This is a genomic window from Streptomyces sp., from assembly GCF_019510245.1.
In the GTDB taxonomy this organism is placed as follows: Bacteria; Actinomycetota; Actinomycetes; order Streptomycetales; family Streptomycetaceae; genus Streptomyces.
The window spans coordinates 57672-114478 of record NZ_JAEKKT010000177.1 but is presented as its reverse complement, the minus strand read 5'-3'; the positions used below and the strand labels follow the sequence as shown (position 1 = coordinate 114478).

The 56807-nt window shown below is 72.0% G+C and carries 46 protein-coding genes and 7 pseudogenes (1 of these 53 only partly in view); 27 read left to right on the top strand and 26 right to left on the bottom strand.

Annotated features, from left to right (window positions below; all coding sequences use genetic code 11):
- On the bottom strand, positions 1–459 hold the 5' portion of the coding sequence (locus tag JF597_RS35085) for a DUF1203 domain-containing protein (protein ID WP_294004747.1). It extends 45 nt beyond the left edge of the window; the window shows 459 of its 504 coding nt (coding positions 1–459); it begins with the start codon at positions 457–459; the stop codon falls past the left edge of the window.
- Positions 460–846: 387 nt separating this feature from the next.
- Between JF597_RS35085 and JF597_RS35080 the strand changes: the two genes are divergently transcribed.
- Positions 847–2988, top strand: coding sequence for a SpoIIE family protein phosphatase (locus tag JF597_RS35080; RefSeq protein WP_294004744.1), 2142 nt, complete (start codon positions 847–849; stop codon positions 2986–2988).
- 33 nt (positions 2989–3021) lie between these two features.
- Here the strand turns inward: JF597_RS35080 and JF597_RS35075 are convergent, their stop codons facing one another.
- Positions 3022–4206, bottom strand: coding sequence for a type III polyketide synthase (locus JF597_RS35075; RefSeq protein WP_294004742.1), 1185 nt, complete (start codon positions 4204–4206; stop codon positions 3022–3024).
- A gap of 741 nt (positions 4207–4947) precedes the next feature.
- Here JF597_RS35075 and JF597_RS35070 point away from each other — a divergent pair.
- Complete coding sequence (locus JF597_RS35070; RefSeq protein ID WP_294004770.1) at positions 4948–5298, top strand: DUF485 domain-containing protein; 351 nt, start codon at positions 4948–4950, stop codon at positions 5296–5298.
- The gene (locus JF597_RS35065) at positions 5295–6911 is read left to right on the top strand and encodes a cation acetate symporter (RefSeq protein ID WP_294004739.1); all 1617 of its coding nucleotides are present in this window, start codon (positions 5295–5297) and stop codon (positions 6909–6911) included. The genes JF597_RS35070 and JF597_RS35065 overlap by 4 nt, the downstream gene beginning before the upstream one ends.
- A gap of 120 nt (positions 6912–7031) precedes the next feature.
- Here the strand turns inward: JF597_RS35065 and JF597_RS35060 are convergent, their stop codons facing one another.
- Positions 7032–7238 carry a hypothetical protein gene (locus tag JF597_RS35060; protein WP_294004736.1) on the bottom strand — a complete coding sequence of 69 codons (207 nt, stop codon included), beginning with the start codon at positions 7236–7238 and terminating at the stop codon, positions 7032–7034.
- A gap of 311 nt (positions 7239–7549) precedes the next feature.
- On the opposite strand from JF597_RS35060, the gene JF597_RS35055 reads away from it, so the two are divergent.
- Together JF597_RS35055 and JF597_RS35050 are read left to right on the top strand one after the other, a co-directional pair.
- Positions 7550–9070, top strand: a complete 1521-nt coding sequence (locus tag JF597_RS35055) for a catalase (protein WP_294004733.1) — start codon at positions 7550–7552, stop codon at positions 9068–9070.
- Between the two features lie 212 nt (positions 9071–9282).
- A complete protein-coding gene (locus JF597_RS35050; RefSeq protein ID WP_294004730.1) occupies positions 9283–10887 on the top strand; it encodes a serine/threonine-protein kinase in 1605 nt (534 codons plus the stop codon).
- Positions 10888–10994: 107 nt separating this feature from the next.
- Here the strand turns inward: JF597_RS35050 and JF597_RS35045 are convergent.
- A pseudogene (locus tag JF597_RS35045) lies at positions 10995–11902 on the bottom strand (MFS transporter); the annotation flags it as partial.
- 205 nt (positions 11903–12107) lie between these two features.
- Between JF597_RS35045 and JF597_RS35040 the strand changes: the two are divergent.
- The 4 genes and pseudogenes from JF597_RS35040 to JF597_RS35025 form a co-directional block, all read left to right on the top strand.
- Positions 12108–13133 (top strand): annotated as a pseudogene (locus tag JF597_RS35040) (arabinofuranosidase catalytic domain-containing protein); the annotation flags it as partial.
- A 1-nt stretch (position 13134) separates the two neighbouring features.
- Positions 13135–13611, top strand: a pseudogene (locus JF597_RS35035) (RICIN domain-containing protein); the annotation flags it as partial.
- On the top strand, positions 13562–13846 hold the full coding sequence (locus JF597_RS35030; protein ID WP_294004767.1) for an RICIN domain-containing protein: 285 nt from the start codon (positions 13562–13564) through the stop codon (positions 13844–13846). The pseudogene JF597_RS35035 and the gene JF597_RS35030, both read left to right, overlap by 50 nt.
- Before the next feature lie 464 nt (positions 13847–14310).
- Positions 14311–14745: pseudogene (locus JF597_RS35025) on the top strand (DMT family transporter); the annotation flags it as partial.
- Here the strand turns inward: JF597_RS35025 and JF597_RS35020 are convergent.
- A complete protein-coding gene (locus JF597_RS35020; RefSeq protein ID WP_294004764.1) occupies positions 14667–15608 on the bottom strand; it encodes a L,D-transpeptidase in 942 nt (313 codons plus the stop codon). The pseudogene JF597_RS35025 and the gene JF597_RS35020 sit on opposite strands and share 79 nt — an antisense overlap.
- Before the next feature lie 148 nt (positions 15609–15756).
- Here JF597_RS35020 and JF597_RS35015 point away from each other — a divergent pair, with 148 nt between their 5' ends.
- From JF597_RS35015 to JF597_RS35000, 4 genes are all read left to right on the top strand, one after another.
- Positions 15757–16095, top strand: coding sequence for a hypothetical protein (locus JF597_RS35015; RefSeq protein WP_294004727.1), 339 nt, complete (start codon positions 15757–15759; stop codon positions 16093–16095).
- A gap of 91 nt (positions 16096–16186) precedes the next feature.
- Positions 16187–16750, top strand: a complete 564-nt coding sequence (locus JF597_RS35010; RefSeq protein WP_294004724.1) for a dihydrofolate reductase family protein — start codon at positions 16187–16189, stop codon at positions 16748–16750.
- Between the two features lie 918 nt (positions 16751–17668).
- Entirely contained in the window at positions 17669–18427 is a 759-nt protein-coding gene (locus JF597_RS35005; RefSeq protein WP_294004721.1) for a hypothetical protein, read from the top strand.
- Between the two features lie 145 nt (positions 18428–18572).
- Positions 18573–19079 (top strand): DUF1772 domain-containing protein, encoded by a 507-nt coding sequence (locus tag JF597_RS35000; RefSeq protein ID WP_294004718.1) that lies wholly within the window; start codon positions 18573–18575, stop codon positions 19077–19079.
- Positions 19080–19098: 19 nt separating this feature from the next.
- On the opposite strand, the gene JF597_RS34995 is transcribed toward JF597_RS35000, so the two are convergent.
- Both JF597_RS34995 and JF597_RS34990 read right to left on the bottom strand, forming a co-directional pair.
- Positions 19099–21006: an FHA domain-containing protein gene (locus JF597_RS34995; RefSeq protein WP_294004715.1), complete on the bottom strand. Its 1908-nt coding sequence runs from the start codon at positions 21004–21006 to the stop codon at positions 19099–19101.
- 377 nt (positions 21007–21383) lie between these two features.
- Positions 21384–22997, bottom strand: a complete 1614-nt coding sequence (locus JF597_RS34990; protein WP_294004711.1) for a metallophosphoesterase family protein — start codon at positions 22995–22997, stop codon at positions 21384–21386.
- Between the two features lie 296 nt (positions 22998–23293).
- Between JF597_RS34990 and JF597_RS34985 the strand changes: the two genes are divergently transcribed.
- Both JF597_RS34985 and JF597_RS34980 read left to right on the top strand, forming a co-directional pair.
- Complete coding sequence (locus JF597_RS34985; protein ID WP_294004708.1) at positions 23294–24190, top strand: RNA polymerase sigma-70 factor; 897 nt, start codon at positions 23294–23296, stop codon at positions 24188–24190.
- 103 nt (positions 24191–24293) lie between these two features.
- On the top strand, positions 24294–25040 hold the full coding sequence (locus tag JF597_RS34980) for an SDR family oxidoreductase (RefSeq protein ID WP_294004705.1): 747 nt from the start codon (positions 24294–24296) through the stop codon (positions 25038–25040).
- 47 nt (positions 25041–25087) lie between these two features.
- Here JF597_RS34980 and JF597_RS34975 read toward each other — a convergent pair whose 3' ends face one another.
- From JF597_RS34975 to JF597_RS34960, 4 genes are all read right to left on the bottom strand, one after another.
- Entirely contained in the window at positions 25088–25429 is a 342-nt protein-coding gene (locus JF597_RS34975; protein ID WP_294004702.1) for a hypothetical protein, read from the bottom strand.
- Between the two features lie 423 nt (positions 25430–25852).
- On the bottom strand, positions 25853–26194 hold the full coding sequence (locus JF597_RS34970) for an ANTAR domain-containing protein (protein WP_294004698.1): 342 nt from the start codon (positions 26192–26194) through the stop codon (positions 25853–25855).
- Positions 26195–26338: 144 nt separating this feature from the next.
- Complete coding sequence (locus tag JF597_RS34965) at positions 26339–26776, bottom strand: DUF2267 domain-containing protein (RefSeq protein ID WP_294004761.1); 438 nt, start codon at positions 26774–26776, stop codon at positions 26339–26341.
- A gap of 176 nt (positions 26777–26952) precedes the next feature.
- A complete protein-coding gene (locus tag JF597_RS34960) occupies positions 26953–27384 on the bottom strand; it encodes an Hsp20/alpha crystallin family protein (RefSeq protein ID WP_294004695.1) in 432 nt (143 codons plus the stop codon).
- 127 nt (positions 27385–27511) lie between these two features.
- Here JF597_RS34960 and JF597_RS34955 point away from each other — a divergent pair, with 127 nt between their 5' ends.
- Together JF597_RS34955 and JF597_RS34950 are read left to right on the top strand one after the other, a co-directional pair.
- Positions 27512–28144: a type III effector protein gene (locus tag JF597_RS34955; RefSeq protein ID WP_294004692.1), complete on the top strand. Its 633-nt coding sequence runs from the start codon at positions 27512–27514 to the stop codon at positions 28142–28144.
- Positions 28145–28298: 154 nt separating this feature from the next.
- A complete protein-coding gene (locus JF597_RS34950; protein WP_294004689.1) occupies positions 28299–29123 on the top strand; it encodes a DUF1684 domain-containing protein in 825 nt (274 codons plus the stop codon).
- Between the two features lie 15 nt (positions 29124–29138).
- Here the strand turns inward: JF597_RS34950 and paaE are convergent, their stop codons facing one another.
- From paaE to JF597_RS34920, 6 genes are all read right to left on the bottom strand, one after another.
- A complete protein-coding gene (gene paaE, locus JF597_RS34945; protein WP_294004686.1) occupies positions 29139–30251 on the bottom strand; it encodes a 1,2-phenylacetyl-CoA epoxidase subunit PaaE in 1113 nt (370 codons plus the stop codon).
- Positions 30251–30766 (bottom strand): 1,2-phenylacetyl-CoA epoxidase subunit PaaD, encoded by a 516-nt coding sequence (paaD, locus tag JF597_RS34940; RefSeq protein ID WP_294004683.1) that lies wholly within the window; start codon positions 30764–30766, stop codon positions 30251–30253. Before paaD ends, paaE begins: the two co-directional genes overlap by 1 nt.
- Positions 30760–31593 carry a 1,2-phenylacetyl-CoA epoxidase subunit PaaC gene (paaC, locus tag JF597_RS34935; protein ID WP_294004681.1) on the bottom strand — a complete coding sequence of 278 codons (834 nt, stop codon included), beginning with the start codon at positions 31591–31593 and terminating at the stop codon, positions 30760–30762. The genes paaD and paaC overlap by 7 nt, the downstream gene beginning before the upstream one ends.
- 9 nt (positions 31594–31602) lie before the next feature.
- The gene (gene paaB / locus JF597_RS34930; protein ID WP_093507257.1) at positions 31603–31893 is read right to left on the bottom strand and encodes a 1,2-phenylacetyl-CoA epoxidase subunit PaaB; all 291 of its coding nucleotides are present in this window, start codon (positions 31891–31893) and stop codon (positions 31603–31605) included.
- Positions 31890–32861: a 1,2-phenylacetyl-CoA epoxidase subunit PaaA gene (paaA, locus tag JF597_RS34925; protein ID WP_294004674.1), complete on the bottom strand. Its 972-nt coding sequence runs from the start codon at positions 32859–32861 to the stop codon at positions 31890–31892. The genes paaB and paaA overlap by 4 nt, the downstream gene beginning before the upstream one ends.
- 152 nt (positions 32862–33013) lie before the next feature.
- Positions 33014–34234, bottom strand: a complete 1221-nt coding sequence (locus JF597_RS34920; RefSeq protein ID WP_294004671.1) for an acetyl-CoA C-acyltransferase — start codon at positions 34232–34234, stop codon at positions 33014–33016.
- A gap of 204 nt (positions 34235–34438) precedes the next feature.
- Here JF597_RS34920 and paaI point away from each other — a divergent pair, with 204 nt between their 5' ends.
- The 3 genes from paaI to JF597_RS34905 are packed head-to-tail and all read left to right on the top strand — an operon-like array spanning position 34439 to position 36777.
- A complete protein-coding gene (paaI, locus tag JF597_RS34915; RefSeq protein ID WP_294004668.1) occupies positions 34439–34870 on the top strand; it encodes a hydroxyphenylacetyl-CoA thioesterase PaaI in 432 nt (143 codons plus the stop codon).
- Positions 34867–36213, top strand: a complete 1347-nt coding sequence (paaK, locus tag JF597_RS34910) for a phenylacetate--CoA ligase PaaK (protein ID WP_294004649.1) — start codon at positions 34867–34869, stop codon at positions 36211–36213. The genes paaI and paaK overlap by 4 nt, the downstream gene beginning before the upstream one ends.
- Before the next feature lie 42 nt (positions 36214–36255).
- Positions 36256–36777, top strand: a complete 522-nt coding sequence (locus tag JF597_RS34905) for a GNAT family N-acetyltransferase (RefSeq protein ID WP_294004646.1) — start codon at positions 36256–36258, stop codon at positions 36775–36777.
- Positions 36778–36789: 12 nt separating this feature from the next.
- On the opposite strand, the gene JF597_RS34900 is transcribed toward JF597_RS34905, so the two are convergent.
- Positions 36790–37074: a hypothetical protein gene (locus JF597_RS34900; protein WP_294004644.1), complete on the bottom strand. Its 285-nt coding sequence runs from the start codon at positions 37072–37074 to the stop codon at positions 36790–36792.
- 150 nt (positions 37075–37224) lie between these two features.
- Positions 37225–38234, bottom strand: a pseudogene (locus JF597_RS34895) (cellulase family glycosylhydrolase).
- A gap of 361 nt (positions 38235–38595) precedes the next feature.
- Between JF597_RS34895 and JF597_RS34890 the strand changes: the two are divergent.
- From JF597_RS34890 to JF597_RS34870, 5 genes and pseudogenes are all read left to right on the top strand, one after another.
- Positions 38596–39588 carry a LacI family DNA-binding transcriptional regulator gene (locus tag JF597_RS34890; RefSeq protein WP_294004758.1) on the top strand — a complete coding sequence of 331 codons (993 nt, stop codon included), beginning with the start codon at positions 38596–38598 and terminating at the stop codon, positions 39586–39588.
- 317 nt (positions 39589–39905) lie between these two features.
- Positions 39906–40271, top strand: coding sequence for a low affinity iron permease family protein (locus JF597_RS34885; RefSeq protein WP_294004641.1), 366 nt, complete (start codon positions 39906–39908; stop codon positions 40269–40271).
- Between the two features lie 61 nt (positions 40272–40332).
- Entirely contained in the window at positions 40333–41289 is a 957-nt protein-coding gene (locus tag JF597_RS34880) for a helix-turn-helix domain-containing protein (RefSeq protein WP_294004639.1), read from the top strand.
- A 118-nt stretch (positions 41290–41407) separates the two neighbouring features.
- Positions 41408–42403, top strand: coding sequence for a type I glyceraldehyde-3-phosphate dehydrogenase (gene gap, locus JF597_RS34875; RefSeq protein ID WP_294004636.1), 996 nt, complete (start codon positions 41408–41410; stop codon positions 42401–42403).
- Between the two features lie 274 nt (positions 42404–42677).
- A pseudogene (locus JF597_RS34870) lies at positions 42678–43072 on the top strand (hypothetical protein).
- A 48-nt stretch (positions 43073–43120) separates the two neighbouring features.
- Here the strand turns inward: JF597_RS34870 and JF597_RS34865 are convergent.
- Positions 43121–44365, bottom strand: coding sequence for a ThuA domain-containing protein (locus JF597_RS34865; RefSeq protein WP_294004633.1), 1245 nt, complete (start codon positions 44363–44365; stop codon positions 43121–43123).
- A gap of 179 nt (positions 44366–44544) precedes the next feature.
- On the opposite strand from JF597_RS34865, the gene JF597_RS34860 reads away from it, so the two are divergent.
- Positions 44545–45141, top strand: coding sequence for a hypothetical protein (locus JF597_RS34860; protein WP_294004630.1), 597 nt, complete (start codon positions 44545–44547; stop codon positions 45139–45141).
- Positions 45142–45161: 20 nt separating this feature from the next.
- Here the strand turns inward: JF597_RS34860 and JF597_RS34855 are convergent, their stop codons facing one another.
- The 3 genes from JF597_RS34855 to JF597_RS34845 form a co-directional block, all read right to left on the bottom strand.
- Positions 45162–46769 (bottom strand): serine/threonine-protein kinase, encoded by a 1608-nt coding sequence (locus JF597_RS34855; RefSeq protein WP_294004627.1) that lies wholly within the window; start codon positions 46767–46769, stop codon positions 45162–45164.
- A 43-nt stretch (positions 46770–46812) separates the two neighbouring features.
- Positions 46813–48330 (bottom strand): hypothetical protein, encoded by a 1518-nt coding sequence (locus JF597_RS34850; RefSeq protein WP_294004756.1) that lies wholly within the window; start codon positions 48328–48330, stop codon positions 46813–46815.
- Between the two features lie 237 nt (positions 48331–48567).
- The gene (locus tag JF597_RS34845; RefSeq protein ID WP_294004624.1) at positions 48568–51009 is read right to left on the bottom strand and encodes a SpoIIE family protein phosphatase; all 2442 of its coding nucleotides are present in this window, start codon (positions 51007–51009) and stop codon (positions 48568–48570) included.
- A 274-nt stretch (positions 51010–51283) separates the two neighbouring features.
- Here JF597_RS34845 and JF597_RS34840 point away from each other — a divergent pair, with 274 nt between their 5' ends.
- On the top strand, positions 51284–53368 hold the full coding sequence (locus JF597_RS34840) for a SpoIIE family protein phosphatase (protein ID WP_294004621.1): 2085 nt from the start codon (positions 51284–51286) through the stop codon (positions 53366–53368).
- Between the two features lie 122 nt (positions 53369–53490).
- Here the strand turns inward: JF597_RS34840 and JF597_RS34835 are convergent, their stop codons facing one another.
- The 3 genes and pseudogenes from JF597_RS34835 to JF597_RS34825 form a co-directional block, all read right to left on the bottom strand.
- Positions 53491–55152 carry a hypothetical protein gene (locus JF597_RS34835; RefSeq protein ID WP_294004618.1) on the bottom strand — a complete coding sequence of 554 codons (1662 nt, stop codon included), beginning with the start codon at positions 55150–55152 and terminating at the stop codon, positions 53491–53493.
- Positions 55153–55263: 111 nt separating this feature from the next.
- Positions 55264–55950: pseudogene (locus JF597_RS34830) on the bottom strand (polysaccharide deacetylase family protein); the annotation flags it as partial.
- Positions 55950–56618 carry a glycoside hydrolase family 11 protein gene (locus tag JF597_RS34825; RefSeq protein ID WP_294004615.1) on the bottom strand — a complete coding sequence of 223 codons (669 nt, stop codon included), beginning with the start codon at positions 56616–56618 and terminating at the stop codon, positions 55950–55952. The gene JF597_RS34825 and the pseudogene JF597_RS34830, both read right to left, overlap by 1 nt.
- Between the last annotated feature and the right edge of the window lie 189 nt (positions 56619–56807).

Genomic DNA, 56807 nt, shown 5'->3' with positions numbered 1-56807 from the left:
ACGCACGTGGACTTGGGCGGTCTCGGGGTCGGCGAAGGCCTCGGCCAGCGCATGGGCGAACGCCGCTTGGGCGTCGTCGGGAAGCTCCAGGAGGCGACCGCCCGTGATGTGCCCTCGGCCGTCGTAGCGGCGCAGGACGCGCAGCGCGCCCGGGCGGGCCCACGGGTAGCCGGGGTGCTCGTCGGCCGGGCCGCCGCAGTCCTCGGCGTGGACGAAGACCGGCCCCTGCTCGTCGTAGGCCCCGGGGTCGGCGCCGGTCCGTGCCGCCCAGCGGCGCAGCGGGGCGTAGGAGAGCAGGGCGATCCGCTCACCTGCCGCACTCGACCGCAGGCAGCAGCGCAGGGGCGCGCCGCCTTCGTCGTCCGGGTACGGGCGTGGCGGATTCCCGGCGTCGTCACGGACCCGGAGCTCCTTGAGGTCCGTGGCGGAGATGGGGAGGGGTGGGAAGGCGGTGGTCATGCCGTTCAGCGTGGCCCGGTACGACCCGGATCACCGGCGGGTATCGGACTCCGATGTCCGTCTCCGCAGGTGATACGGGCAACCGGCCGCCCACTCCCCCGTCGGCTCGGCCGCCCCGGTGGCGGCCGTCGCGCCCTCCCTGCGCGGCAGCCCGATGGGGCCGGACGAAACGGAGGGGCGTACGCCCGGAGCGCGCGCGGGTCGGTCACAACGGAGCGTCCTCGACACTACTCACGGTTTGTATCGTTTTGGTCACTTTTACGCCTTCGGCGAGCAGGGTATTTGTGTTACTCATGAGAGGTGCGGGAGAGGGTGCTCGGGACCTGCCCGCATGGACTCGGGAAGATCTGCCGGTACGCGCCGGAGTCAGCGAGCTGTGTGAGCTGCATGGACCCCACACCCTCCTCTGCTTCGCCGTTCGACACGGTCAGCGGCGCCCTCGGGGACTACATCCCGAAGGGCGGAGCAACGGCGGTGGGTGAGAAGCGCGCCTCGGGGGCCGACGGCGATACCGAGGGCGGCGAACGGATCCTCGGGGTGGTCACTCTCGACCGGGATCTGAGGATCAGCGGCGCCAACCTGGACGCCGCCCCGTTCGCGGGGGTCAGCGCCGCACCGGGGGCCGCCTTCGCCGACCTGCTGCCGCCCGGAGACGTCCCTACGGTCACACAGCGGCTGCAACGGGTCCTCGAGACACGGGAGGCGCATGTCGCCCGGGTCCAGCGCCTGCGGCGGGCCGACGGCTCGGAGCTGGTGGTCTCGATGAGCATCCTGCCGGCCGCGCCACCGCAGGAGGGCCTGACGGTCTCGCTGATCGCCATGGCCAAGCGGCTGCACCTGTACGCCTCCGCCACCGCGATCGGGACCTCCCTGGACATCGGGGAGACCGCGCAGTCCCTGGCCCAGTCCCTGCTGGCCTGGGGGGACGTGGCCGCCGTCAACCTCGACTACGCCGTGTGGACGGGCGAGGCGGTCACCGAGCAGGCGCAGGAGCGCATCCGGCTGCGGCGGGCGGCCCTGGTGCCGGACCGGGCCTGGCCCGAGGGATACCTGACGCCCGGGGACAACCTCCCGCGCGAGGCGAGCCGACTGCTGGCCGGTGCGGTCATGCGCGACGACGTTCCACAGGCCGTCGTCATTCCGGACCGTGCGGCGATCGAGCGCGCGCTGGACGACCCGCGGCTGGTGCGCGCCCTGGTGCCCGGCAACCGGCCGGTGAGTGTCGCCTGCATACCGCTGGTCGTGGAAGGACCGGAGGGCACGCCGGGACCCATCGTGCTGGGCGTGACGGAGGTCTGGCGGCGGCCGGAGTGCCTCTTCGGCGACGGTGAACTGCTCGATCTCCAGGAGCTCGTGGCCAAGACCGCCCGGCACGTGGACCTGGCCCGACAGCACCAGCGCGAGCACGCCCAGGTCCTGGCGCTGCAGCGCCGGCTGCTGCCGCGGACCGGCAGCGACACCATCGAGGTCGCCAGCGTCTACCAACCCACCACCCCGGACAGTGCGGGCGTCGGCGGTGACTGGGTGAACAGCTTTCCGCTGCCGGGGGACCGTACCGCGCTGGTGGTCGGTGACGTCGTGGGGCACGGCCTGGGAGCCGCTGCGGCCATGGGCCAGCTGAGCGTGGAGGCACGCGCACTGCTGTCGGCGGGGCTGGGCCCCGGGGAGGTGCTGGAGCGTCTGGACGAGACCGTCACGCTGCTGGACGACACGGACGCCGGCCTCGCCGCCGGATACAGCGCGCTGGGCTCGACGTGCTGCATCGCCGTCTACGATCCGGTCGACCACCGGGTGCTGATCTCCAACGCCGGCCACCTGCCCCCGGTCCTCGTCCATCCCGACGGCTCCGCCGAGACCGTCGCGGAGCAGCCGCACCCAGCCCTCGGAGCGGAGTTCGTCGTACGGGAGCCGTTCGAGGTGCACCAGTTCGCCGCGCCCCCCGGCTCGCTTCTCGTCCTCTACACCGACGGCCTGGTGGAGGATCCGGCGGCCTCGATCGACGACGGCATCGGCCGGCTGACGGACGTGGTGCGCGAGGTGCATCCCTGGGACGATCTCCAGCAGGCCGCGCGTCGCGTGGTCGCCCGGCTGGGCCCGCAGGAGCCGCTGCGCGACGACGTCACCCTGCTTCTGGCACGGATGGCCGGGCGGCGCGGCCGGGACAGCGCCACCTGGCGGCTGCCCTCCGGGGACGACACCGCCGCCCGGGTCCGCGCCCTGGCCGCTCCCCTCCTGCGGCGTTGGCACATCGGCGAACAGGCCCGCAGCAGCGCGCTGCTGGTGCTCAGCGAACTGGTCACCAACGCAGTCCGGTTCGGCACCGGGCCCGTCACGGTGCGGCTGGTGCGGGCCGGAAGCCGGCTGACCTGCGAGGTCGGCGACACCGGCAACGGCCGGCCGCGCCTGCGCCGCGGTGACCTGCTCGACGACGACGGGCGTGGTCTGTACGTCGTCCACAAGCTGACCGCGCGCTGGGGGGTGCGGTGGACGGAGACGGGCAAGGCCGTCTGGGCGGAACTGGAGGGATAGCGGCGGTGCCGCGATGAGAGCGGCGGGCCTCCGCTACAGCCACTCCCCTTCCAGTGCGGTGGCCGTCAGCCCGGGCGCGGCCGCGTACAGCACCGTACGGCTGCCCGGCTTCTGGCCCGCGTCGTGCGCACGGCCCAGGATGTCGAGTACGGCGGCACCGCCGCGGTTGCCCGTGGTGTAGCTGTCCCGGCTGTGGGCCAGCAGCCCCTCCGGCCACCCCTCGGGCATCGTCTCTTCCATGTACTCCAGTACCCGCGTCCCGCCGGGGTGCGCGAGCAGCAGGTCGGGATGCCAGGAGTGCGCGTCGTCCTGGTGACGCGTACGCAGCCACTCCCACATCGCGGCCACGGTCTCCTGCACGGCGCGCGGTCCCCGGCGGTCCATCACGAAATGCGTGCCGTCCTCCCGGGTTTCCAGCCGGTGCAGGTCGGTGGTGCCGGGCAGGGTGTGGTGCCAGGCCGCGTCCAGCCGCAGGACCGACTCCGGCCGGGGGCGGCCGGTGACGGCCACGGCGACGGCGGTGTCCGCGAAGAGCAGCCGCACGATCAGTGACTCCAGCGTGTCGTCGGCGGGCTGGTAGGTGGTGCTCAGCGCCTCCGATATCACGACCAGCACCACCCGGTCGGGGTCCGCGGCGACCAGGTCGGCCGCCAGTGCCAGCGAGCGGGTGCCGGCGATGCAGGCCCACTGGGTGGCCGGCAGCAGCAGTACATCGTCGCGCAGTCCGAGGCGGTTGAGGAGGGACAGGTCGAGCCCCGGCAGGGCCGGGGTGGTGGAGTGACTGGTGATCAGGCAGTCGACGTCGGTGGTGTCCAGTCCGGCGGACCGCAGGGCGTCGCGGGCCGCGCGTTCCCCGTACGCCTGCACGGCCGCCCAGGCCGGCGCGGTGCGCTCCTGTATGGTCTGCGACGCCGGTATCGCCTCCAGGGCTGCGATCGCGCGGTCGACCTCGTGCTCGGTGAACCCGTGGTGGGCGAGTGCCGCACGGGCCGGGCCCGCACCCGGAGTTCGCAGGCCCGTGCCGCTGCCGGGTGCGGCGGCCGTCGCCAGCGGCAGCATCCATCCCCGGGAGTCGATCCCCGTGCTCGCGGCGATGCCGTCGATCCGGGGAAGCCACGGCGCCTGCGGCTGCCGGCCGCGGACCTCCGCGAGGATCTCGCCGGTCTTCACGGCATGTTCGCCTTGTACTACGGCTGGAGGAGTCAGATAGGCGCCCATAGCACGCATCTTTCAGAGAAAGCTCGTAAATGGTGTGAAGTGTCCGAAACCTGCCTGATTGCACAGAGCGGAATCAAGACGCTGTGATTGCAATGTACTTCGCATTCGACAACTCCCGGGCTGCCCCATGTGCCCGCGGAGCCATGGCTGTTCCTTCCTGCGCCCGCCCGGCCGCAGCGCAAGATCGCCCGGACTAGATCGTTGCCGAGCAAATTCCTTACATCTGCGAGAAGTTGAACGAGGTACGGGACGGGCCTCCCGTCCGAGACCGACGCCACTCATGAAGTGCGTCACAGCCGCGCTCCGCACGGGCGGGCCAACCGGCGGGCGGCCTGGGGCTCATGAGGTGTGCGACGGCGCACTTTTCGAAGCAATCACGCCACCGCGCGCTCCGCCCATGCTTCATCACCTCCTGGCGGAGATCCCAACGTCAGCCCCGCGCACGGCGGGCCATATCCATCGACTCCGGCCGCACCCCTGGCGGACAGCGCCCACGCCGGAGACCATGGCGCCCTGCTCACCCGACCGCTCCCTCACAAGACGACGTCCTGGACGACCGGCGCACACGGCTTCCCACCAGCTCCCGGCCGCACGGCGTGCGGCCGGCCGAACCGCCCTCCCCGCTCGCGGCCCGTCACGACCGGACCCGGTCCCCACCGAGGAGTTGCCGAAATGTCCTATGATGTGCCCGAATTACCCTCGGACCGGCGTCCGTACGACCGCCCGTCCCCGACCTGGTCGATGGGCGAGGAGCCGTACGCAACCCTTCCGGCGAGCCCCCGCTCAGGTGCCCACCGCACCCTGCGCCGGCTGCGGCGGGCGTACCGCTGGCACCGGCGGGTGGCGACCATCACCGCGCTCGGCTACTTCGCCGCCTTCCTGACCCTGACCGTCAAGGCACCTTCCCTGATGGCCCGCCCGGGCCCAGGTGGTCTGCCCACCGGACTGCTCCTCGCCCTGGCCCAGATCCCCGTGACCTGGCTGGCGGTCCTTCTCTACGAAGCCGCCGCGCACCGCTTCGTGGATCCCCTGGCGCGGCGCGCCCGCCGTCAGACGGGCGTGGCCGTCGCGGACCCGGAGCAGGCGCCGTGACCGGGTTGGGCGGCTCCGCCCAGTCCTGGTCCCTCGTCGCGTTCTGCTCGGTCGTCGCCCTCACCCTGCTGCTGTGCGTGCTGACCGGCCCGGAGGCGGACGACCTCGCCGAGTTCTACACCGGCTACCGGTCCCTGTCGCCGTTGCGCAACGGGCTGGCCGTCGCCGGTGACTACATCTCCGCCGCCACCGTCCTCACCATCGGGGGGATCATCGCCCTGTGCGGCTTCGACGGCATCGTCCTCGCGCTCAGCGCCCTGCTGTCCCTGCTGCTGCTGATGTTCCTGCTGGCCGAGCCCCTCCACAACACCGGCCGCTACACCATGGGCGACGCGCTGGCCCGCCGTCACCCGGCCCGGTCGGTCCGTGTCACGGCCTGCCTGGTCACCCTCGCCGCACTCGTCCCGATGATGGTCGTACAGCTCGCCGGGGTCGGTGAACTCCTGGCGTACGTCCTCGGGTTCGCCGACACCGGCATGAAGAACGGGTGCGTGGCCGGGGCCGGTGTCCTCATGATCAGTTACGCGGCGCTCGGCGGGATGCCCGGCACCGCGCTGGTCCAGATCATCAAGACCGTGGCGCTGCTCGGCTCGGGGCTGGTCGTGAGCGTGCTGATCCTGCGCGCGTTCGACTGGCAGCCCCAGGCGCTGTTCCACGCGGCGGCCGGGCGGAGCGGGGCGGGCGACGCCTATCTGACCTGGGGTCTGCAGTACTCCAGCAGCCCGCATCCGGCCCTGGACATGGCCAGTACCCAGGGCGCCATCGTGCTGGGCGGCGCCTGTCTGCCCCACGTCACGATGCGGATGTACACGGCGGGCACGCCGCGCCAGGTCCGCAGGGCGATGTCCTGGGCGGTCTCGTCGGTGACCCTTTTCATCCTGATGCTCACGCTGATCTGCACCGGCGCGACCGCGCTGGTCGGTCACGACCGCATCGCCGCCGCCGACGCGCACGGCACCACCGCCTACCTCCTGGGCGCCCGCGCCGCGTTCGGCACCTCGCTCTCCCGGCCGGAGAGCCTGCTCTTCGCCACCGTCACCACCGCCGTCTTCCTCACCCTGCTCGCCTCCGTCGCCAGCATGACGCTGGCGTGCGCCAACACCCTCGCCCACGACCTGACGGCGTCCCGCGCCACTCCCCCGGCACCGGCCCGGGAACTCGCCCTCGCCCGGTGCAGCGCCCTCGCCGTGGGCCTCCCCACCATTTTCCTGGCCGTCCTCGCCCAGCACCGCAGTCTTCAGCCACTGGCGACGGTCTCCTTCACGCTGGGCGCCTCCGCCATCGCCCCCGCGCTCCTCTACACCCTCTTCTGGCGCCGTTACACGCGCACGGCGCTCCTGGCCACCCTCGTCGTGGGCTCGCTGACCGTGCTGGTCCTGGCCCCAGGTACCACCCTGGTCTCCGGGACACCGCTGTCCGCCTTCCCCGAGGCCGACTTCGCCTGGTTCCCCTACAACACGCCGGCGCTCGTCTCCGTGCCGGCCGGCTTCCTCACCGGCTGGCTCACCACCCTCCTGGCGGGCCGGCGGTCGGCCCACCGCGAACGCAGCCGCTACGCGTCCCACGAGCGACACCTGCTCACCGGTTCACCCCCACGCCATTCGACCCGCTAGGCAGTCGCCGGGCACGGCGGGAGGGGCGAGAGCGGTCGCCCCTCCCGGCCCGGGCCGCCGCGGGGGAGCCGGGCCGGGGCCGGACGGACCTGGTCGGCGAAACGGACGTGCTCGAAGGACCTATTTGGCCGGGGGCCGGTCCTGCAGGCCGGTGGTCATCGACGCGGCAGCCGCGTTGAGACCCGCCACCGCGGCCTTGGGCAGCGCCCCGGCGACCTTGGTGGCGATGTCACGGGAGGGACCAGGGGCGGTTCCGTCCGCGTGGGCGGGGGCGGCGAGAGCCACGCCCGTCAGCGCGAGCGCGGCAGCAGTGATGATCCTCTTCATGCACTGAGGAACGACCGTCCGCGGCCGTGGACACGACCGGCTGCCGCTCTCCCCGAAAAAGCGTCCCTGGCCCCGAGTGGCGGCTCCGGCCCGCTGGGACCAGGCTGGATGCCGGAGAGCCGGGCCGGGCGGCCGTCGGCACACGGCTCGGGCACCGGGCGCGGGGCGCTCGGTGTTTGTCTCGCTCACGCCGGGTCACCCGCCACTCAGGGGCGCGGCCACGGGTGTCCCGACCGGTCGGCGGCCCCCGCAAGGACCCCAGGCCCCGCAAGGACCGGCACCCACTGCTCCGTGCGGAGAAAGGCAGAGTCATGACGCAGAAGCCACCCCTCACCACGACCGACTCCGGTGCCCCCGTCGAGAGCGACGAGCACTCGCTGACCGTGGGGCCCGGGGGACCGATCCTGCTGCAGGACGCCTATCTGATCGAGCAGATGGCACAGTTCAACCGCGAGCGGATCCCCGAGCGCCAGCCGCACGCCAAGGGGAGCGGCGCGTTCGGTCACTTCGAGGTGACCGAGGACGTCAGCGCCTACACCATGGCCGGCCTCTTCCAGCCCGGCACCCGCACCGACCTGGTCATTCGCTTTTCCACGGTCGCCGGTGAGCGCGGCAGTCCGGACACCTGGCGCGACCCCCGCGGTTTCGCGGTGAAGTTCTACACCAGCCAGGGCAACTACGACATGGTCGGCAACAACACGCCGGTGTTCTTCGTGAAGGACCCGATGAAGTTCCAGCACTTCATCCGGTCCCAGAAACGCCGTGCGGACAGCAACCTGCGCGACCACGACATGCAGTGGGACTTCTGGACGCTGTCCCCGGAGTCCGCCCACCAGGTGACCTGGCTGATGGGCGACCGAGGCATCCCCCGTACCTGGCGCCACATGAACGGCTACACCTCGCACACGTACATGTGGATCAACGCCAAGGGCGAGCGGTTCTGGGTGAAGTACCACTTCAAGACCGACCAGGGCATCGAGTTCTTCACCCAGCACGAGGCGGACCAGATGGCCGCCGTCGACACGGATTACCACATGCGCGACCTGTTCGAGCACATCCGTGACGGCCAGTTCCCCAGCTGGACCCTGTACGTGCAGCTCATGCCGTACGCGGATGCCGCGGGTTACCGCTTCAACCCGTTCGACCTCACCAAGGTGTGGCCGCACGGTGACTATCCGCTCGTCCCGGTCGGACGGATGACCCTGGACCGCAATCCGACCGACAACCACGCCGAGATCGAGCAGGCGGCGTTCCAGCCCAACAACTTCGTTCCCGGGATCGGGCCCAGCCCGGACCGCATGCTGCTGGCCCGGCTGTTCTCCTACGCGGACGCCCACCGGCACCGGATCGGCGCCAACTACCAGCAGCTCCCGGTGAACGCCCCCGTCGTCGACGTCCACACGTACTCCAAGGACGGGGCGATGGCCTACCGCAAGACGTCCGACCCGGTGTACGCCCCGAACTCCAAGGGCGGCCCCGTCGCCGACCCCGCCCGCTTCGGGCCGCCGCCCACCTGGGAGGCGGACGGCGAGATCGTCCGCGCCGCGTACCTCTCCCACCCCGAGGACGACGACTGGGGCCAGCCCGGCACCATGGTCCGGGAGGTACTGGACGACGCCGCCCGCGACCGTCTGGTCGACAACGTCGTGGGGCATCTGCTCAACGGCGTGAGCGAGCCGGTCCTCCAGCGCGCGTTCACGTACTGGTCGAACATCGACGAGACGATCGGCAAGCGCATCGCCGACGGCGTCCGCGCCAAGGGTGACGAGAAGGACCCCAAGGCCGCCGAACAGGGCAGTCCGGCACGACGCTCCATGCAGGACAAGGCCTGACCCCGTCCGCGACCGGCGGACGGCGAACGGGAAGGGTGCCGTGCGGGCCCAGGGCTCGCACGGCACCTCTGCGTGCCCGGCTTCCCCGTACGCACCGCACCAACTGATATGAATACCTCACCGCAGGCCATGTCCACGCGGATGCCGAGGGGGGCTCCGTGCGCAGCTGGTGGGCCGCCCGGTCACGACGCGCGCACCGCCCGGAGACGTTCATGAGAAGTCCCGATCCCACGGATCCGCCCGCCGTCGGCGGCTACCCGCTGCTGGCGCGGCTCGGGGAGGGAGGCATGGGTCAGGTCTTCCTCTCCCGTACGTCCTCCGGCCGGCCGCTGGCGCTGAAGACCGTGCGGAGCGAACTCGGCCTGGATCCGGGGTTCGAGGAACGGTTCGCGCGTGAGATCGCCAGCAGCGACCAGGTCCGTTCGCCGTGGACGGTCTCGGTCGTCGACTACAGCGCCCCGGGGCAGCGGCCGCAGTGGCTGGCCACGGAGTACGTCGCGGCGCCGACCCTCGCCGACTGGGTGCACCGGCACGGACCGTTGCCCGAGGCCGCGGTCCTGGCCCTGGGAGCCGAACTCGCCGAGGGGCTGCGGGCCGTGCACCGGGCGGGGCTCGCGCACCGGGACGTGAAGCCGTCCAACGTGCTGCTCGGCCGCCACCATCCGCTGCTCATCGACTTCGGTATCGCCCGGGCCGCCGACGACACCCGCCACACCCGCACGGGCGGCGTCATCGGCTCGCCCGGATACATGGCTCCCGAGCAGGTCACGGGCGGGGCCGCGGCGGAGCCCGGCGACGTCTTCGCGCTCGCGGCGGTCCTGGTGTACGCGGCCACGGGTGCAGGGCCCTTCCTGCGCCGTGGAGAGGAGCCCTCGGCGGCGCAGCTGCTCTACCGGATCGTGCACGAGGAGCCCCGGCTCGACGGCGTGCCGCCGTCCCTGCTGCCGGTGCTGGCGGCCTGTCTTCACAAGGCGCCGCAATCCCGTCCCACCGCGCAGGAGTTGCTGGAGCAGCTCGGAACCGGCTCCCCGGAGTGGGTCACCGTACCGCCGCCGGGTCTGGCCGAGGACCTCGCCGCGCGGGAGGCCGAGCTGCGGGCCCTGCTGGAGGCGTCGACCGCCACCGTCCCGCCGCGGATTGCGCCGGCGCCTCCGCCGCTTGCGCCCGCGCCGCCGGGGTTCGGTCCGGCGCCGGTGTACGGTCCGCCGACCGGGAGCGGCCCCTTTCCCCCTGCCGCCCGGAGCGGGCCGGGGCGTTCCCGGACGGCGATCGTGGCCGTCGGAGTGCCGGTCGTCGCCGCGGCCGTCGCCGTGGCGGTCTGGTGGGGCGGATCCGGGGACGGCAAGGCCACGGGCGGTACGACTCCGCCGGCGACGCCCTCGCCCTCCGCGTCCCCGTCCGGCCCGGCAGCGGCGGACGCGCTGCCCGCGTCCTGGGTCGGGACCTGGCAGGGCACCGGTCCCGGCAGCACCGCGGGCGACGGCGTGTTCAACGCCCGTACGACGAAGGTGTCCGTGACCCTCACCCTGCATGCCGCCGAGCGGGGAGATCTGGTGGGCCGGCAGGTCAGCCATGTGACCGAGGCGGGCAGCGGGGACGACATCGGCTGCACCGAGACCTTGCGGCTGCAGGAGACACACGAAACGTCGATGGTGTTCCAGGCGGTCACCAGCACCCCCACGGATCCTTCGCTGGGTGTGGCGTGCAGACCCGGCAACGTCTACACCCTGTCCAAGGAGGGATCGGACACCCTGGCGCTCGGCGACGAAGGCAGCCAGACGGTGGGTTCCCCGACCCGTCTCGAGCGCGTCACCTGACCACGACCACCGGCTGCGCGTCGCCTGCGCCGACGGGCGCGAGTCCGAGATCGACCGTCCCAAGGCCGACCTGTGCCCCCGACAGCCGCCCGGTCCCGCAGGCACGCGGCGTAGAGCTCCTTCGACGTGCTGATCATCCGGCGCTGTTCCGCGCGTGAACCGACCATGGGGCGGGAGCCGGCGAGCGGGACCTGGGCGCTCTCCGGCAGGAAGCGGACGGTCAGCAGGCCGATCGCGCCGGCCAGCATCAGGTAGTAGGCGGGCATCAGGTCGTCGCCTGTGGCGTTGACCAGGGCCGCGGTCACCAGCGGTGTGGTGCCGCCGAAGGCCGCGACCGCGATGTTCAAGCCCATCGCGGCATAGCGGACGGCCGTGGGGAAGAGGGCCGGGAGGGTCGCGGCGCTCGGCGCGGCGAAGCAGGCCAGCAGGGTGGCGAGGAGCAGCACGCCGAGGACGGGCGGCCAGGTGCCGTGCATCCTGATCAGCTGGAAGGACGGCACCGCGAGCAGGATCATGGCGGCCGCGGAGATCCCGTAGACGGGACGCCGTCCGATCCGGTCGCTGAGCCGCCCGACGAAGGTGATCAGCACGACGATCCAGACCATGCCGATCAGCACCAGGAGGTCGGCCGAGCCGCTGGAGCGGTGCAGGGGCTCGGACTGGTACGTCGGCAGGTATCCGGTGACCATGTAGTTGGTGACGTTGTACAGCAGCACCAGGCCCATGCAGACGAGCAGCGCGGGCCAGTGCCGCGTCACGATGGTCCGGAACTCGCTGTGCGCCGAGTCCTGGGCGAGGCGCCGAAGTCGAACCACTCCATGCAGTTGCCGAGCGCCGACGCGCCGACCGCGCGCCGCAGCGGCGGGGGTTCGACGATCTGGACGTCGTCGCTGCGCAAGGCCCGGTTGTTCCGCCGGAGCCTGCGTACGAGATCGTCGCGGACCTGCCGGGGCAGTTCCGTGACCGGCGCCGGCGGGGTGGCCGGGCCGGGTTCACGCAAGTGCACACCGCCCACCACACCGGTTGCCCCGGAACGGCGCTGTTCACACGCGCGTCCCGGGCTCCCGCAACCACCGCCCTCCAGGCTTGGTCTGAACCAAAAAGGAAACAAATATTGACGGACTCGAACAGCGTGCGTAAGTTCCGGGCCGAGCCGATCTGAGAGCTGTGTCGCCGCACGGCAGTGCGGCCTCCCCCACTCCAGCCTCGAAGGGACGTGCATGCCCGGATCCCCGCCCCCGAATGTCATGAACTCGCCAAGCGTCTGGATCCGTTGGCCGCGGGTGGCGGCCGTCCTCGCCTCCTTCGGACTCGCTCTCGGGCTGCTGCTCGGGTTCCCGGCCGACTCGCAGGCCGCCGGCTCGCCGCCGTGTGACATCTACGCCGCGGCGGGTACCCCGTGCGTGGCCGCGCACAGCGTCACCCGCGCCCTGCTGTCCTCCTACGACGGCCCGCTGTACCAGGTGACCCGCGTCTCGGACGGCGCCACCGCCGACATCGGGCCCCTGACGCAGGACGGGTACGCCGACGCGGCGGCCCAGGACGCCTTCTGTGCTGCCGACGGCGGCTGCCGGGTCACGAGGATCTACGACCAGAGCGGCCGGCACAACGACCTCACGCCCGGGCCCGCCGGTACCGCCGGCACGGGTGCCGACCGGGGTGCCGACGCGTCCGAGATCGCCGTCACGGCGGGCGGCCACAAGGTGTACGGGCTGTGGATCTCACCGGGCGTGGGCTACCGCTACACCGGCGTCGCCTCGGGTGTCGCCGTCGGCGGACAGCCCGAGGGCGCGTACATGGTGGCGAGCGGCACCCATGTCGGATCCGCCTGCTGCTTCGACTACGGCAACGCCGAGCGCACCCCGGCCGACACCGGCAACGGGCACATGGACGCCGTTTCCATCGCCACCACCTGCTACTTCGCGCCGTGCACCGGGAACGGCCCGTGGGTGGAGGCCGACCTGGAGAACGGCATGTTCCAGGGCGACAACGGCTCCAACACCGCGAACCGGGGCAACGGCTCCACCTTCGTCACCGCCGTGCTGAAGAACAACGGGCAGACCCGGTACGCGCTCAAGGGCGGCGACTCCCGGGCCGGGGGGCTGTCCACGTGGTGGGACGGGGCGCTGCCGACGCGGGGCGGGTACCGGCCCATGCAGCAGGAGGGCGGCATCATCCTGGGCATCGGGGGCGACAACAGCAACTGGAACCGGGGGACCTTCTTCGAGGGCGTGATGGTCTCCGGCTATCCCACCGACGCCGCCGAGAACGCCGTGCAGGCGAACATCGTCTCCGTCGGCTACAGCGGGGAGACGGACGTGCCGAACGGCCCGCAGGGGACGATCACGGGTCCGGGCGGCGCGTGCGTGGACGTCGCCGCCGACGACACCGGCACCGACGGGGCCGCCGTACAGCTGTGGGACTGCCAGACGTACGCCGAGGACCAGCACTGGACGCACAACCCCGACGGTTCGCTGTCGACCCTCGGGCGGGCAGAAATGGGTCCAGCAGGCCGACGGCTCCCTCCTCAACCCCCAGTCCGGACGCTGCCTCGACTCCCCGAGCGGCGCCACCGCCAACGGCACCCGCCTGCAGATCTGGGACTGCAACGGGTCCGGCGCACAGAAGTTCTCGGTGAACGCCGGCGGGCCGGTCAAGGGCCCCGGCGGCACGTGTGTGGACGTGGCCGCCGACGACACCGGCGGCAACGGAGCCGCCGTACAGCTGTGGGGCTGCCAGTCGTACGCGATCGACCAGCACTGGTACCACGGCTCGGACAACTCCCTCTCCACGCTGGGGCGTTGGCGGGCAGAAATGGGTCCAGCAGGCCGACGGCTCCCTCCTCAACCCCCAGTCCGGACGCTGCCTCGACTCCCCGAGCGGCGCCACCGCCAACGGCACCCGCCTGCAGATCTGGGACTGCAACGGGTCCGGCGCACAGAGCTTCGGCCTGAGCTGAGCACCGGCCTCGACGCGCGGTGCCACTCCTCGGGCACGGGTCCGCCGTACGCTCCCCAGGACACCAGGGAGCGTACGTCACCGGCGGCCGCCCGGCGGAAGGGCTGGCCGTACCGTTTCAGTCCCATGCGGCGTACCAGCCTGTCCTCGCAGTCGCCGCGCAGCGCCGCCATCTCCGGGGTGCCGCGCTGCGGATGTCCGACCGTCTCCCAGAAGCGCGCCGCCGCACCGAAGGCGCAGGCGGCCGCGGGGTCCTCCCCCGCGTCGGCCAGGGCGATGGCCAGGAGATCCATGACCACGGCGATCCCGAAGGCGTCCCCGATGTGCTGCTTGGCGTCGAGGGCGGCCCGCGCGTGCCGTACGGAGTCGTGCGGTCGCCCGATGAGGAAGCGATGAGGGCCAGTTGGTGTTCTGCTCGTCGAGCGCCGCGCAGAGGTCGCGGAGTTCGAGGGCCTCGCGCCGGGCCTGGTGGCGGGGGGTCTCTTCCTGCTCCCGGTCGCCGCGGCCGTCGAGGGTCCGCCGCCCGCGCTCTCCGCGTCGGCGCTTCTCGCGTTCGGCTACGTCTCCCTGGTCGCCACCGCACTGGCCTTCGCCGCCTGGTTCACCGGGCTACGGCACCTGTCCGCGGGGACGGTCGGGCTGATAGGACTGCTCAACCCCGTCACGGGCGTCCTGCTCGGCACGACGGCCGCCGGAGAGGTGCTGACCGTTCGGCAACTGTGCGGACTCGTCCTGGTCCTGGCCGGAGTCGTCCTGGGCCGGCCCAGGCGGGAGGGCCGCCGCCCCTCCCGCAGGAGAGCCGGCCGCCCTCCCCCCGCGGGTCAGAGCGCCGTGGACGTCTGCTCTCCTGACGCGCTGCCCGTGAGCCACTGGTCCCAGCCCAGGTTGAAGTCGGCGTAGCCGTTGTCGGCCGGGGCCTTGCCGCGGGGCGAGCCGGTGATGGTGACGGGGTCGCCCTGCTTGACCTGGCCGTAGAACCACTTCGCGTCCGACATGGACAGGTGGACACAGCCGTGCGAACCGCGGGCGCTGCCGCTGCCCGGGTTGGGGTCGCCGGTCGAGTAGTGCACGTAGGTGCCCGACTGGGTGAGGTGGACGTCCCAGGGCAGCGTCAGGTCGTAGAAGTTGGGGCTGCCCTTGTCACAGCTGATGCCGACGCTGCAGGAGGTCATGTGGACCTTCTCCTGCTTGTCGATGACGGCCATCGTGCCGTCCCACGTCGGGTACTGGGCGCTGCCCGCGTTGATCGACAGGGTGCGCACCGTCTGGCCGTTGCGGGTCACCTTCATGGTGTGGCCGGTCACCGAGACGTCCGCCCGCACGTCGTCGCCGATCGTGAAGGTGTGCGTGTAGCCGTGCACGCCGTAGCGTCCGTTGCCGTTGCTGACGCCCGTCATGTCGGCGTCGATCCGCACCTTCGTGCCGGAGGGCCAGTACGTCTTCGGTCGCCAGTCGGCGCGCCGGTCGCCCATCCAGTGCCAGGCGCCGACCACCGGCTGCGAGGTGCTGACCTTCATGTGCTTCTCGACCGTGGCCCGCGCCTTGGCCGCCACCGGGTTCGTGAAGATCACCGAGATCGGCATGGCCACGCCGACCGTGGTGCCCGTCTGCGGGGTGATCGTGTCCAGCAGCATCGGCGGCCCCGCGGGCTTCGTGGGACTGGGCGAGGCGCTCGCGCTCGGCTTCCCGGACGCCTTCGCGTCGTCCCCGCCCGCCTTGTCGCTGCTGCCCCCACCGCCACAGGCGGTCACACCCACCAGCATTGCGACCGTACCGACTGCGATGCCTATGCCGCCCTTGCGCCGTCCCACGCCCTGCCCCACTCACTCGTCTCGCTCCGCGGCCTCGACAGGCCCCACTGTCCGTCAGACTGCTTCAGTACGGGTTCCAGTTCCCCGGGGGACGTAAAACATGGATCAAGAATCGGTCGCCGACAACCGGCACGGGACGGCCGGGCCCGTGGGCCCGGAGTTCGACCACGTGGCGTCGAAGATCGAGGCCATCGCCTCGTACCCAACGGTGTGGCCGGGGACCGCCCTCATCCTCGACTGCGACGTGAACGACGGCCTGTTCGCGCGTGGCGCCGCCGCCCCGGCCCGCCGGCACGCGGACGAGTTCGCCGGGGGCCGCCGTTCGGCGGTGGCTTCCGTGTCCACGCGATCGTCGACCGCCGGCGACTGGGTCTCGCCGGGGGCCCACCACCGCGCCACCGCGCGCGGCACACCGCTGGGCCGGCCCGGTGGCGGTTGAGGACTGCAGGCGAACTCGGGTCGCGCACCGATGAGTTTCGCGCGCCGCGCCGGTCAGCACGGGTGAGACCGACGCACGGAAGGCTGGCGCCATGCGCAAACTTGTCTACGGCATGAACCTGTCCCTGGACGGCTACATCGCCGCCCCCGGCGACGACATCGGCTGGAGCGTGCCGAGCGGCGAGCTGTTCCAGTTCTGGTCCGACCAGTTGGAGGCGACCGAGCTGTCGCTGTACGGGCGCAGGCTGTGGCAGACGATGAGCTCCTACTGGCCGGCCGCCGGCCGGCAACCCGACGTCACCCCGGCGGAGACCGAGTTCGCCCGCCGCTGGCGGAACATGTCGAAGGTGGTGTTCTCCTCGACGATCGACAAGGTCGACTGGAACACCCGCCTGGTCACCGGCGACGCGGTCGCCGAGATCACCCGGCTCAAGGCCGAGGACGGCGGCCCGATGGACATCGGCGGCGCCACGCTCGCCGGAGCGGCCATGCGAGCCGGGCTGATCGACGAGTACGTGCTGGCCACCGCCCCGGTCCTGGTGGGCGGCGGCACGCCCTTCTTCACCGCGCTGGACAGCTGGGTGAACCTGAACCTGGTGGAGACGCGGACGCTTCCCTGCGGCGTGATCCTGACCCGGTACGAGACGAGGCGCTGAGCGCCCCTCACGCGACTCGACCGGCTGCTCCTGCCACCTACCCTGCTCACCGCCGCCCAAGGGAATCCGCGGTGTGGCCCGGTGTCGAGGCCGATTGCCGCAGCAGCTGTTCGGTGAGGCGTTCCTTGGCCAGGCCAGGTGGCGCCGGTAGGTGCCGTAGGGCACCCCGAGTCGTCGGGCGGCGGCCCTGTGGGTGCGGGAGGCCGTGACGTAGGTGGCGGTGAGAGCCTCGTGGGCCTTGACGCCCGCCGGGTCGGTCTGCAGCGCGTCGAGCGCGGCGATGACGGCGCGGCGCAGGTCGGCGACCGGGTCGGCTGATCCCGGCGGCACGAGAGGGGAGTGCAGCAGTGCGTTGGTCGCGAAGGCACGGGGTGTGTGCCAGGTGCGCAGCGCATCGAGGACGGCTTCCGCGAACGCGGCGCGCGCCGACGGGCCGCCCGGCCCGCTCAGGGCGGCGGTCGCGGGCCAGGTCGCCACGGGCGTGACCACCGTACGGGCCCGGTGCTGCACCCACTGTTCCACCGTCTGCCGTCGCCAGTCCCGGCCGAAGACGTGCTGTCGCCGCCCGCCGACGTCCACGGCCGCGCCCTCCGGCATCCCGGCATCGGCGAGGTAGCGCCCCCACCGGTCCGCGTCCTCGAAGACGGTGAAGGCCACCGCGCGTCCGTGGGTCCTCATCTCCTCGCCGATGGCGCGCCGGCTGATGAGTTCCATCAGGGGCGAGGGCCGCTGGTGCCCGCCGGACTGCACGGCGAAGCGGCGGATGCCCAGGTGTTCGCCCGGCCCCAGGGGAGCGGCCGTCTCCACGAGCTCCCAGACCGCCGCGATCACCGGGTCCTCGGCGCAGTCCTCGGGCCGGGGTGCGTCCAGCCGCAGAACGGCCATGAAGGACACGGGTGCGGAGGAGCCCGCGTAGCGGTGGACGCGGAAGGCCTCCGGCTGGCGGCGCACCCAGTGCTCGACCGCCGCCGCGGATGCCGGGCCCTCCGCCTCCTCGGCCATGCGCAGCACACCGGGCACGTCCTCGGGCCGGAGCGGAGTGTCCTCGATGTGCGGATGGGTCCGGTAGTTGTACAGGTCGTCCGGTCCACCCTGGCGGCGGAAGAGGAACATCCACTCCGCGACCCGCAGCAACGCGTCGTCGGCGGCGGCGCCCCGGACAGCCTGCAGGCCGGCGAGGGAGATACGGACGCGTACGTCGTCGTAGCGCTCGGGGTCCCGCCAGCGCAGGTCGGCCTCGAGGGTCGCCCGCACCGCGTCGTGCGGGTGCAGCCCCTCGGGAGCGGCCTCGATGCAGGGCAGTTGGCGCAGCCAGGAGAACACCTTGTCGGTGTCCTCGTCGCCCAGCACCGCGCGCAGCAGGGGCTCGCGGGTGACGTAGGCCTGTGCGACGACCTCGAGGGCGCGCCGGTGGACGGTGCTGGGCAGGTCGCCCACGAGCCGTTCGACCAGGGTCGTCAGGACGTCGCCAGTCGGCTCCCACGGTGCGCCGGGTGCGGCCGGGGGCACGGATGCGGCGAGCGAGAGGACGAGCGGGCTGCCTCCGGCGAAGGCGACGTAGGCGCCGCGCTGTTCGGCCGGGACCCCCCGGGCGGCGAGCAGGGCGTGGGACTGGGCGGTGTCGAGCGGCCGTACGGCCAGTGCGGTGAACAGCTGCGCCCACCCGGGATCCAGTGACCACTCGGGGTCGGGGGCGACCCGGGCGCCTGCAGTTCGGCCAGCGGGACCCGCTCGGCGACCTCGACGTGCAGCCTCTTCGACCTCGGCAGATGTTCCGGCAGATCGGTGTCCTGCCGCCGCGCGGCCGCCTGGAGGCCCAGGCATGACACTGCTCTCGCAGCTCGCCGCACTCCTGGCGATCATGAGCACGGGGGTCGTCTACGGCACCGATGTCTTCTGCGCCCTGGTCCAGCGATCCGCACTCGCGCGCGTCGACGACACCGCCCTCACGGCGGTCATGGGCAACGTGCACCGCTTCGCCGACCGGCGGATGCAGGCCCCCGGAATCCTCGGCATCCTGGCCGCCGCCGCGGCATCCGTGCTCGCCGCGGCACCCGTGCTCGCCGCGGCATCCGTGCTCGCCGCGGCGGCCGGCCACCCCGCCCGGTCGGCGACCGCAGGAGCGGCCTTCCTGCTGCCGGCGGTCTGGGTGCTGCTCCACCTGCGCATCAGCGCGCCCGTCAACCGTGAACTCACGGCGGCCGCCGACGCCCACCAGACCCCTGCCAACGCCCGAGCCCTGCAACGGGACTGGGACCGCGTCATCGTCCCCAGAGCCGTCCTGCAGGGCCTGGCCGTCCTCGCCCCGGGCACGCCCCTCATCGGCTGAGCCCCCGAGGCCACTCTTCCTAGGCCTGGACGGCCGGTTCCAGTGCCTCCACGGCCGCGGCGGCCGCGGACGAGTCCTGGCCGTAGAAGATGTCGATGTCGACTTCCTCGCCGCCCATCGTCAGCGTGTCCCAGGCGCCGCTGAGGACGAGCATGCGCAGGGTGGCGGGCTGCAGGGTGCGCAGGCGTGCCAGGATCGCCTCGTCGTCCGGCATTCCGGGCAGGCGGGGCGCCAGGCGGTCGCGGATGGCCTGCATGCGCTCCAGCAGCGTCGTGGTGTCGGCCTCGCGGTCGGGCTCCTCGGGGATCCCGTCGATGCCGTGGCCGATGATGTCCTTGATCGCCCAGGTGACGCCCCGCTCGTCGGTGGTGACCATCGCCTTCCAGGCCCGGCTCTTGTGCCGGTACTGCAGCATCGACATCGCCGCCTCGTGGCGGAGGAAGTCCGCGTCCCGGAACGACCTGCCGTTCCACGCCCCGTTGAGGGAACGGGCCAGGGAGATGGCGGAGGCGAGGCCGCTGTTGAGGCCGCGGCCCGGCCAGAAGTGGATCGCGTTGGCGGCGTCGCCCAGCAGGAAGCCGTAGGTGCCCGGCGAGGTCGTGGTGGGGGGCAGCAACTCGGCGGAGAACCGCGGGCGTTGCACCATGTCCAGGCGGAAGCTGGTGACCGCCGACAGGTCGTCGGCCTCGACGCCGTACAGCAGCAGTCCCTCCTGCACCCGCCGCCACAGGGCCGAGCCCTTGACCAGGGCGGGCAGGAACAGCGTGCCGTGGGTCGAGCACTGGAAGTCGCCGTACTCGTCGCGGTCCATCAGGCACGGCCGGGAGGCGATGCACTCCTCGAAGACGCGCCGGACCGGGTCCAGGCCGATCACCTCGGCCGCCTCGGCGTCGGTCAGCCGCATGTTGAGGAAGCCCTCGCCGCGCAGCGAGTTGAGCAGGAAGCGGTTCTGGGCGACGGTCAGCAGGACCGCCATGGGGTCGGGCAGGCCGGACTTCACGCGCAGGCCGAGGACGACGTCCTGGAGGTGGCGGCCGTCGAGGGAGTAGATCGACTCGTCGGCCTTGCCGAACCGGGCGGCGAAGTGGTCCCGGGTGCGCGAGCGGCCGCCGTCGCAGATGGCGAGCACGTGCTGGGAGGCGAGCGCCTCCTGCTCCTGTGCCGCGTCGAACCGGGCGGGTATGAGGCGTATCCGGTCGCGCTTCTCGTTGGCCAGCTCCAGCAGCCGGTCCTCGATGTAGGCGATGCGCATGTTGCGCGGGCTGTGGTCGCCGACCGAGTCCGGGCCGGAGGGCCACATCTCCGTGTAGTGGTCCGGGTCGAAGAGGCGCGCCTGCACCTCCTCGGGCCACGCGAGGTACTGGCGGCTCTGCACGGTGACCACCTGCTGGCGCCGCACGTTGCCCTCGTCCTGTCCCTTCCAGACGACGGTACGGCCCTGCTTGCGCCACCTGCCCTCGTAGACGGTGATCTTCACCTGGGCCCCGAGGAAATGCTCGAGGAGCAGGGCCAGGGACAGCCCGACAGGGCCGCCGCCGGCGATGGTGACCTTGAGTACGGGCCCCTGTTCGCCCTGCTGTCCGGCGTGCGTGACGGAACGGGGCAGGGAGAGCGCCATCAGCGTCTCCATGGCGTCCGCCACCTCGAAGCGGAACTCCTGGTCGCCCAGGGTGATCTCGTCACCGGGCTGCAGCAGCCGCGACTCCACCTCCTCCCCGTTGACCAGCGTGCCGTTGCTGCTCTCCAGGTCGCGCAGGACGTAACCCTTGTCCTCGTCGAAGACGATCTCCGCGTGGAAGCGGGAGACGCTGAGGCTGGAGATGACGACGGTGTTCTCCGAGTTGCGCCCAAAGGTGACGCGGGTGTCCAGGACCGGGATGCGCTCCCCCGCCAGCAGACCTTCGAGTCCGACCAGCACCGGTGCCACGGCACTTCCTTCCACGAGTGATTGACCTCGACATCACTGCGGCACCACCGGACACTGCCCCGCACGTCCACGCCGGGCGGCAGTCAACCGGCGGAACAGCGACACGCTTGACATGTTGCCGAACCGTGGGATCGATGTGACGGCGCCACGGTCCGGGCGGCGGCGTCCGGCTTTCCCCACCATCTCGCCCCCATCCGGGAGCTTATCCGCGCTCAGCCAGGTATTTCCAGTGGGCGCCACGCCTCGATCTCCCTTGGGCGCGGGGGGAGTTCGCGGTTTTCGGCCACGGCGGCCCGAGCAGCCTCCGCCTCGCCCGGACCGGGACGCGGAGCGGGCCGGGCGGTTGCCGCCCGGACCGCGTCCCCGCTGGTCGCCGATCAGCCGGCGTGGCCGTCCGAGCGCTTGCGGTGCAGGCTGAACGTCTCGAAGACCGATAGGTCTCCGTTCGGCTTGTTCACGTTGTAGTACGTGACGTGCATCCGGGTGGTGTCACCGGGGTGCCGGCCGGGGTCGACGGTGAAGGCGGCGAAGCCGTAGGGGTGTTCGACGTCCCGGACGCCCACCCAGACCGCCTGCTCCTTCACGTAGGTGGAGGTGCGCTTGCCGTTCGACCCGGCGGTCGAGGACACGGCGGTGATCACCTTGCCGGTGCCGTCGTTGAAGAACTTCTGGTTCGTGGTGCCCGAGACACCGCCGCCGCCGAGGATCATGTGCACGGTGCCCAGGTCGGCGTCGATGTCGTCGGTGACCTGGGAGACCGGGTTGGGCGTCAGCGTCTCGCTCCCGTTCACCACGCCGCGGACGGCCAGCGACCGCTCGTAGTTGTGCTCGTGACCGCAGAGCACCAGGTCGACGCCGTAGCGGTCGAACAGCGGACCGTACTTCTCGCGCAGGCCGAGGTCGGCGCCGTTGGCGTCCGAGGAGCTGACCATGACCTGGTGCATGGCCACGACCACCCAGTCGACGTCCTTCGAGGAGCGCGCCGCCTTCAGTTCCTTCTCCAGGAAGGCGAGCTGACGGCCGCCGGAGTAGCCGCTGATGTAGATGTCGCCCCCGTCCTGGAGGCAGTTGTCGTCGTTCTGCAGCACGATGACCCGCACCGATCCGGCCGTGAACGCGTACCACAGGCCGGCGAGTTCGGCGTCGGTCTCGGTGGAGGGCAGCGAGAAGTACGCCTGGTAGGCGCCGAGGCCCAGCGGACCGTTGGCCTTCTCGATCTCGTGGTTGCCGGCCGCCGGCATCCAGGGGCGGAAGCGCGCCGAACGGGTGTTGTTGGTGAAGAAGTTGTTCCAGATACGCACCCGGTCGACGTCCAGGTTGGCGTAGCAGAGGTCGCCGTTGAGGAGGTGGAACAGCGGGGCGACCTGCTCGACGCCGGTGACGATGTCCTTCGTCGCGGGCGTGGAGTTGGCGTCCAGGCCGACGGATCCGTCTGCCGCCCAGGTGACCTGCGGGGCGGACTGGTCGCCGAAGCTGGTGAAGGTGATCGGGCGGCGTCCCTGCGGAGCCGTGCGGAACGTGCCGCTGTCGGGGGTCGCCCCCTCGTGCGTGGCGAGGTAGAGGTAGTCCGTGTCCGGGGCGAGCCCCTTCAGCAGGGCGTGGTGGACGTAGACGGTGCGGTTCGAGGTGCCGTCGACGTAGGTGACGGTCTGGGCCTTCTTGCTCGAGCCGAAGCCGTGCTCCAGGGTGCCGTAGCGCACGACGGGCTTGGTCACCGGTCGATCCGTGATCCACGACACCGTCATCTGGGTGCGCGGGTCAGCCCCGAAGGTCAGGTGCAGGCCCTGGACGGGGGGCGCGCCGGAGGAGTCCGCGGTGAGGTGGAAGGCCGGAGCGGCGAGCGGGGCGGCCTTTGCCGTACCCGCTCCCAGCAGACCGGTGGCGGCCGCGCCCGCGCCCGCGGTCCCCAGCAGGCCCAGCGCGTGACGGCGGCTGAGCCCCTCCGGGCCCTCCGCCGATCTGTCCTCTGTCGACTCTGTGTGTGTGGTCATGACGCCCTCCCGACGAGCAGCTGAGCAGACAACGACCGCACCCTTGCCCAGCCCAACTGCTGCCACATGAACACCACATGACCACCTGGCCATCACATGTCAGGCATCAGGCCGACATCACCGGCCCCTGCCCGCGCCTTTACCGGCCGCTGCCCTGCGCTTGACCTCCAAGAGTTCTCCGGCGTCCTTCAGATAACGCAGGGGCCTTCCGGGGGGCCTCGCGGCCTCCGGCCTGCCGCGCACCGGCCGGGGCCGGACCGGCTTGTAGCATGCTGGTCGGACCCTGGAGGACATGGATGCGCGCCGGTGACCACGCCGACTCCCTCGACCGGGCGACGAAGGAGTTCGTCGCCGCGCGTCCGCAGCTCTTCGGTATCGCCTACCGCGTGACCGGCAGCGTCGTGGAGGCCGAGGACATCGTCCAGGAGGCGTGGGTGCGGTGGCAGAACACCGACCGTGCCGGTGTCCTCGAGCCGGCCGCCTTCCTGGCCACGGTGACCACCCGGCTGGCGATCAACTTCACGCAGTCGGCCCGGGTGCGCCGGGAGTCGTACGTCGGGCCCTGGCTGCCCGAGCCGGTCGACACGAGCCTCGATCCACAGCTGGGCGCCGAGCGCGCGGAGGCGCTCGACATGGCGGTGCTCTTCCTGCTGGAGAAGCTGAATCCGGTGGAGCGGGCCGCGTACGTGCTGCGGGAGGCGTTCGACTACACGTACCGGCGGATCGCGGACATGGTGGAGACCAGCGAGGCCAATGCGCGGCAGCTGGTGAGCCGGGCCCGCAAGCGGCTGGCGGCGGAGCGCAGGGAGCCGGTCGGCTCCGCCGAGCACCGGCGCTTCCTCGAGGTGTTCCTCGCCGCCGCGCAGAGCGGCAACCTGTCGGTGCTGGAGGAGGTCCTCACCGAGGACGTCGTCAGCTACGCCGACGGGGGCGGCGTGCGCGGGGCGTCGCGGATCCCGGTGTCCGGGCTGCCGCACGTCTCCCGGTACCTCGTCGCCTTCGCCCCGCGCTTCTGGCCGCAGGCCCAGGTGCGCTGGGTCGAGGCCAACGGCAGGCCGGCCGTCCTGGTCTCCGCCTCGGGAACCGCGGTGGCCCTGCTGACCGCCGACGTGTCGGAGCGCGGCATCGAACGCCTCCTGTGGGTGATGAACCCCGCCAAGCTGGCTCCCTACGTGGCGTCGCTGGACGGGTGACCCACCCGTTCCCCCGGGGTTTTCCGACCGCGTGTCACACGCGAGGGGGCTGTCCGGTCTCTTCTGATGCAAGCACCAGAGAGATCCCGAGAGGAATTCCGTCATGAAGGTCGTAGTGATCGGTGGCACCGGGCTCATCGGCTCGAAGCTGGTCCGGGGGCTCCACGAGCAGGGCCACGAGGCGGTCGCCGCCGCGCCGAGCACCGGCGTCGACACCCTCACCGGCGAGGGCCTGGCCGAGGCTCTTCAGGGCGCCTCGGTCGTGGTCGACGTGTCCAACTCCCCCTCGTTCGAGGACCAGGCCGTCATGGACTTCTTCCGCGCCTCCACGGCCAACATCCTGAAGGCGGAGGCCGAGGCCGGCGTGGGGCACCATGTCGCGCTGTCCGTGGTGGGCACCGAACGGCTCCAGGGCAGCGGGTACTTCCGGGCCAAGCAGGCCCAGGAGGAGCTGATCAAGGCGTCCGGCATCCCCTATTCCATCGTCCACGCGACCCAGTTCTTCGAGTTCGCGAAGGGGCTCGCCGACGGGGTCACCGAGGGCGACACCGTGCGGCTGCCCGCCGGCCGGATCCAGCCGATGGTCTCCGACGACGTGGCCGCGGCCGTGGGCCGCGCCGCGGTCGGCGCCCCGGTGAACGGCGTGGTGGAGGCCGGCGGCCCGGAGAGCTTCGAACTGGAGGAGTTCATCCGGATGGGGCTCGCAGCCCAGGACGACCCCCGCACGATCGTCACGGACCCGCGGGCGACGTACTGGGGCGCCGAGCTCCAGGAGGACACGCTCCTGCCGGGCCCGGACGCGCACCTCGGCGAGGTCAGGTTCGCCGACTGGCTCGCCGGGCAGAAGTAGGGCCCGCGCCGGGCGGCAGCAGGGCCCACGACGGTCGCAAGCAGTGGCTACGACGCGCCGACCAGCACCATGGTGACGCACAGTGCCATGGCCGCGGTGACCAGGAGCATCGCGGTCAGCGTGCCGCGCAGCCACCGGCCGAACCGGGCGTGGTGCCGCTGTTCCACCGCGCTGACGCTGGCGGCGATGTGCTCCGTCACCATGTGGGCCACGTAGGCCTGTTCCTGGAGATACCAGCGCTCGATGTCCGACTTCTGCTCCTGGGTCAGCCCCGGCTCCCGTGCGACGAAGGCCGAGACGCGCCGCCGTGCCGCTCGTAGATGGGCCTGCTGGTACAGGAAGTCCTGGATGTCGGTCAGGCCGCGGGCGGCCTCCTCGCTCGTGTCCATGGTGTGCTCCACAGGTGAGGCGGCGGCCGACCGGCCGGTCGCTGTGGTGCTCGGGCGCGGGGTACGCGCATCAGCGCCGGGAGGGAGAGCTGCGCGCACGAACGTATCGAGCCGGGACTGGTCGGGGCCGGCGGTCTCGCGAACGCCGTGGTGAGAGCAGGAGCAAGCGGTGCCGGCATCCAGCGTGGCAACTTCCGCACGCGGTCGCAAGGGTGTCGGCACCGTGGGGATACGGCGTGTTCCGCGAACTACGTCAGTTGACGCAATCGATCGCGTCGGCGAGCGGCTCGACAGCGGTGGCGGCGCGGTCCGGACACCCGTCAGGTCACCGTCTCCTCAGCCGCCAGGGGGATGTCGCCCTGGCGGTCGTTCCGTCGGCCCCGGTCCTGAAGTTCCGCCGTCGACCCCGGCTCGGATATGTGGTCAGGCGGAACCCTCCTGGGCCAGTGCGGCCTTGAGGGCCTGCCGGATGTCCTCGGAGAGTTCCTTGCCGCCGGGCCAGCCGACGATCTGCTCCGCGACCTCGCGCAGTTTGATGTTCGTCTGCTGGGAGACCGTCCGCAGAACACCGAAGCCCAGGTCGGGAGGGAGCCCACCGAGGGATACGACGACGCCGATGGCCTGGTCGATCACCGCATGCGAGACCACGGCTTCCTGGAGCTGCCCGATCTCCCGCTGCAACTGGCCGATCTTCCGGGCGAGCTCCTCCGGCCCGGGTGGGTCGGCGTCGAGCGGTGGGGAGTCCTCCTGACTGTGCTCCGTCATGTCCGCCTCCTGACGGCTGCGCCCACAGGCATCGTGCTGCTGGGTAGCCATTTCTCTCTGCGTGATACCGGCGGGCGCGCCCGAGCGCGGGGCGGACAGCGACGGCCGCTGTCGCTTCCGCCCCGCGCCACGGGCCTTCGCCGACTACGCGGCGGGGGTCAGCTCGGCACGCCCGAACAGCAGCGCGTAGCCGGGGGGAAGCTGCCGCAGGATGCGGGTCAGCAGGTCGGGACCCGCGCAGGATGCCACGGCGGCGAAGACGGACCCGGTGTCCCAGCGCGTCGTGGCCTGGGAGGCGCCGGTGCGAGCCGCGAGGTCCTTGACGAACGCCCAGCCGGTCAGCTCCCGGGTGTCAGGGATCTGGGCGGTGAGGATGCGCGCGGCCTCGAAGGGCAGGCGAGCGGCCAGTTCCACGCGTTCGTCGCCGGTCAGTTGGCGTCCCAGCCCGGCGAGGACCAGGCGGACGGCGTCCTCGGCCCTCTCACGCGTGGCGTAGGCGCCGTCGTAGCGGACCTTCTCCAGCATCTGCTCGTACGCCCTGTCGTAGGGCTGCTGGAACGGTGCGGGTCGGTCGGACATCACTGCGGTGGTTGCCTTTCTGTTCACCGGGGTCGTGGTGCCGGCGTGCGGTCACCGGTGGATGGGTGATGAGGCGGGCTCGCGGCGGGCGCTTTCCCCGGCCTTCGGGGCGCGGAGGACGGGCAGGGGGGCGAACAGACACCCGTCCTCCGCCGCTGTCGAGCCCTTGTCCGTCCGGCTCAGCCGGAGATCTCCTTGCGGCCGGACCCGACGCCGATGGCGATCTTGCGGGGCTTGGCGCGCTCGGCGATCGGGATGCGCAGGGTGAGGACACCCGCGTCGTAGTCGGCCTGGATGTGCTCGGTGTCCAGCGTGTCGGCCAGCACCAGCTGGCGGGAGAAGACGCCCAGCGGCCGCTCCGACAGTTCCATCTGCACGTCGTCGGCCTTCGCCACCGGTCGGCGCTCGGCCTTGACGGTCAGCATGTTCCGTTCGACGTCGATGTCGATCGCCTCCGCGCTGACGCCGGGGATGTCGAAGGCCACCACGTACTGGTCGCCCTCGCGGTAGGCGTCCATGGGCATCGGCGACGGCCGCGACCAGGTGCCGGGGCCCATGAGCTGCTGCGCCAGCCGGTCGAGCTCACGGAAGGGGTCAGTGCGCATCAACATCGGAAAACACCTCCAGAAGGTTCGGGCAGTTGCTGCCAATGCGCCTCACTGAAACCGTTGTAACATGTCATCCATCGGATGACAAACATGGTGTCGTCCGTAGGATGACAACCCGAGGGAGGTGCCCATGACCCGGGCCGACCAGCCGACTCCACCCGGCGCCGACGCGGACAGCCCGGCGTCGTTCTTCGCCGCCGCGGCGGCCCTGGAGGCCATCGACGACGCCCTGCGCGCCGCCCGGCAGCAGGTCCAGGGCTCTCCCGGGGTTCACGAGGTCGGCACCGACGAGGCCCTGGCCTCCCTCCTCCTGCTGCGGCAGGTGCGCGAGCGGCTCGCCGGGTGGGAGACCGGTCTGATCGAGACCGCCCGCGACGCGGGAGCAAGCTGGGCCGATCTCGCCCACCCCCTCGGCGTCGCCAGCCGCCAGGCCGCGGAACGCCGCTACCTGCGCGGCCGTCCCGGCCCGGCCGGAAGCACCGGCGAGCAACGCGTCCAGGCCACCCGCGAACGCCGCGCCGCCGACCGCACGGCCGCCGCCTGGGCCCGCCGCAACGCGGCCGACCTGCGCCGCCTCGCCGGCCAGATCACCGCCCTCACCGACCTGCCCACCGCGGCCCGCCTGCCGCTCGGCCGGCTGCACGCGGCCCTCGCCCAGGACGATGCCGCCGAGCTCATCCGCCCCCTCCAGGACACCCGCCCCCACCTGACCGGCACCCACCCCGACCTCGCGGCACAACTCGACACCCTCACACCTCCCTGACGAAGACGCGTTCGACCGCGCGGTGGGTGGTGTGCGGCTCCCGGCGACACATGACCGACAAGAAGCTGTCACACGTGGACCGGAATGCGGGTTCGTCCGCCCCCGTTCTGACTGGTACTGCTGTCGCAGAGCCTCGCCCGACGAAAGAGGACGCATGACGACTGAGGCCACCACGAGGGATCTCCAGGTCTTCACCGAGAGCTGGCAGGACTGGCACCGCGCCCAGGAGGCGCGGATCTCCGACCCGCACGGGTTCCTGGCCATCACCGGCCTGCACTGGCTCGACGAGCGCCCGCAGCGCTTCCCCGACGCACCGGGCGCCTGGCGCACCGGCCCGGACGGGGTCGTCGTCACCCTGGACGACGGCGAGGAGCTGGTCGTCCACGGGACGCCGGTGCGGGGCGAGCACCGCTTCGGCGTACTTGCCGAACGCAGCGGTGTCGAAGCGGTCTGGGGCGACGCGGTCATCGAGGTCGCCAAGCGCGGCGGGAACGACATCGTGCGCCCCCGGCACCCGGACGCTCCGCTGCGCACCGCCTTCACCGGAACCCCCGCCTACGCGCCCGACCCGCGCTGGGCGGTGACCGGCCGGTACGTGCCCTTCGACGAGCCGCGGCCGACCACGGTGGGCGCCGCGGTGGAGGGACTTGAGCACGTCTACGACGCTCCGGGCCGGATCGAGTTCGAGCTGGCGGGGCAGCAGCTGTCCCTGACCGCGTTCCCCGGGCACGGTCCGGGCGCGCTGATGGTGCTGTTCACCGACGCCACCTCCGGGGTCACCACCTACGCCGCCAACCGGTCCCTGACCGTCGGCCCGCCCGCCGCCGACGGCACGGTCGTCCTGGACTTCAACCGCGCCGCGAACCTGCCGTGCGCCTACACGGACCTGGCCACCTGCCCGCTGCCACCGGCCGAGAACCGGCTGCCGGTGGCGGTCGAGGCCGGGCAGAAGATCCCACGCGAGCGCGGCGGCTCCTGAGGGCGCCGCGGGCCGTCAGCTGTCGTAGTCGACCGTCAACGACTCGGAGACCGGGTAGGACTGGCAGGTCAGGACGTAGCCGGCGGCCACCTCGGCGGGTTCCAGGGCGTAGTTGCGGCGCATGTCGGCCTCGCCGTCCGTGATGCGGGCGCGGCAGGTCCCGCAGACGCCTCCCTTGCAGGCGAAGGGCAGGTCCGGCCGGATACGGGCGGCGGAGTCGAGGATGGTGCGCCCGCGCGGGAGGCGGGCGGTGGTGGAGCGGCCGTCCAGGGTGACGGTGACCTCGCTGGCCGGGCCGGTCGCCACCGCGTCCTCGTGGCGGACGGGCTCGATCGGCTCGTCGGCGAAGAAGAGCTCCTGGTGGATCCGGCCGGCGGGGACGCCCAGTCCGGCGAGGACCTTCTGCGCGTCGAGGACCATGCCGTGCGGGCCGCACAGCCACCAGTGGTCGGCGCCCTCGACGTCGACCAGGCCCGCGACGAGCGCGCCCAGGCGGTCGCCGTCGAGGCGGCCGGAGAGGAGTTCGGCCTCCCGGGGTTCGCGGGAGAGGACGTGGGCGAGGTGGAAGCGGGTGCGGTACTCGTCCTTCAGGTCGGCGAGTTCGTCGGCGAACATCACGGTGTCGGTGCGGCGGTTGCCGTAGAACAGCGTCACCGTCGAACGGTCGTCGGCGGCGAGGACCGACTCGGCGATGGACATCATGGGGGTGATGCCCGAGCCGGCCGCGATGAGCACGTGGTGGCCGGGCACCGTGAGGTCGGGGGTGAAGGCTCCGGTGGGGGCCATCACCTCGACGGTGTCACCCGGACGCACCTCGTGGACCAGCCAGGAGGAGAAGAGTCCGCCGGGCACCTCGCGGACGCCGATGCGGGGCGCGGTGCCGGCCGGAGAGCAGATCGAGTAGGAGCGCCGCTCGTCCCGCCCGTCGACCTCGCGGCGGAGGGTGAGCGACTGGCCGGGGCCGAAGGCGAACTCCTCGGTGAGGGCCGCGGGGATGTCGAAGGTGACCGCCACGGCGTCCGCGCACAGGGGCTGGACGGCGGCGACGCTCAGGGGGTGGAAGGCAGGGCGGCGCCGGCGTGGTGTCGTCGCGGGGGCACCGGCGGTCGGTGCCGTCAGCTCTGCCATCAGATCTCCTTGACGTACTCGAACGGCTCCCGGCAGCTGAGGCAGCGCCACAGTGCCTTGCAGGAGGTGGCCGCGAACCGGGAGGTCTCCTCGGTGGCGGCCGATCCGCAGCGGGGACACGGAACCGTGCGCCGGGTGGGCGACAGGTCCAGCGGGACGGGACCCGCGGAGCGCCGGGGCGCGGCGCCGGGCGGCGCGATGCCGTGCTCGGCGAGTTTGCGGCGCCCATCGGGGGTGATCCAGTCACTGGTCCACGGCGGGTCGAGGACCGTGCGGATCTCCACGCGGCCGAAGCCGGCGCCCCGGAGGCGGGCGGCGACGCCGGCCCGCATCTCGGCCATGGCGGGGCAGCCCGAGTAGGTCGGCGTGAGGTCGGCGACCACCGTGCCGTCGGGCTCGACGGTGACGTCCCGCAGCACGCCCAGGTCGGCGAGGGTGAGCATGGGAAGTTCCGGGTCGGGCACCTGCTCGGCGATGTGCCGGGCCCGGCGCGCGTCGGTCAGGAGGGTCACCATGTCGCCTCCGGGTGGGCGCGGGCCACGCTCTGCAACTCGGCGAGGAGCGGGCCGAGATGGCCGGTGTGCTCGCCTTCCCGGCCCCGGCTGGTCAACGGCGGGACGTCCGGCATGGGGAGACCGGCCGTGTCCAGGACCTGGTGGAGGTCGGCCAGCACCGCGTCGCGCACGTCGTGGGCGGCGAACAGCTCCGCCCAGTGGGGTGCTTGCGCCTCCAGGGCCGTCAGCATCCGCGTGTGCGACTCCTCCGTGCCGTCGCCCAGGCGTACGACCCACTCGGCGGCGTACTGCCGGTGGTAGGCGAGCTCCTTCACGCCCTTGGCCGCGATCGCCGCGAGCACCGGGTCGGACGCGGAGGCCAGTTCGGTGAAGTGGGCCAGCCGCCAGCTGGCGAACACCAGGAGCCGCAGGACGGAGAAGGCGAAGTCGCCGTTGGGGAGTTCGGCGAGGGTCACGTTGCGGAAGTCGGCGGCGTCGCGGAAGTAGGCGTAGGCGTCCTCCCCGCGGCCGGTGCCGTCGGTCTGGCCGGCGCGGGAGTACAGCAGGCGGGACTGGCCCAGCAGGTCGAGCCCGATGTTGGCCAGTGCCACCTCCTCCTCCAGCTCGGGGGCGCGGCTGACCCATTCGGCGAGCCGCTGGGCCAGCACCAGGGCGTCGTCGCCGAGCGCCAGGCACAGGTCGGCCAGGGCGGCGGCGTCGACGCCGTCGGGTACGGAGGTGTCGACGCCGTACAGCGGGTCCTCGAAGCCGGTGCCGAAGGCCCAGCGGGCGTCGCTGTCGTCGTGGCTCTCGGCCAGGCTCAGGTAGACGTGGTCGTCGTCGCTCATCACCGGCTCCTAGATGTGCGGGACATCGTCGGGGATGTCGTAGAAGGTCGGGTGACGGTAGACCTTGTCAGCGCTCGGGTCGAAGAAGGGGTCCTTCTCGTCCCGGGTGGAGGCGGCGATGTGCTCGGAGCGCACGGCCCAGATGCTCACGCCCTCGTTGCGCCGGGTGTAGAGGTCGCGGGCGTGGGTGAGGGCCATCTGGTCGTCGGCCGCGTGCAGCGAGCCGACGTGGACATGGTTGAGTCCGCGCTTGCCGCGGATGAAGATCTCGTACAGGGGCCAGTTCCCGGTGTCGCTCACGCCACTGCCTCCTCGCGGGCTCGGGCGGCCTGCTTGGCGGCGTGGGCGCAGGCGGCCGCACGCACCCAGGCACCTTCCTCGTGGGCGGTGCGGCGGCGGTCCATCCGCTGCGCGTTGCACGGGCCGTTGCCGCTGATGACTGCCTTCAGCTCGGAGAAGTCAGGGGTGCCGAAGTCGTGGTGGCCGCGCTCCTCGTTCCAGCGCAGCTCGGGGTCGGGCAGGGTCACGCCGAGCCGGGCCGCCTGCGGAACGGTCATGTCGACGAAGCGCCGGCGCAGTTCGTCGTTGCTGTGCCGCTTGATCTTCCAGGCCATCGACTGGGCGGAGTTGGGCGAGTCGTCGTCGGGCGGGCCGAACATCATCAGGGACGGCCACCACCAGCGGTTCACGGCGTCCTGCACCATCTCCCGCTGGGCTTCGGTGCCGCGCATCATGGTCATCAGCAGTTCGTAGCCCTGCCGCTGGTGGAAGGACTCCTCCTTGCAGATCCGCACCATCGCGCGCGCGTAGGGCCCGTAGGAGCTGCGGCACAGCGGCACCTGGTTGCAGATGGCCGCGCCGTCCACGAACCAGCCGATCACACCGACGTCCGCGTAGCTGAGCGTCGGGTAGTTGAAGATCGACGAGTACTTCTGGCGGCCTTCGAGGAGGCGCTCGGTGAGCTCCGCGCGGTCGATGCCCAGGGTCTCGGCGGCCGAGTACAGGTACAGGCCGTGGCCGGCCTCGTCCTGGACCTTGGCGAACAGGATCGCCTTGCGGCGCAGCGAGGGCGCCCTGGTGATCCACTCGCCCTCCGGCTGCATGCCGATGATCTCCGAGTGCGCGTGCTGGGCGATCTGCCGGATCAGCGTCCTGCGGTACCCCTCCGGCATCCAGTCGCGCGGCTCGATGCGCTGGTCCCGCGAGATCGTCGCCTCGAAATGGGACTCCAGATCGTGCTCGGCGTCCCTTCCGGCCGCTTCAGTCATCTCCACCAACTCCCAACCGACCATTCGTTCGGTTCATCATACGGTGCGCCCTACCCCGTCTGGCAAGGGTCCAGGCCGATCAGCGCAGTGAGCGGCGCGGGGGCCGGGTAGCGGGTGCCGGGTGCTCTCGGCGGCGGAGGACGCGGAAGTGGTCACACCCGCTCCACCAGGAGTGCGACGCCCTGACCCACGCCGACGCAGAGAGTGGCGAGGCCTCGGCGGCCGTTCTCGCGTTCCAGGCGGCCGAGCAGGGTGAGCAGGATGCGGGCGCCGGAGCAGCCGAGCGGATGGCCGAGGGCGATGGCGCCGCCGTCGGCGTTGACCTTGTCCTCGTCCAGCCCGAGGCGGCGGATCACCGCCAGCGCCTGGGCGGCGAACGCCTCGTTGAGTTCCACGGCGTCCAGGTCGCCGGTCCGGCGGCCGGCCCGGGCGAGGACCTGCTCGGTGGCGGGGACCGGGCCGAGGCCCATGAGGTGGGGCCGCACCCCGGCCGAGGCCGAGGCGACGATCCGGGCCCGCGGGGTGAGGCCGTACCGCTCGACCGCCTCCGCGCTCGCGACCACCAGGGCGGCCGCGCCGTCGGACAGCGGCGAGGAGGAGCCCGCCGTGACGATGCCGTTCGCGCGGAAGACGGTGCGCAGGGAGCCCAGCTTCTCCAGCGTGGTCGAGGGGCGGGGGCCCTCGTCCCGGGTGACCTCGCCGTCGCGCACCGGTACGGGCACGATCTCGCGGTCGAAGCGGCCCGCCTCCTGGGCGGCGACCGCCCGCTGGTGGCTGCGCAGGGCGAAGGCGTCGGAGTCGGCGCGGGTGATGCCGTCGAGGGCGGCGACCTCCTCCGCGGTCTCGCCCATGGACAGCGTGACCCTGACCGCCTCGGGTCCGGCGTCCGCGGGCACTTCCCGGTCGGCGGCGGTGAAGCGCGGGTTGGTGAACCGCCAGCCGAGGGCGGTGTCGTGCACCTGCCCGGGCTTGGCCCACGGGGTGCCGGGCTTCTCCGTCACCCAGGGCGCCCGGGTCATGGACTCCACTCCCCCGGCGACCACGAGGTCCGCCTCGCCGGCGCGGATCGCCTGGGCCGCCGAGGCGACGGCGGTCAGGCCGGAGGCGCACAGGCGGTTGACGGTGTAGCCGGGCACGGTGTGCGGCAGCCCGGCGAGCAGCACCGCCATGCGGGCCACGTCCCGGTTGTCCTCGCCCGCCTGGTTGGCGGCTCCGAGGACGACCTCGTCCACCGCCTCGCCCGGGACGCCGGAGCGCCGGACGGCCTCGCCGACGACGAGGGCGGCGAGGTCGTCGGGCCGTACGGCGGCCAGGGCGCCGCCGTAGCGGCCCTGCGGGGTGCGGGCCCCGTCGATCAGGTAGACGTCGGGCATCGGGCGGTCTCCTCGGCTTCGGGGTGCACGGGCCGCCGCGGCCGCGGGACGGCACGGCGGCCGGTGCCGAAGGGGGTGTCGGACGGGGTGGCGCGGGCCCTCGAATGGCCTGCGGTCCGCCTCTTGACATGCAGGTGTGTTGCTGGATTACTTGACCACGCCGCACGCTAACCGAATGTTCGGTCGGTTCACAAGGTGGTGGAGATGACGACCCAGGTACCCGGCACGACGCCTGGCCCCGTCGAGACGATGTTCGCCGCGGACGAGGCGTCCCGGCAGCTGGGGATCGAGTTGCTGGCGCACGGCGAAGGGACGGCCGTGCTGCGGATGACCGTGACCGCCTCGCAGGTCAACGGGCACCGGATCGCCCACGGCGGCCATGTGTTCCTGCTCGCCGACACGGCGTTCGCGTGTGCCTGCAACAGCCACGGGCCGGTGACGGTCGCCGCCGGCGCCGACATCGACTTCGTCGCACCCGCCTACGAGGGCGACGTGCTCGTCGCCACCGCGCGGGAGCGGGTCCGGTTCGGCCGCAGCGGAGTCTACGACGTGAGTGTCGTGCGCGGCGACGAGGTGATCGCGGAGTTCCGAGGCCGCAGTCGCACCCTCCGCACCCAGCACGAGGAGCCGCAATGAGCAGCGAAGTGATCGCGCCCGAACCCAGGGGCACCCGCCGGGGAGAGCCGCTTCCCGAGGCCCTGCTGGACGAGGCCGAGCGGATGTCCCGCGCGGAGGTCGAGGCGCTCCAGCTCACCAGGCTGCGCACGACGTTGCGGCACGCGTACGACAACGTGGAGCTGTACCGCAAGAAGTTCGACGCGGCCGGCGTGGGCCCGGACGACTGCCGCACCCTGGCCGACCTCGCCCGCTTCCCCTTCACGACCAAGGCGGACCTGCGGGACACCTACCCCTTCGGCATGTTCGCCGTGCCGATGTCCGAGGTGCGCCGCGTGCACGCCTCCAGCGGCACCACCGGCCGTCCCACCGTGGTCGGCTACACGGAGAACGACCTGTCGATGTGGGCGGACGTCGTGGCCCGTTCCATCCGGGCCGCCGGCGGCCGCCCCGGGCACAAGGTCCATGTCTCCTACGGCTACGGCCTGTTCACCGGCGGCCTGGGCGCCCACTACGGCGCCGAGCGGGCCGGCTGCACGGTGATCCCGGCCTCCGGCGGCATGACCGCGCGCCAGGTGCAGATCATCCAGGACTTCCGCCCCGAGATCATCATGGTCACGCCCTCCTACATGCTGACCCTGCTCGACGAGTTCGAGCGTCAGGGCGTCGATCCGCGCTCCACCTCCCTCGAGGTCGGCATCTTCGGCGCGGAGCCGTGGACGGAGGAGATGCGCCGCGAGATCGAGGAGCGCATGGACATCCACGCGGTCGACATCTACGGGCTGTCCGAGGTCGTCGGGCCCGGGGTCGCTCAGGAGTGCGTGGAGACCAAGGACGGGCTGCACGTCTGGGAGGACCACTTCTGCCCGGAGGTCGTGGATCCGCTGACCGACGAGGTGCTGGCGGAGGGCGAGAGCGGCGAACTGGTCTTCACCTCGCTCACGAAGGAGGCGCTGCCCGTCATCCGCTACCGCACCCGGGACCTGACCCGGCTGCTGCCCGGCACGGCGCGTCCCGGGTTCCGCCGCATCGAGAAGATCACCGGCCGCTGCGACGACATGATCATCCTCCGCGGGGTCAACGTGTTCCCCAGCCAGGTGGAGGAGATCGTGCTGCGGACACCTGGCGTGGCCCCGCACTTCCAGATCCAGATCAGCCGGCGCGGGCGCATGGACCACATGACGGTCCGCGTGGAGGCACGTCCCGGCGCCGCCCCCGCCGACCGCGAGGCCGCCACCCGGGCCATCGCCCAGGGCATCAAGGACGGCGTCGGGGTCACCGTGGAGGTCGCGGTCGTCGAACCGGAGACGCTTGAGCGCTCGCTCGGCAAGCTCCGCCGGGTGAAGGACCTGCGCAAGCCGTAATGTGCTGGCGGCCCGACGGCCAAAGTGCATACCGTCCTGCCCATGCCCGAGCTCCAGTTGCTCCGTCCGGACCACGCCCCGGCACTGCTCGCCTTCGAGTCGGAGAACCGCGCCTATTTCGCGGCGTCGATCCCCGATCGGGGCGACGACTACTTCGCCCGATTCGAGCAGATCCACCGTGCGCGGCTGGCCGAGCAGGCGGACGGGGTCTGCTACTTCCATGTGCTGGTCGACGCGGCGGGCGAGGTGCTGGGGCGGATCAACCTGGTGGACGTCGCGGACGGCGGCGCCGACCTGGGATACCGGATCGCGGAGCGGGTCACCGGGCGGGGGCTCGCCACCTGGGGCGTACGGGAGGTGTGCCGGCGCGCCTTCGACACCTACGGGCTGACCACCCTGCGGGCCGCCGCCGCCGTGCGCAACACGGCATCCCGGACCGTCCTGGCCAGGACGGGGTTCACCGTCACCGGCGAGACGGTCCTCTCCGGCCGCCCCGGCCTGACGTACCTGCGCACCCTCGACGCCACCACCGACCGCCCGGCGGCCGCACCTCCGCTGCCGTGAGCCGGGGTGGCACTACTCGGCCAACTCGCCGCTCCAGGCCTGGCATGTGCCGTCCTCGTTCTGCACGTCGCAGTGACGCATGCGCAGTTTGCTGTCCTCGCCCCGGTCCTGGAACTCGATGACGACCTTGTCGCCCTCGCTCCGGCACACCCCGATCTGCTTGTCGAAGTCGATCCCCATCTCGAGGGGGATCGCGAGGCTGGCGAGCGCGTACCTGTGTTTCACACCCGGGTACTTCGCGAACACCTTCGCGACTTCGCGGAGGAAGGCGGTGTCTTTCGCAACCCTGGTTGTCACGATGTCCTCCCGCATGGTCACTCCCCCGCTCCCAGCACAGCACGCGGGGTACACCGCGGCAACTCGAAGCAGGCGGCAGGACAGGGAACTTGGCCGGCCACCGGACGACGGCCGCGCCGCTCGTGTGCGCCGCGGCCGTCGTCCGGAGGGTCAGCCGGTGACGGGCCTGCCGCGGCCCCAGGCCCAGGCGAGGCGGTCGGCGCCGGACTGGTTGGTGGTGGCCAGCCAGGGTCGGGAGGCGTCGCCGATCAGCTTCTGGATCGAGTACGTGTCGTCGGTGCGCAGGCCGGGCCAGTACACCGAGCCCATGCCGAGCTTGCGGAAGGTGTCCGTGTCGGCCTGGATGAAGTTGACGGAGTTGTCGTCGGGAGCGGGCTTGTCGTAGTCGAGGCCTGTCGTCATCGGCGCGCCGAACTCGTCGGCGACGGTCCGGTTCGCGCAGTCGCCGAGCCGCTCCTTCAGGTCGGCCACCCACTGGTCGTAGGTGGCGTAGCTCTTCCAGAAGCCGTAGTGGTGGAGGGAGAGGTAGGTGCCCTTGAGGCGCGGGTCGGCGCAGACCGTGGTGACGTGGTCGTTGTAGCCGGCGCCGCTGACGAAGACGCGGTCGTGCGGTACGGACGGGTAGGTCGCCAGCCACTTGGCGGCGAGGTCGGCCCACTCGGCGTCGGTGTAGCCGTGCGGCTCGTTCATCGGCTCGAAGTAGACGTGCGGGTCGTGCCGGTAGGCCTTCACGACGGTGTTCCACATGGGCCAGTACGTGGCCTCGTCGTCGATGAAGCCGTCCTTGTTGGCGCCATGACACCGCGGTACGACTTCCAGTACGAGCCGTTCACCGTGTACGGGTTGATGGGCAGCCGCACGGTGTTGGCGCCGAGGTTGGCGCGGAAGGCCGCGATCACCCGGGTCGCCTTGGCGTAGGTCTGGGCGTAGCTGTCGGAGAGCGACAGGCCGGAGAGGACCACGGGGTCGTCGGCGTAGTTGTCGCGCGGGTCCGCCCAGTTGACGCCCTTGAACTGGCTGGTGCCGTGGCCCGGTACGGCGGCGGAGGCGGCGGCGGGGCTGCCGGTGAGGGTCGTGGCACCGACGGCGGCGATCGCGACCGCCGCGAGCGCGGCGCGGGTGCGGGGGGCGATACGGATTCTGGCGGAGGTCTTGCGCATCAACGTGCCCTTTCGGAAGACGGCGGCTCGACGCGGGGGCCCGCGGGCCCGGCCGCGTGTTTACGTAAACATCGACGCGGCATGTTCACGTGAACATCTCCTTCGCGACCGTGTCCGCGGGATCTCCGTCGGGGCTGGTCACCGGGCGATGTTTACGTAAACTCGAAAGCGTCGGAATCGTGGCACCCGCTCCTGCGGCCGTCAAGATTCCCGGTCCCGACTTCCGGCGCATGAAGGAGATTTGAGGGATGGGGCGATGGTCCTGAACGAGCCGGAACCGCTCCGCCGCGCCCCGGCCGCGGCCGGGGCGCGGCGGAGCGGTTCCGGGGTGCCCGGCGGGCGCCGCAAGCAGCGTGTCTCCATGGCGGACGTCGCCGAACTCGCCGGTGTCTCCTCGCAGACGGTCTCGCGGGTCTCCAACGGGCATCCCGGGGTGGTCAGTTCGACCCGTGAGCAGGTGCTGGCCGCGATGCGGGAGCTCGGCTACCGGCCCAACAGCGCGGCCCGTGCCCTGCGCTACGGCCGGTTCAACACCATCGGCGTGATCCTGTTCAGCCTCTCCTCCACGGGCAGCAGCCGCACCGTGGAGGCGATCGCCACGCATGCCGCCGCCGAGGGCTACGCGATCACCCTCATCCCCATCGACGTGGCCACGCAGGACAACGTGCTGGGCGCCTTCACGCGGATGGGCGAGCTGGCGGTGGACGCCGTCATCGTCATCATGGAGATCCATCTGCTCGACACCGCCACCGTGCAACTGCCGCCCGGCGCCCATGTGGTGGTCGTGGACTCGGACGCGGGGGACCGCTACAGCGTGGTCGACACGGACCAGGCCGACGGCGCGCGCGGGGCCGTACGGCACCTGCTGGACCTGGGCCACCGGACGGTGTGGCACGTGGCGGGCCCCGAGTCCTCGTACGCGGCCGAACGCCGTGCGCAGGCCTGGCGCGCGGTGCTGGCGGAGGCGGGGTGTCCGGTGCCGGCGCCCCTGCGCGGCGACTGGTCGGCCGAGTCCGGTTACGCGGCGGGGCTCGCGCTCGCCGAGGAGCCGGGCTGCACCGCCGTGTTCGCGGCCAACGACCAGATGGCCCTGGGCCTGCTGCGCGCCTTCCACGAGCGGGGCCGGTCCGTGCCCGCGGACATCAGTGTGGTGGGTTTCGACGACACCCCGGACGCGGCCTTCTTCATCCCGCCCCTCACCACCGTCCACCAGGACTTCGCCGAGGTCGGCCGCCGCTGTGTGGAGGGCGTGCTGCGTCGGCTCCGGACCGGCGACGACTCCTGCCCCGGCACCGATCTCGTCCCGGCCCGCCTGGTGGTCAGGGAGAGCACCGCCCCACCGCGCTCGACGTGACGGCGGTCGGGCTGTAGCGGTCGGCGTGTCCGCCGGGCGGCGGCTCGACGCGCAACGGCCGGGAGGCGGTGGTGCGCCGCCGCCGGCGGCCGGGGCCCGCGGTGAGCACGTACTCGGTGCCGGGGCCTCGGGGCGGCCGTCGCCGAGGACGGCGGCGGAGTCGTACACGGTGCCGAGCACCAACCGAGCTCTGCGAAGTGCTTTTCCGACCAGCAGGGCTCGGTGGCACGGCAGTGGATGAAGGGGGCCGGTGCCGGGTACCCGGGCCGGGATCGCGGTGAAGGGCACCGCGCGGGCGTGGGAGTCCTCCTGTGTCCATGACGCATCCTGCCGAGCGCTCCCGCAACGGGCGGGGCTGGTTCGAGAGGCTGGCCGAGGCGGCCTCGAACCTCACCAGCTCCCTGGTGTTCATGTGCTTCTGCCTGGCCCTGGTGGCCGCCTTCGTCGCCGTGCACCTCTCGGGTCTCGCGCTCACCTGGCAGCTGCTCGTCGGGGACCTCATGACCTCGGTGAACCTGCTGCTGCTCGCGCTGCTGAAGAACTCCGAGCGCCGCGCGGAACACGCCATCCAGCGCAAGCTCGACAGCATCGCCGCCGCGCTCCTCGACCAGCGGGAGGACGATCACCCGGCGGAGGCGGCCGAGGAACTGCGCAAGGCGATCGGGATGGAGGAGGAGCTCTGACCCTCCCGCGGCCGGGGCGGACCGCACCGGGCGTGGGCCGGGGCCTCGTACCCTGTTCGGTGTGCCTCCCGTCCGTCTGCATCGCGTAGCCGTCCTCGTGCTGGAGGGGGCCAAACCCCTCGACGTCGGTATCCCGGCGCAGGTTTTCACGACCCGGGCGAGCATGCCGTACGAGGTGCGGGTGTGCGGCGCCGCGCCGGGTCTGGTCACCGGCGGCGACGGGCTGTCCTACCACGTCGCCGACGGTCTCGACGCGCTGGAGTGGGCGGAGATCGTGTTCGTGCCCGGGTACCGGTTCCCGGACCGGGAGGACCCGCCGTCGGCCGTCGTCGAGGCCCTGCTCGGCGCGCACCGGCGGGGCACGCGGCTGGCCGCCATCTCGACGGGGGCCTTCGCGCTCGCCGCGACCGGGCTGCTCGACGGCAGGCGCGCCACCACGCACTGGCACTACACGCGCGCCCTCGCCGACAAGCACCCGCTGGTCAAGGTGGACGAGAACGTGCTGTTCGTCGACGAGGGCAGCGTGCTGACGTCGGCCGGGGCGGCCTCGGGGATCGACCTGTGCCTGCACATCCTCCGTGGCGACCTCGGCGTGGCCGCCTCCAACCACGCGGCCCGGCGGCTGGTGGCGGCCCCCTACCGCAGCGGCGGCCAGGCGCAGTACGTGCCGCGCAGCGTGCCCGAGCCGCTGGGCGAGCGGTTCGCCGCGACCCGCGAGTGGGCACTGCACCGGCTCGGCGAGCCGCTCGGCCTCGACGTGCTGGCCCGGCACGCGGGGGTGTCGGCGCGGACGTTCTCGCGGCGGTTCGCGGAGGACACCGGGTACACGCCGATGCAGTGGGTGATGCGCGCCCGGATCGACCTGGCCCGGGAACTCCTGGAACGGTCGGAGCGGAGCGTCGAGCAGATCGCGGCCGATGTCGGCCTCGGCACCGGGGCGAACCTGCGGCTGCACTTCCAGCGGATCCTCGGCACGACGCCGAGCGACTACCGGCGCACCTTCACCAGGGGCGAGTAGGGCTGCCCGGGTGGCATCGCCCTGCCCTGGCGGGATCCTTTCGAACCATGGCGTTCTCGCCGCTGTCCCGGCCACCGACGGCCCGCGAACCTGGTGGCGTAGCGAAGGGACACCACTTATGACTCGTATCGCCGTCAACGGATTCGGCCGCATCGGACGCAACGTGCTGCGCGCCCTGCTGGAGCGGGACACCGGCCTGGAGGTCGTCGCCGTCAACGACCTCACGGAGCCGGCCGCCCTCGCGCGGCTGCTGGCCTTCGACTCCACGGCCGGCCGCCTCGGGCGCCCGGTGAGCGTCGACGGGGACGTCCTCGTCGTCGACGGCCGGCGCATCAAGGTCCTCGCGGAGCGCGAGCCGGCGCAGCTGCCGTGGGCCGACCTCGGCGTGGACCTCGTGCTGGAGTCGACCGGCCGCTTCACCTCGGCGAAGGCGGCCCGCGCCCACCTCGACGCGGGTGCCCGGAAGGTGCTGGTCAGCGCGCCGTCGGACGGTGCCGACGTCACGCTGGCGTACGGCGTGAACACCGACGCGTACGACGCGGAGCTGCACACGATCGTCTCCAACGCCTCGTGCACGACCAACGCACTCGCTCCGCTGGCCGCCGTCCTCGACGAACTCGCCGGTATCGAGCACGGGTTCATGACGACGGTGCACGCCTATACGCAGGAGCAGAACCTGCAGGACGGCCCGCACCGCGACCCGCGGCGCGCCCGTGCCGCCGGTGTCAACATCGTGCCGACCACGACGGGCGCCGCCAAGGCGATCGGCCTGGTGCTGCCGAACCTCGACGGGAAGCTGTCGGGCGACTCGATCCGGGTGCCGGTGCCGGTGGGCTCGATCGTCGAGCTCAACACGACGGTCTCGCGCGACGTGACCCGCGACGACGTGCTGGCCGCGTACCGCGCGGCGGCCGAAGGGCCGCTCGCGGGCATCCTCGAGTACTCGGAGGACGCGCTGGTGTCGTCGGACATCACGGGCAACCCCGCCTCGTCGATCTTCGACTCGGCCCTGACCCGCGTCGACGGCCGCCACGTCAAGGTGGTCGCCTGGTACGACAACGAGTGGGGCTTCTCGAACCGCGTGATCGACACCCTCGAACTGCTCGCGCGCTGACGGGTGCCGAAAGACGGAGTGGCCGGCCACCGGGGGGTGGCCGGCCACTTCGCGCGGTGCCTCGGCCGGCGGCGCCGACCGGGTGCACCGCCGCCTCCGGCGCCGCCTGCGGGGCGCGCGCCGGGCGGATCCCGATGAGTGCCACGGCGATCACCGCGGCCACCAGCATCCCGGTGCCGCCGACGACGGCGCAGTTGTGCAGGGCGTCGGTGAAGCTCGCGCCGTAGGCGGCCTGGAGAAGTACGACGGGTTCACGGAGGAGGAGCGCGGGGCGATGAAGGAGCGTGCGCGGGAGCTGAAGGCGGCGGCTCGCCGCGGTTCGCGCGCGGACAAGGCGGCGGAGGCGGTGAGCGAGGTGCTGGCGAAGATCGCCGAGATGCCGGAGGCCGATCGGGTGCTCGCGGAGCGGATCCACGCCATCGTCACGTTGACCGCCCCGGAGCTCGCGCCGAAGCTCTGGTACGGATGCCCGCGTACGCCAGGAACGGCAAGGTCGTCTGCCACTTCCAGAGCGCCGAGAAGTTCACGTCGCGCTACGCCACGCTCGGCTTCAGCGACCAGGCGGACCTCGACGAGGACGTCATGTGGCCGACGGCCTTCGCTCTGACCGCCCTGACCCCGGCCGCCGAGTCGAGGATCGCGGAACTCGTGCAGAGAGCGGCGAACTGACCCGGGCGGGCATGCCGTGCGGTGCTCGACGGCATGCCCGCCCGCGGTTCAGGACGGGAGGGTCCAGTTCTGGTTCGCGGCTCCCGAGCAGGACCAGATCTGCAGCCGGGTGCCGTTGGCCGAGCTCGGGCCGGTGGCGTCGAGGCACTTGCCCGACTGCGGGTTGACCAGGGAGCCGCCGGCACCCGCCCGCCAGACCTGCGAGCCCGTGCCGTTGCAGTCGTACAGCTGCACCTTGGTGCCGTCGGCGGTACCGGCACCGGTCACGTCCATGCACTTGCCGAGGGCGCCGAGGGTGCCGGCACTGCCGACCGTCCAGTTCTGGGCACTGCTTCCGTTGCAGTCGTAGAGCTGTACGGCGGTGCCGTTGGCGGTGGCCGCGCCCGCGACGTCGACGCACTTGCCGCCGTACCCGTGGATCGGGCCGGTGGTGCTCGTGGGCGGGGTGACCGGGCCGGACTGGCCCGCCGCCCATTTGATCTCCTGGAGCAGGAGCTGGTTCTGCCGGTCGCTCGCGAACGTCGACGACAGGGTGGTGTTGGTCGAGTAGTCCATCGCGTTGTGGCCGAAGTTGTTGTAGACCATCTTGTAGTTGCGGTTCGACCAGACGATCGGGTAGTAGCCGCTGTACCAGGTCTGGTTCGGGTCGGAGCCGACCGGGAACGTGGACGGGGCCATCGAGGCGAGGATGTCGATGGCCGGGTTCTGCCGCAGGTCGTTCTGCCAGCTGTACCACTCGCTCACCGAGGACGTGATGGTGGACGGGAGGTTCGCGGTCGCCGGGTGCGAGGGGTCGTCGATCTGCAGGGTCTCCTGGGTCGGCCCCCAGGAGTTGCTCCTGAAGGTGCCGGTGCCGAGGAAGGTGTTGTGGTACCAGGGCCAGTCGCCGGTGTCGTCGTTGTACGCCGACACGTGGAAGCCGATGAACCCGCCGCCGTTCGCCATGTAGGTCTGGAACGCGGCCTGCTGGGACGCGGTGTGGGGGTAGTCGTCGAGGAACATGACGACCTGGTAGCCGGTCAGGGTCGAGGCGTTGAGCCGGCTCCAGTCCGTGGTCGCGGTGTAGGTGAAGCCGTTCTCCGCGCCGGCCTGCGGGAACCAGCTGTTGGCCTCGTGGTCGAAGCTGATGTGTGCCGCGTCGTACGTGCCGTCGTAGAAGGCGATCACGTTGACGGTGGTGGCGGCGTGGGCGTGGTGGGCGGGACCGGCCTGGATGCCGAGTACGACCGCGACCAGGGCGAACAGCCTCACCAGCGTGCGGGGCCAGACGAGGTGCGGGTGGGGGGTGACCATGCGGGGGCCTTCCTCATACGTGACCGTCGGATACATATGCGGGTGAGCCGCATTGAAGGCCCCGGTGCGCGTACATGTCAATGGTGCAGACCAAATGCCGGCGATCCGCCGTGTCCAGGCCGGACCTCGGGGTACTCGGCCGGACGGCGTCTCAGTCGCGACGGTGGAAGGAGGCCGCCATGCGTCCCGGCCCGACAGGCACCGACCGGGCGGTGACCGTCGTGGTGACCCGGGTGGTCGCCGCGGGCAAGGAGGAGGAGTTCGCGCGCTGGGCCGACGACGTCGACCGGGCCGCCGCCGGCTTCGCCGGCCACCTCGGCGCCGTACGGCTCCATGACAGCCAGGGGCTGCATCATCTCGTCTACCGCTTCGACTCCGCCGAGCACCTCGACGCCTGGGAGCAGTCGGACACGCGCAACGAGCTGCTCCGGCGCGGCAACCGCATCTCGGATCCGCGCAGCAGCCGCAGCTCCGACCTGGCGCCCTGGTTCACCCTCCGGCAGCGGGACGTCCCGCCGAAGTGGAAGCGCTTCATGACCACGTGGGCGGCCGCCTACCCCTGTCTGCTGACCATCGCCACGCTGCTGAAGCTGATCTTCCCCGGTCTGCCGCAGTCGGCGGCCCTGGCCGTCAACTCGTTCGTCCTGACCGCTCTCCTCACCTGGGTGATCCAGCCGCGGCTCAGCCGCCGGGCCCGCCCCTGGCTGCTGCGCGGAGCGCACCCGGCACGGACGAGGGGCACCGCAGCACCGTACGACTCCCCGGCCGCGGACTGAGTGCGGACGGGGCGAGCGTCTCAGCCGTCGTACGGCATCACCTTGACCACCTTGCCCTGGCTGTCCGTCTGGAAGTATCCGGTCTGGCTGTACTTGTTGCTGAGGTAGACGGACATCCCGGCGGGGTCGCCGAAGGCGTTGCCCGGCAGGACGACGACCAGGTAGCGGCTGGTCGGATCGGGCACCTTGAGCTGCTTTCGGGCCTGGGCCAGCAGCGAGGGGACCTTGTCCCAGGCGAAGTCGTCGAGGCGGACGGGCCTCTCGTCGCCGCTCAGGCTGCTCGAGATGATGTCCTTCTGCACCCCCTGGCCGGGGCGGTAGGTGTACGTGTCGTACGCGGTGTCGCTGCCCTTCACCATCATGTAGGCGACGACGTACTCGGGGTACACCGTGAGCTTGCCGAAGCGGTCCCGGCCGGTCTGCTTCTCGAAGGCCGCGACCGCGGTGCGGATGCCCTGCGGGGTCAGCAGGTCGGTGCCGGCGGTCTGCCGCGCGGCCGAGGGTGCGGCGGTGTCCGGGGCCGAGGGCGACGTCTTGGCGTACGCGGTACCGGAGTCCGTGGACCCGGAGGCGTGGCTGCCCGCGTCCGGCGGCAGCGTCCACGTGAGCGCGCCTGCCACGGCCACCGCGGCCAGGGGCAGCAGGAGCAGTGCCCGGCGGCGGCGCGGGACGGGCCCGGGGGACATGGGCGCCGTGGTCCCCGGCCGTACGTCCTGCGGCTCGGCGTCCCGCGGTGGCGCGGCCGGAGGTTGCAGCGGGAAGGAGGTGGGGGACCCGGTCTGCCGGGCGGCGCGGGCCAGCATCCGTTCCAGTGCGGCGGCGTCGGGGCGGGCCGCCGGGTCGCGGACGAGAACGCGGGTGAGGACGTCCGTGAGGGGACCGGCCTGCACCGGCGGCGGGACGTCCTCGGCGAGGACCGCGGCGAGCGTGGCGAGGGTCGTCCCCCGGCGCAGCGGATGGTGGCCCTCGACGGCGACGTACAGCATCATCGCGAGCGACCACAGGTCCGCGGCCGGCCCGCCGTCCTTGCCGGAGACGCGTTCGGGTGCCATGTAGTCGGGCGTGCCGATGACCGAACCGGTGGCGGTGAGAGCGGTCGACCCGCGGACGGCGGCGATGCCGAAGTCGGTGAGGACGGGGCGGCCGTCGGGGCGCAGCAGGACGTTGGCCGGTTTCACGTCGCGGTGTTCGATGCCGGCCTCGTGGGCGGCGCGCAGCGCGGCCAGCACCTCGCGGCCGATGCGCGCGGCCTCGACCGGGTTCATCGGGCCGGCGGCGAGGCGGTCGGCCAGCGAGCCGCCGGTCACGAGTTCCATGACGATCCACGGGTAGGTACCCGGGCCGCCGTCGACGATGTGATGGATCGTCACCACGCCCGGGTGGTCGACCCGGGCCAGCGCACGGGCCTCCCGCAGCACCCGTTCGCGCAGCAGCCGCGCGGCCTCCGGGTCCCACTCGGCGAGCCCGGGGTCGGCCGGCCGCACCTCCTTCACGGCCACGCTGCGCCGCAGCACCAGGTCGGTGGCCCGCCACACCGTGCCCATGCCGCCGCCACCGAGCCGTGCCGCCAGCTCGAACCGCCCGTCGACGACCCGTCTCGCGGGGTCGTCCCTGCCCTCGACGTTCATGCGCGGGAGCTTAGTTGGCCGCTCGGACAGCCTCGCACCGCGCTCAGTAGGTGGACCCCAGCGTCTGCGTCGTGTACGCGCACTCCGTGTAGATGTAGCCGTAGCGCAGCTTGGCGGTGTCGGAGCCCGGGGTGGCGGTGCTGTCGTTCTTCGGCTGGTGCACGAAGTACGTGGTGCCGGGCGGCAGACTGATCGTGCGCTGCGGGTAGTTCTTGCCGCTGTCGCTGCACGGCTGCCAGCCGCTGATGAGGGAGCTGGCGAACGAGTAGGCCTTGCAACTGCCACACGCCTTCAGGGTGAAGCTGCCGGTGACAGGGCCCGTGTACAGGACGGTGATGTCGTCAGGGCTGTCGTTCTTGACGGTGACGGAGATGCCGCCGCCGGAGGCGGTGGTGGGCAGCTTCTTGCCGGCGGCCGGAAGGGTCTGGGCGACCTCGGCACCGATGACGATCTTGCGGGCGCGGTCGCGTTTGCCGTCGTGCGGGTTGTCGGTGACGAACTGCTGCATGGTCTGCTGCGCCTGCTCGTAGTCACCGTCCCGGTACTGCTTGACGCCGCACTGGTACTCCCCCGCGTTCCCGCTGCGGTCGGCCCGGCCGGCGACCTTGACGAGGCCGTCGGCCTCGGCGCCCGACCCGTTCGACAGCTGGATGATCTGCGTGTTCAGCGTGTCCAACTGCTTGACGGCGCCGCAGGGATCCTTCCCGGAGACCGCCTTCGCCGCCGTCTTCTCCGCGGCGTCCACGGCGGGTACGACCTTGGCGGCCTGGCCGGAGCCGGGAAAGGTGCTCAGCAGGGAGCCGAACCGGGTGACCCAGTCGGCTCCGCCGTCGGCGAGGCCCTTCGCCCCGCACTCGTACAGGGAGGTGGCCAGCCGGTCGTCGGGCCAGTGGGCGAGGGTGCCGAGCAGGTCCTTCGGCATGGAGTCGGGCACCGTCCGCAGGTATGCGAGCGGTTCGACGGCCGAGCAGTAGTCGCGGTGGCTGTAGGCCGCCGCGACCGTCGTGTAGTAGGTCTTCAGGCGGTCGGGGACCTGGGCGGCGGCCCGCGAGCCGGAGTGGTGGACGGCGAGGTCGCGGTAGACGGCCAGGGCGTCCCGGTAACCCGCCTTGGCGGTGCCGAAATCCTGTCCGGAGGCCGCGCTGACCTGCCGGTCGGCGCGGTCGAGACGGTCGAGGAGGGCGCGTTCGACGGCTTCCTTGTGCGCACCGTCGTACCAGAGCGCGCCGCCCACCGGAACGGCGAGCAGGACGACGCCCAGCACGAGCGCGACGGGACGCTGTCCCGGCCACACCAGGCGGGTGCGCAGGCCGGCGAACCAGCCGTGGACGGCGGCCGCCAGCAGGATAACGGCGTACAGGACGAGGGCGGTTCCGGGTACGCCGTCGGCGTCCGCCGGCAGGGCCACGAGCAGCAGGACGACGGTGGCCGCCAGGCATGCGGCCGCCGGGATCCATCTTCGCAGGAGCAGGTAGCCGAGGCCGAGGCCGCTCAGGTTGAGCAGGGCGACGGCGGTGGCGCGCAGGGCGTCCGGCGGAGCGGGCGGCGGAGCCGACGGCATGGGCGGCACGAAGGGGCCCCGATTCGGGAAGACGGGCCCCGGAAAGCCTTGGTTCGGACGGCCGTCGTTCGGGATGCCGTGGTTCGGCGGTCCCTGGTTCGGCAGTTCCTGGTACGGACCGTACGCGTCCCCGGACATGGCGGCTCCCCCAATTGCTGCCGAATGCCTATGAATTGACAGTGTACGGCCATACGTGCGAATTCGACAGAGTGCGAAGGCGGTCCGGATGCGCCCCCGTCACACCCCCGGGATCTCCTGCTCGGCCCAGATGATCTTGCCTTCTCCGGTGTACCGGGCGCCCCAGCGGTGGGCGAGCTGGGCCACCAGGAAGAGGCCGCGGCCGCCCTCGTCGGTGCTGCGGGCGTGCCGCAGCCGGGGGGCGGTACTGCTGGCGTCGGCAACCTCGCAGGTCAGCCGGTCGTCACGCAACAGCCTCAGCCGGATGGGCGGTTCGGCGTAGCGGATGGCGTTGGTGACCAGTTCGCTGACGATGAGCTCGGTGGTCGTCGCCAGTTCGCCGTAGCCCCAGGCGACCACCTGGCGGACCGCCTCGGCGCGGACGTCGGCGACGGCGGCGGGGTCGACGGGCACGTCCCAGGAGACGACGTGGCCGGGACCAAGGGCGTGGGTGCGGGCCAGCAGCAGGGCGATGTCGTCGGGCTGGGGAACGGGGACGAGTTGCTGCACGGTCGACGTGCACAGCGTGTCGAGATCCGTACCGGGGCCGGCCAGGGCACCGCGCAGGCGGGCCATGCCCCGTTCGACGTCCTGGTCGGCGCCTTCGATGAGACCGTCGGTGTAGAGGCCGAACAGGCTGCCCTCGGCGAGTTCGATCTCGGTGGCCTCGAAGGCCATGCCGCCGAGCCCGAGCGGCGGTCCGGCGGGGATCTCGGGGAAGTGGACGTGCCCGTCGGGTGAGACGACGACCGGTGGCGGGTGTCCCGCGCGGGCCATCGCGCAGCGCCGGGTCACCGGGTCGTAGACGGCGTACAGGCAGGTCGCCCCGACGAACGTGTCCGCGCTGCCGTCCAACGCCGCGCCCGCGTTCTCCTCGTCCCCCAGCCGCAGCACGAGGTCGTCGAGGTGGGCGAGGAGTTCGTCCGGGGGCATGTCCATGTCGGCGAGGGTCTGCACGGCGGTGCGCAGCCGGCCCATGCTCGCCGCCGCGGTGAGGCCGTGCCCGACCACGTCGCCGACGACCAGCCCGACCCGGGCGCCGGACAGCGGGATCACGTCGAACCAGTCGCCGCCGACGCCGTCCGTCGCGTCGGCCGGCAGGTAGGAGGAGGCCACGTCCAGGGCCGTGCCGCCGGCCAGGGCCTGGGGCAGCAGGCTGCGCTGGAGGGTGACGGCCGCCATGTGCTCCCTGGTGTAGCGGCGGGCGTTGTCGACGCAGACGGCGGCGCGCGCGACCAGTTCCTGGGCGAGCAGGACGTCGTCGGACCGGAAGGAGAGCGGGTTGAGCGAGCGGGCGAAGGTGGCGAGGCCCAGGACGGTGTTGCGCGCCCGCATCGGGACCGAGATCAGGGTGTGCAGGCCGAACTCCCGGATGCGGGCGGTCCGCGCGGGCTGTTCGGTGATCCACAGGCGGTCGTCCGGGTCGAGTTCGGGGATGAGCACCGGCTCACCGGTCATGAGCAGGTCGAAGCCGTGCGGCGGCGGCAGGAAGTCGACCTGGTCGCCGATCCGTGCCACGGCCTCGGGACTGCCCTCGCGGACCGACCTCAGCGCGGCGCGCCGCATCACCGCCCGGGCGGGGGCCGGGCCCGCGTCGGGCAGCCAGGTGCCGGGTCCCTCCGTGCTGAGGACGGGCTCCAGGAGGTCGACGATGACGAAGTCGGCGAAGCGCGGGACGGCGAAGTCGGCGAGTTCCTGGGCGGTGCGCAGCACGTCGAGGGTGGTGCCGATCCGGGTGCCGGCCTCGTTGACCATCGACAGCAGCTGCCGGGCGTTCCAGCGTTCGGTCACGTCGGAGACCATGTAGCAGACGCCGGTCACCGAGTCGTCGGGGGCGACGAGCGGGAAGAACGACGTCGAGTAGGCACGCTGGCGGTGCGGATCCGACCAGCTCCAGCCGAGGTACTCGTAGTCGGTGACCGGCTCCCGGGTCGCCAGCACCTTGCGCATCAGGCCCTCGATGGTGGTCCCCTGCAGACCGGGCAGCAGTTCGCTCAGCCGGCGGCCCAGGCGCTGCTCACGGGGGACACCGCCGAACTGCTCCAGGGTGTCGTTCAGCCAGACGTACCGCAGCTCCAGGTCCATCACGGCCATGCCGATCGGCGACCGGGTGAGGAACCCGTCGAGGACGGACTGGCCCACCGTCCACTGCGGGCGCTGCTCCCGCGCCGAGACCAGGAAGCACTCGGCGCCGTCGATCCGGAAGGACGCGGAGACCCGCAGGTCCACGACCACACTGCGGCCGTCGACGTGCCGTACCGGGACGAGGCCGCTCCAACCCATACCCGAGCGGCAGCGCTCGGCGACGGCGGCGGCACGGGCCGGGTCGAGGCGCATGGCGAGCAGCCGCGCGGCGGGGCCGCCCAGCACCGCCGCGGCCGGATGGCCGAGCAGGGCCTCGGCGCCACGGGTCCAGCCGATCACGTCACCCTCTGCCGACAGCACCGCCGCAGCGTCGCTGGAGGCGTCCAGGAGGTCGTGCGGCCCCACGGTGGTCGACATGTCGACATCTTCTCGCGGAGAATCCATTGGCTACATCCTGTACGTACCCGCATGTTCCTGCTTGTCCACTGTTCCCTCTTGTCCGCCTTCCTGCTGGTGCGCCCCTCGCCGACGGCCCCGGGCGGCCGCCGCACGGGACGGCTGGACGCGGCGCGTGAGACCGGGCGCGGGCCGGGGTACCCGGCCTCCAGTTGGGGCGAGCCACGAGCCGGGGGCAGCATGGAAGGGCCGTAGCAGCGGCATCGGCCCGGCGGCCGGTGGAGGTGGTTGAGGGATGGCTGTGGGTTCGCTGCGGTCCGGTGACGCCGATGGCTCCGGCGGTGCGGAGTACGGCACCGGCGGACCGCGTCCGACCGGCCTGCTGGACGTGCTCAGCGTGGCCGCGGTGGCGCTGGACTCGCAGGGCCGGATCGTGTTCTGGACCCCGCAGGCCGAGGAACTCTTCGGCTACACCTCCGAGGAGGCTCTCCGCAAGAACGCGGCACGGCTGCTCGTCCAGCCGGAGCATCTGAAGGCCGCGGTGAAGGTCTTCATGGACGTGCTGGAGACCGGGCACAGCTGGGCCGGCGCCTTCCCGGTCCGGCACAAGGACGGCAGCAGCCGCCTGATGGAGTTCCGCACCATGCGGCTGCTGGACGACCTCGGCGACGTCTACGCCCTGGGCATCGTCGCCGACCACGTCCTGCTCCAGCGGCTGGAGACCGACCTGGCGCTGTGCGAGCGGCTGATCAGCCAGTCCCCGATCGGGCTGGCCCTGCTCGACCCCGATCTGCGCTACCTCCTGGTGAACCCGGCCCTGGAACGGATCGACGGCGTGCCCGCCGAGGAGCACATCGGCCGCCATCTGCGGGAGACGCTGCCGCTGCCCGACATCGACACCGTGGAGTCGGCGCTGCGCCAAGTGCTCACCACGGGCACGCCGCTGCTCGACCAGTACCACGTGGGCCGTCCGCCGGCGGATCCCCAGCAGGAGCACGCCTGGTCGCTGTCGTTCTACCGGCTCGAGGACCATGGTGGCCGGGTCCTGGGCGCCGCGATCTCGGTGGTGGACGTGACCGAACGGCATCGCGCCGCCGCCGAGGCCGACCGGGCCCGGCGCCGCCTCGCCCTGATCGCCGACGCCTCGGCCCGGGTGGGCACCTCGCTGGAGGTGGAGCGCACGGCGCACGAGCTGGCCGAGATCGCCACCCCGGTACTCGCGGACGTGGTCGCGGTGGACGTGCTGGACGCGGCGCTGGCCCTGCGCCGCTCACGCCGCCCCGACAACGGCCCGGAGCTGTTCCGGGCCCTCGCCCTGGAGGCCGCCCATCCCACGGTCGCCCTGCGGGCCGCCGACACGCCCGGCGACCTCGCCTCCTATGACGGCGACCGGCTGGTCACGCTGTGCGTGCACACCGCCCGCCCGGTGCTGGTCCCGCGGGTCGGCAAACAGGACCTGCCGCGCATCGCCCGCAACCCGGAGGCCGGAGCGCTGCTGGAGGAGGCGGGCGTGCACTCGTACCTGGCGGTGCCGCTGATCGCGCACGGCGAGGTGCTCGGCGCCCTGGACCTCAAGCGGACCCGCAATCCGCTCCCCTTCGACGAGGACGACGTCGTCCTCGCCACCGAACTGGCCGGGCGGGCGGCCGTGGCCATCGACAACGCCCGCTGGTTCCAGAGCGTGCGCAACACCGCCCTCACCCTCCAGCGCAGCCTGCTGCCGGACCACCCGCCCGAGCACACCGGCCTGGAACTTGCCTCCCGCTACGAACCCGCGCAGGCCACGAGCGAGGTGGGCGGCGACTGGTACGACGTGATCCCGCTGTCGCAGGACAGGACCGCGCTGGTCGTCGGCGACGTGATGGGCAACGGCATCGACGCGGCCGCCACCATGGGCCGGCTGCGCACCGCCACCTGCGCCTACGCGGACCTGGAGCTGCCCCCGGACGCGGTGCTCCGGCACCTCGACCGGATCACCTGCGATCTGGAGCACTACATCGTCACCTGCCTGTACGCGGTGTACGACCCGCACACCAGGAGCTGCGAGATCGCCAACGCGGGCCACATGCCGCCCGCGCTGGTGCACTCCAACCGGCCGCCGACCCTCCTGGAGCTGCCGGCGGCCGCGCCGCTCGGCGTCGGCGGCATCGCCTTCGAGACGACGACCGTCCACTTCGACCCTGGTGACCTGCTGGTCCTGTACACCGACGGCCTGGTCGAGACCCGCCGCCACCCCATCGACGACCGCCTCGACGTCCTCCTCGGCTTCCTCGACGAGCCCCACCGCCCGCTGGAGGAGACCTGCGACCTCCTCCTCCACGGCCTACGCCACCCCGACGACCACGACGACGTCGCCCTACTGGTGGCACGGGCCCTTTGAAAACGCCCGGCAGGACAGCGCCCCCTCAGGGGCGCTGGGGGTCTCCCCGGCCGAAGGCCGGGGGAGGAACTGCGCGACCAGCCACGACGGCGCCGCGGACACACAACAACGCGTCGCACCGCTTACGACGCCCCGCAGCACTCCGCCCGACAGAAGCACGACGCCCTGATCGGCACGTCCGCGTAAGCGACCACCAGCTTCAGCTGCCGGCCCACGATCCGCGCCTCACCCTCCCGGCCGAGCCGCCGGAGGCACTCGTGGAGGCCGTGCAGCGCCCACACGTTGCCCGGGTGCTGCAACGGCCGGGGCAGGGTGTCGTCCAGGCCGAGGTCGGCGCGGTAGACCGCCTCGGCCTCGGCGATCCGGCCGCGTTCGAGGAGCAGGGCACCGTAGGCGTGCCTGGTGGGCTGCATCCAGCCCCACGGTTCGTCGTACGGGAGGTTGTCGTCCAGGTCCACCGAGCGGCGCAGCTCGGCGAAGGCCGTGTCGAAGTCACCTTTACGGTATGCGAGTTCGCCGTTGAGCATGGCGGAGGCGATCGCCAGGATGTCGACACAGGTGTTGTTGAACAGCATGCGGGTCTCCGGGACGGCGGCGACCGCGGCCCGGAAGCGGGCCCGGTCGGTCTCGGCCTCGGCGATCCGGCCGGTGGCCGCGTGTGCGACACCGCGCGCGTAGTGCAGCATCGCGGTGGTCACGCAGTACAGCGCGGGGTCGGTGGGCAGCGGCAGGCGCAGGATGTCGTCCCAGCGGCCGAAGCGGATCAGGACGTGCCCCCGCATCGCCAGGAATCCCTCCAGCCAGTCGGCCATCGGCGGGCTCTGCACTCGCAGCAGCTCCTCCGGTACGGCGGCTTCGAGCCGTTCGGCCGTGGCGAGGGCGTCCTGGAGGCGGCCCAGGAACATCGCGCCGTAGATCCCGAAGTGCAGGTTGTGGCAGCGGTAGAGGGTGTAGAAGTTCATCGCGCCGGCGCGGGCGTGGTACTTCTCGTCGGCGGCGACGGCCGCGGCGTTGTCGGAGACGACGCGCCGGTAGTCGCCGCAGAGGACTTCCAGGTGCGAGGGCATGTGCCGGAGGTGCCCGGCGTCGGGCACGAGGTCGCGCAGCCGGTCGGCGACCGGCAGGGCGGTCTCGGGCGTGGGCGACATCTCCATGAGGTGGATGTAGAGGTGCAGCAGGCCGGGGTGGCCGGTGCCGGTCCCGGTCCCGAGGGCCCGCTCCAGCACGGCCTTCGCCTCCTCCGTGCGGGCCCCGTCGGCCGGCCGGCCGCTGCGGATGTCCCAGAGCTGCCAGGGGGTGAGGTTCATCAGGGCGTCCGCGTAGAGGGTGGCGACGTCGAGGTCGTCGGGCGCCAGTTCGTAGGCGGTGCGCAGGCTGTCGGCGTAGGCGGTGTTCCACACCGAGCAGGCGGCCGCTTCCGGGGCCGCGGCCTGCGGGTAGCGGGCGCGCAGCGCCTCGATCAGGGCGCGTTCGACGGGGGTCGCGTGCGCGGCCTTGGCGTGGGCGCGTTCCACGGCGGCGTGCGTCCGCTCCACGGTCTGCGCGAGGTCCTTTGGATCGAAGAACTCCCAGGGTTTGTTGTAGTTGGGGCCGAGGGCGTAGGCGATGCCCCAGTCCGCCATGGCGCAGCCCGGATCCGCGGCGCCGGCCGCCTCGAAACAGCGGACGGCCTCCTCGTGGTTGAAGGCGTAGGTCCAGTTCAGCCCCCGGTCGAACCAGGTCTGTGCTGCGGCGGACGAAGTCGTCACGCGCCGGCCGTGACGGCCCAGGTCGTAGTAGTCCACGGTGGCGAACCTACCGACGCGAGGCGGGCCGGCGATCCCCGTTCATCCGAAGTCATGAGGGTGGCGCGGCGGTTGACGGGCCGCCGCGCCACTCGTGCCGCCGTTCTCTCAGGGCGCGACCGCGCGGCCCGTCTGCGGGGAGATCCGCCCCGGGCACAGTCCCTTGGCCGCGAGGGTCTGTGCGATGCGCGGGACCGCGGCCAGGGTGTTGGCCGGCCACTCGTGCATGAGGATGATCTGGCCGCCGGTGAGCCGGGAGACGGCCTGCACGATCGCGTCGGTGCTCGCACCGTTCCAGTCCTGGGAGTCGACGTCCCAGATGATCTCGGTGAGCCCGTACTTGGCCTCGACCGCCCGCACGGTGGCGTTGGTCTCGCCGTACGGCGGCCGGAACAGGACCGGTGTCCCGCCGCCGGCGGCCGCGATGGCCGACTGGGTGCGGGAGATCTCCGAGTCGATCTGCGCCTGGGTCTCCTGGGTCAGGTGCGGGTGGGTGTAGCTGTGGTCGCCGACCCACATGCCCGCGCTGACCTGGGCCTTGACCTGGGCCGGGTAGGCGGCCGCGTACTGGCCCTCGTTGAACATGGTGGCCCGCAGCCCGTTCGCCCTCAGGGCGCTGAGCAGTCCCGGGGTGTGGGCGGTGGACGGCCCGTCGTCGAAGGTGAGGCCGACGTAGCCGGCGCAGGTGGCGGAGTGGGCCGGGGCGGCGCCGGCGGCGAGGGTGCCCGCGGCGGCCAGTGCGACGGCGGCGGCGGTCGCGGCCAGGGGGCGTAACGAGCGTTTTGCTGCGGTACCCATCACGCCACCGTGATGTTCGAGCTGCCGCTGCTCTGGTAGCCCTCGGTCGCGAGGATCTGGTAGTAGCTGAAGCTGCCGAGGGGCATGCCGGCCCTGGCCCAGGCGTCGAAGTGGTTGCCGGTGGTGATGGTGCCGCCGGTCCGCTTGGACTGGCGGACGCTCCAGTACTGGTTGAAGGTCTTGGTGCCTTCGACGGACGGGGCGTTGTACCGCGTCGTCAGGTAGATGTCGTAGGTGCCGCCGTCGCTGGTGACGCTGCCCTTGTACGTCCCGGTGGGCCGGTAGGTGCCCCAGTTGTCGACGATGTAGTACTCGACGAGCGGGTTCGAGGTCCAGCCGTAGAGGGACAGGTAGCCGTTGCCGGAGGGGCTGAAGCTGCCGGAGTAGGTCACGTTGCGGCGGGCGCCGGTGCTCCAGCCCTTGCCGCAGACGAAGTTCCCGGTGTTCCGCCAGCCGGTGCTGTAGTTGCCGCCGGAGCCGAGGGTCATGGAGACCGTGCCCTGCGCGTCGGTCCAGAACGAGTAGTAGTAGCCGTTGCTGGTGCCGGTCTGGTTCGTGGTGACGACGGTGGCGGCCCGGGCGGTGCCGGGCAGGGCCAGTCCGGCGGCGGCGCCCAGCAGCAGGGCGCCGGCACTCCTGCGGCTCAGGGCGTGGTCGAGCGGGTTCATGGGATGCCTCCTCTTGTGGCCTGTGCGGGTGTGACCTGGTGGGAGTTTTGGTCTGCCCATGTCACCTGTCAACAGTTTCGGTGATTATTTCGAAACCTTCGGTTCGCTCGGCTTTCCATTTTCCCAGTTCGGACGTTCGCCAGGCGGGCCGGAGATCGCGGTATCCGAAGGCAGCCGGAGATAAGATCC

What these genes read in the sequence shown, in the direction of transcription:
- JF597_RS34885 (WP_294004641.1), top strand. Translation starts at nt 39,906, where the DNA reads ATGACGCATCCTGCCGAGCGCTCCCGCAACGGGCGGGGCTGGTTCGAG.
- JF597_RS34960 (WP_294004695.1), bottom strand. Translation starts at nt 27,384, where the DNA reads ATGTTGATGCGCACTGACCCCTTCCGTGAGCTCGACCGGCTGGCGCAG.
- JF597_RS34985 (WP_294004708.1), top strand. Translation starts at nt 23,294, where the DNA reads ATGCGCGCCGGTGACCACGCCGACTCCCTCGACCGGGCGACGAAGGAG.
- JF597_RS34890 (WP_294004758.1), top strand. Translation starts at nt 38,596, where the DNA reads ATGGCGGACGTCGCCGAACTCGCCGGTGTCTCCTCGCAGACGGTCTCG.
- paaC (WP_294004681.1), bottom strand. Translation starts at nt 31,593, where the DNA reads ATGAGCGACGACGACCACGTCTACCTGAGCCTGGCCGAGAGCCACGAC.
- JF597_RS35015 (WP_294004727.1), top strand. Translation starts at nt 15,757, where the DNA reads ATGGATCAAGAATCGGTCGCCGACAACCGGCACGGGACGGCCGGGCCC.
- JF597_RS34970 (WP_294004698.1), bottom strand. Translation starts at nt 26,194, where the DNA reads ATGACGGAGCACAGTCAGGAGGACTCCCCACCGCTCGACGCCGACCCA.
- paaD (WP_294004683.1), bottom strand. Translation starts at nt 30,766, where the DNA reads ATGGTGACCCTCCTGACCGACGCGCGCCGGGCCCGGCACATCGCCGAG.
- paaK (WP_294004649.1), top strand. Translation starts at nt 34,867, where the DNA reads ATGAGCAGCGAAGTGATCGCGCCCGAACCCAGGGGCACCCGCCGGGGA.
- JF597_RS34865 (WP_294004633.1), bottom strand. Translation starts at nt 44,365, where the DNA reads ATGGTCACCCCCCACCCGCACCTCGTCTGGCCCCGCACGCTGGTGAGG.
- JF597_RS34845 (WP_294004624.1), bottom strand. Translation starts at nt 51,009, where the DNA reads ATGTCGACCACCGTGGGGCCGCACGACCTCCTGGACGCCTCCAGCGAC.
- JF597_RS34825 (WP_294004615.1), bottom strand. Translation starts at nt 56,618, where the DNA reads ATGAACCCGCTCGACCACGCCCTGAGCCGCAGGAGTGCCGGCGCCCTG.
- paaE (WP_294004686.1), bottom strand. Translation starts at nt 30,251, where the DNA reads ATGGCAGAGCTGACGGCACCGACCGCCGGTGCCCCCGCGACGACACCA.
- JF597_RS35010 (WP_294004724.1), top strand. Translation starts at nt 16,187, where the DNA reads ATGCGCAAACTTGTCTACGGCATGAACCTGTCCCTGGACGGCTACATC.
- gap (WP_294004636.1), top strand. Translation starts at nt 41,408, where the DNA reads ATGACTCGTATCGCCGTCAACGGATTCGGCCGCATCGGACGCAACGTG.
- JF597_RS34855 (WP_294004627.1), bottom strand. Translation starts at nt 46,769, where the DNA reads ATGAACGTCGAGGGCAGGGACGACCCCGCGAGACGGGTCGTCGACGGG.
- JF597_RS35000 (WP_294004718.1), top strand. Translation starts at nt 18,573, where the DNA reads ATGACACTGCTCTCGCAGCTCGCCGCACTCCTGGCGATCATGAGCACG.
- JF597_RS35050 (WP_294004730.1), top strand. Translation starts at nt 9,283, where the DNA reads ATGAGAAGTCCCGATCCCACGGATCCGCCCGCCGTCGGCGGCTACCCG.
- JF597_RS35020 (WP_294004764.1), bottom strand. Translation starts at nt 15,608, where the DNA reads ATGCTGGTGGGTGTGACCGCCTGTGGCGGTGGGGGCAGCAGCGACAAG.
- JF597_RS34840 (WP_294004621.1), top strand. Translation starts at nt 51,284, where the DNA reads ATGGCTGTGGGTTCGCTGCGGTCCGGTGACGCCGATGGCTCCGGCGGT.
- JF597_RS34920 (WP_294004671.1), bottom strand. Translation starts at nt 34,234, where the DNA reads ATGCCCGACGTCTACCTGATCGACGGGGCCCGCACCCCGCAGGGCCGC.
- JF597_RS35055 (WP_294004733.1), top strand. Translation starts at nt 7,550, where the DNA reads ATGACGCAGAAGCCACCCCTCACCACGACCGACTCCGGTGCCCCCGTC.
- JF597_RS34975 (WP_294004702.1), bottom strand. Translation starts at nt 25,429, where the DNA reads ATGGACACGAGCGAGGAGGCCGCCCGCGGCCTGACCGACATCCAGGAC.
- JF597_RS35070 (WP_294004770.1), top strand. Translation starts at nt 4,948, where the DNA reads ATGGGCGAGGAGCCGTACGCAACCCTTCCGGCGAGCCCCCGCTCAGGT.
- JF597_RS35075 (WP_294004742.1), bottom strand. Translation starts at nt 4,206, where the DNA reads ATGGGCGCCTATCTGACTCCTCCAGCCGTAGTACAAGGCGAACATGCC.
- JF597_RS34990 (WP_294004711.1), bottom strand. Translation starts at nt 22,997, where the DNA reads ATGACCACACACACAGAGTCGACAGAGGACAGATCGGCGGAGGGCCCG.
- JF597_RS34905 (WP_294004646.1), top strand. Translation starts at nt 36,256, where the DNA reads ATGCCCGAGCTCCAGTTGCTCCGTCCGGACCACGCCCCGGCACTGCTC.
- paaI (WP_294004668.1), top strand. Translation starts at nt 34,439, where the DNA reads ATGACGACCCAGGTACCCGGCACGACGCCTGGCCCCGTCGAGACGATG.
- paaA (WP_294004674.1), bottom strand. Translation starts at nt 32,861, where the DNA reads ATGACTGAAGCGGCCGGAAGGGACGCCGAGCACGATCTGGAGTCCCAT.
- JF597_RS35080 (WP_294004744.1), top strand. Translation starts at nt 847, where the DNA reads ATGGACCCCACACCCTCCTCTGCTTCGCCGTTCGACACGGTCAGCGGC.
- JF597_RS35060 (WP_294004736.1), bottom strand. Translation starts at nt 7,238, where the DNA reads ATGAAGAGGATCATCACTGCTGCCGCGCTCGCGCTGACGGGCGTGGCT.
- JF597_RS34980 (WP_294004705.1), top strand. Translation starts at nt 24,294, where the DNA reads ATGAAGGTCGTAGTGATCGGTGGCACCGGGCTCATCGGCTCGAAGCTG.
- JF597_RS34860 (WP_294004630.1), top strand. Translation starts at nt 44,545, where the DNA reads ATGCGTCCCGGCCCGACAGGCACCGACCGGGCGGTGACCGTCGTGGTG.
- JF597_RS34950 (WP_294004689.1), top strand. Translation starts at nt 28,299, where the DNA reads ATGACGACTGAGGCCACCACGAGGGATCTCCAGGTCTTCACCGAGAGC.
- JF597_RS34955 (WP_294004692.1), top strand. Translation starts at nt 27,512, where the DNA reads ATGACCCGGGCCGACCAGCCGACTCCACCCGGCGCCGACGCGGACAGC.
- JF597_RS34850 (WP_294004756.1), bottom strand. Translation starts at nt 48,330, where the DNA reads ATGCCGTCGGCTCCGCCGCCCGCTCCGCCGGACGCCCTGCGCGCCACC.